The organism is Streptomyces sp. NBC_00212 (genome assembly GCF_045206365.1).
In the GTDB taxonomy this organism is placed as follows: domain Bacteria; phylum Actinomycetota; class Actinomycetes; order Streptomycetales; family Streptomycetaceae; genus Streptomyces.
In genome coordinates, this window is sequence record NZ_CP108115.1 from 1529548 (window position 1) to 1586207 (window position 56660).

Here is a 56660-nt window from a genome sequence, read left to right on the forward strand (position 1 = left end):
GTGAGCGTGGCCTCGGTGTGGCTCACCCTGCGCGTCGTACCGGAGTCGAAGGGGGCACCCGGACGACGGGTCGACTGGGCGGGCACGGCTGCGTTCGCCTGCTTCGCCAATGCGGCGACATATGCCACGGTGCGGGCCGGTGATGTGGGCTGGACTTCGGCATCCACCATGGGCGCCTATGGCACGGCCGCGCTCTGTCTGCTCGTGTTCGCGCTGGTGGAGCGGCGGGCCGCGCATCCCCTGCTCGACATGGCGCTGTTGCGCAGGCCCGCTCTGGTGGGTGTGCTGCTCGGCGCCTTCGGTTTCAGCGTGGCGGCGTTCGGTGCCGTCCCGTACCTCTCGATCTGGTTGCAGACCGTGCTCGGCATGAGCCCGCTGCGCGGCAGCCTGGTGCTGCTTCCGCTCGCCGGAACTTCCTTTGTCGTGGCGGCGGTCGGCGGTCGGCTGCTGCACGGGGCGCCGGCCAGGTTCGTGATCGGCGGCGGACTGCTGCTGGTCGGGATCGGCGGGTTCTGCATGGCGGTCCTGGACGCCGGTTCGGGCTGGCCCGCGCTGATCCCGGGGCTCGCTCTGGTGGGTGTCGGTACGGGTCTGGTGTCGCCGGGGCTCGGCGGTGCGGCCCTTGCCGCGGTCCCGCCGGCCAGGGCCGGGATGGCCGACGGCGCGGTCAACACGTTCCGCCAGCTCGGGTACGCGCTGGGCGTCGCCGTGCTCGGTACGGTGCTGACCTCGCGCATGCAGGACACCCTCGGCCCCGCAGCCCACGCCGTGGCGGGCGGCGGCGCCGGGTCACTGCCCGACATGGCGTCCGACCACATGGCGTCCAGCCACACAGCGCCCGACCACATGGTGTCCCAGCACATGGTGTCTGAACACATGGTGCGAACCGCTTTCGCGTCCGGCTTGAACACGGTGGCGGTGGTCGCGGGAGCGGCGGGGCTCGTCGCGGGGGTGCTGGTGCTCACACTCGTACGCGGCCAGGCGTGAGCAGCCCAGCCAAGACAGCGGGGACCTGGGGCGGGAGCACATGTCAGTGGCCGAGACGGTGTAGGCGCGGTACGCAGCGGCGGAGGGTGGTCCGGACCAAACCCTGCGCAGCCGTGGGCTGAGGGTGACCGGAGCGTACAGATTCCGTGGAGATTGCCTTCCGCAGAACCTACCTTTGAGTCAGCAATGCGCCCGAGCGGTCCCCATGTGGGCCCGTTTCGGGCGCTGACCTGTGAAGACGCCGGACGTCTCGACTTGCAGGAGACCCCTGTCACCGAAACTCTCCGTGGGGTACGGTCACCGCGCTGTGCGGAGCGCCACCGGGGGTGGCCACCCCGGAGGGAGGCAGGTCATTGCGCGAGTTCACGGTCCCACCCATGGCGGCGGCGCCTCAGGTCGGCGGGCTGGCGGACGCGGTCTTCGACCATGCCCTGGACGACCCGCACCGCGTCGCCCTCTGCCGCAAGGACGAGTCCGGCACGTGGCGGGACGTGACCGCCGCGGCGTTCAGGGACCAAGTGTTCGCGCTGGCCAAGGGGTTGATCGCGGACGGGGTGCGGTTCGGGGACCGGGTCGCCATCATGGCGCGTACCCGATACGAGTGGACGCTCTTCGACTTCGCCCTGTGGACGATCGGCGCCCAGCCGGTGCCGATCTACCCGACGTCCTCCGCCGAGCAGGTCTTCTGGATGCTGCACGACTCCGAGGTCACCGCGTGTGTGGTGGAGCACGAGGACCATGTCATGACGATCGGCTCGGTCGTCGACCGTCTCCCCCGCCTCAAGCGCCTGTGGCAACTGGACACCGGGGCACTCGACGAACTCCTCAGGATCGGTGGGTCCATCGACGACGAGGTGGTCAACCGACACCGGCGGGCGGTGACTCCGGAGTCGGTGGCCACCGTCATCTACACCTCGGGCACCACAGGACGCCCCAAAGGGTGTGTGATCACCCACGCCAACTTCATGTTCGAGACGGACATGTTGATCTCCCGCTGGGAGCCGGTGTTCCACTCCCGCCCCGGCGACGAGGCGTCCACGCTGCTGTTCCTGCCACTGGCCCATGTTTTTGGCCGCATGGTGGAGATCGCCGCGATCCGGGGCCGGGTCAAGCTGGGTCACCAGCCGGCCCTCTCCGCGTCCGCGCTCCTGCCCGACCTGCAGTCCTTCCGGCCGACCTTCATCCTCGCGGTCCCGTACATCTTCGAGAAGGTGTTCAACGCGGCCCGCCGCAGGGCCGAGGCCGACGGGAAGACCGGGCCGTTCGACAAGTCCGTCGATGTCGCGGTCAAGTACGCGGAGGCCGTGGAGCAGAAGGCGTTCGGCCTCGGCCCCGGCCCCTCGGCGGCGCTGCGGATGCAGCACCAGTTCTTCGAGAAGACGGTGTACGGCAAGGTCCGCGACGCGATGGGCGGACGGGTGCGGCACGCCATGTCGGGCGGCTCCAGCATGGGGCGCCGGCTAGGCCTGTTCTTCGAGGGCGCGGGTGTCACCATCTACGAGGGCTACGGCCTGACCGAGTCGACCGCCGCCGCGACCGCCAATCCCCCCGAGCGCACCCGGTACGGCACGGTCGGGCAGCCCATCCCCGGCACCACCGTGCACATCGCCGACGACGGCGAGGTGTGGATCCACGGCGGGCAGGTGTTCTCCGGCTACCTCAACGAGCCGAAGGCCACCGAGGCCGTGCTCCGGGACGGCTGGCTTGCCACCGGGGACATCGGCGCGCTCGACGAGGACGGTTACCTCACCATCACCGGGCGCAAGAAGGAGATCCTGGTGACGTCGGGCGGCAAGAGTGTGTCGCCGGTCGCCCTGGAGGAACGGGTCCGAGCCCACCCCCTGGTCGCCCAGTGCATCGTGGTCGGCAACGACCGCCCGTACATCGCGGCCCTGGTCACCCTCGACCAGGAGGGCGTGGACCACTGGCTGGCCATGCGCGGCAAGCCCCCGCTCACCCCCTCCGAGCTGGTACGCGACCCGGACCTGGAGATGGAGGTACGCCGCGCGGTGGTGGCCGCCAACACCCTGGTCTCCCAGGCGGAGTCGATCCGCACGTTCCGGATACTGGCCCACCAGTTCACCGAGGAACACGGCCTCCTCACCCCCTCGCTGAAGCTGAAGCGCCGGGCGATCGAGGACGCGTACGAGGTCGAGGTGGACGCGCTCTATCGGTGAGGGGGCACGCGACCGGGGTGCGGTCGGGCGCACTCGCCGCTACAAAATGCCGATGTTGGTGAGCGGGATGTTCCAGTCGTTGCTCTCGGCATGGCGGCCGGGTCCGTCCTGAGCCGCGGCCGGTACGGCGAACAGCATCAGTGCGGCGACGACAACGGCCAAGACCGCGATGACATGACGCTTCACAGTTCCTCCTCGACTACGGCAGTACCGACCCACGCTGCTCCGAGCCGGGGCATGAGCACTGCATGCCCCGACGCGGACGCGAAGCGGGGCATGCAGCAACTGCCGGAACCGGCATACATACAGAGAGTCGCCCTTGGGGCGTGGTGCAGTTGGGTCTATTGCATGCCGCCATACGTGGCCACGGCGTTGGCCTGCGAGTTGGCCACAGCGGTGCCACCCCCATAGGCCACGGCGTTGGCCTGCGAGTTGGCGACCGCGACGGCCCGCGGATAGACGGGGGCGGGTGCGGGGGCGGGGGCGTCATAGCCGGGAGTGGCGGGGGCGTCATAGCCGGGGGCGGCGGGGGCGTCGTAGCCGTCGGCGAAGCTGATGCCGACACTGAGGGCGGACAGCCCCGTAACCGCTGCGACTACGACGGCAGCGCGCTGAAACTTGCGCATGGTTTGGCCCTTTCCTACCTGGGCGCGAAGCCCTGGGTTGATTGCTCAGCGTGAAGATATATATAAAAATCGCGGCAATCTGGGACCTTTGCCCTGCCATGTGTCGTGTCGGCTCAGACGAGACACCCCTCAACCCTTGTCCTGTGCGGCGAGGCGGATGTTGGCTCAACATGGGGCGAGGTACGCGGAGTTGAGTTGTTCCGGACTGTTTTCCGGAAGATCGCCGGCCTGTTGATTCCGTAGGTTCGAGCGACCGCAGGGTGGCCGAACGGCGATGGCAGGCCCGGCGAGGGCTTGGGCTCAGGGGTTACAACTGCGCGATGTCGTGCGGGCGAGCGCGGACCGGCGTGGCCGAGTCGGTCGGTGCTCCGTTGGGCCGCTGGGGCCGTCCGGTGCGCCGGTCCACCGGTGCGGGCAGCGGGGCCAGCGGGTGACTGCGGACGTGCCAGGTCTGGTACGCCGTCAGGACGACGAGCAGGCCGCACAGAGCCGCGGTTCCGCCCACGGTGCCCCAGCCCAGGCCGCCCTGCGCAACCGACTTGGTCAGCGAGTCGCCGCCCGCCGCGCCCAAGGGGCGGGTGAGGACGAAGGCCAGCCAGAACAGGACGGTTCCGTTGATGGTGGTGAAGTAGTGCGCGGCCACGATCAGCAGCATGATGCCCGCGATGACCAGGAAGGCGCCTCGGAAGCCCAGGCCGGTGTCGTCGGAGAGCCAGTCGCCACTGGAGGTTCCCAGGGTGTTGGAGACGAGGATCGCGGTCCAGTAGAGGATTTCGCCGGTGCGGCTGGAGATGTTCTCCACGTCGTAGGTCTGCCCGGTTCGCAGCCACAGAAGGAAGACGAGCACGAGCAGGATGGTGAGGATGACAGCGCCCCAGGCGTAGCCGACGCCGTCGGGTGCGCTGCCGTGGCCGAAGCCGCGGTTCATGAAGTCGGAGATCTCCGTGCCGACCATGCTCGTGCCCAGCACCACAGCCCAGTAGAGGGCGGGGTGGAATCGCCGGGCCCGCACCTGGGCCACCACGACGACCAGGAAGAACGCGAGGAAGAGACACGCTGTGGTGACGTAGCCGAGCCGGAAGGTGATGCCCATTAGGTCCCCGGCGGTCTCGCCCAGCGTCACGGCCACCGTCTTCAACACCCAGAACAGCAGGGTCACTTGGGGGAGTTTGCGCAGCACGTATTTCAGCTCGCGGTGTGACGACGGCTGCTCCAGCATCTGCACGGTCTTCCCACTTCCGATCGCCACGCTTTACCGTGCCTGCCCGCAGCGGCTCGCGCCGGGCTCAGGCGTGCAGCCATGGTGCCAACCCGGACGCCCCGACTGCCCGTTATCGCCCCGCCGCGAGCAATCGTCACTCGAAGGTGCTATCCGTCTGCCATGTCCGTTGCCACCGCGCGTCTGATAGCCCCCGACTGACGCTGGACGCCGGCGGCTGAAGCGGGCTGTCTACAGCCAGAGGCCCCCATCGACTGTCCGTCCGCGCCGTTCATACCGGTCTCCGCCGTCTGACGCGGGCTCGCCGAGGATGCGACCAAGCCTTGGCGGCGCCGCTTGAGTCGGCATCCGGCGAGATCACGCCAAGCGACATGACTTGCGCGGGGTTGGCGAGAGCGCTCTCAGGAATCCAGCACGGCCGCGACGGCCTCGATCTCGACGAGCTGATCGTCGTAGCCGAGCACGGTGACACCCATCAGGGTGCTGGGAACGTCATGGGCACCGAACGCGTCCCGCACCACCTCCCAGGCGGCCACCAGGTCCTTCTGCCGAGCCGACGCGACGAGGACCCTGGTGCTGATGACGTCCTGGAGCGAGGCGCCGGCGGCGGCGAGCGCGGTCCGCATGTTCTCGACGGCCTTCGCCGCCTGGCCTGCGTAGTCCCCGACGGCCGCTGTGGAGCCGTCGTCGTTCAGCGGGCACGCGCCGGCCAGAAAGATGAGGCGCGACTCGGCGGGAGCCGTTGCCGCGTAGGCGTACTCGGCCACGTCGGACAGGGTGGCGGAACGGATCAGGGTGACGGCGCGAACCACGGTCGTCGGGTCCTTTCAGGCGGGGCTGGAAGCGCGGCCATCCTGCCAGCGCCCCAGCCTCTCCCGCCTCCGCCTTTCGCCGCCAACCTCTTTGTGCAGGCTCGGAGATCGGTTGGCCGACAGCGATTTTCCCTCCGCCTGTCACACCCTCCCGCCCTGGCGCATCAGTCCGGTGAGACGCGGCAACACCGATACGGACACCGGCCCTCGCTGCGCCAGCGTGGCCACGGACAGCGCGACGACGGCTGAGCGAACAGTAGGGGCCGCGCACCGGCCAGTCCGCGGGCACAGCAGAAGCGCCGCCGACGTGCGGGGTGAGTGGACACCTTCCCGCATGCCGGCGGCGCCAATGCTCAGCCCAACTACCCTTCCTCCAGGCCTACTTGATCAGTACCTTGAAGATCTTGTCCGAGCCGGCTCCCCCCGTCCCGTTGTTGTCACCATTGGTGGTCGAGAGCCAGAACGCGTCCTCCCCCGGCACCTTGGTGACCGTACGCAGCCGCCCGTACGAGCCCACGTAATACGCCGTCGGGGTACCCACGTTCTCCGTGTCGCCCGTGATCGGGATGCGCCACAGCCGCTCGCCCTTGAGGGCCGCCATGTAGACGACGTTGCGGACGATGGCGATGCCGCTGGGCGAGGCCTGGCCGGTGGGCCAGCTGGCCTTCGGGTTGGTCATTCCGGCCGTACTGCAGGGGCCCTCACACGTCGGCCAGCCGTAGTTGGCGCCCGGCTTGATGAGGTTCAGCTCGTCCTTCTTGCTGTCGCCGAACTCGGCTTCCCACAAACGGCCGTTGCGGTCGAACGCGAGGCCCTGCGGATTGCGGTGCCCGTAGCTGTAGACGTAGTTGTTGAACGGGTTGCCCGGGGCCGGCTTGCCGTCGGTGGTCATGCGCAGGATCTTGCCGTTGAGGGAGTTCCTGTCCTGGGCGAGGTCGGGTGTCTGGGCCTCGCCGGTCGAGGCGTACAGGTAGCCGTCGGGGCCGAAGGCGAGCCGTCCGCCGTTGTGGTACCTGTTCTTCTTGATCCCCTGGAGCAGCACGGTGTAGTTGCTGAGAGCGCTCCCGTTGTACGTCATGCGCACGACGCGGTTGCCTTCCGCCGCGGTGTGCATGAAGTACACATAGTGGTTCGTGGCCCACTTGGGGTCGACTGCGACGCCGAGCAGACCGCCCTCACCGTCGGTGGTGACCGCGTTGGGAACGCTTCCCACCTGCGTCTTGGTCCCGTTCGGCGTCACCTTGTACACCTTGAAGCTGTCCCGCTCGGTGACCAGGGCGCTGGAGTTGTCCGGCATCCAGTAAGTGCCCCACGGAATGGTCCAGTTGCTGGACAGCGTGGTGATCGAGGACGGGACTCCGCCGTCGGTCTGGCAGGTGGCCGTGGTGAAGGAGACAGCGTTGCTGGCCGGGGACACGTTGCCGCCCGCGTCCTTGGCGACGACGGTCAGCGAGTACGGGCTGTCGCAGGCCAGGCCGGTCAGGGTGGTGCTGGTGCCGGGCGGGTTGCCGGTGACGGCCTTGTAGACGTTGTCGCCGCTGCGCACCTCGTAGGAGGTGACACTCTTGTCGTCCGTGGAGGCACCCCAGTTCAGGTCCACGCTGTTGGCGGTGACATGGGACGAGGTGAGGGTTCCGGGTTTGGTGGGCGGATGGGTGTCGGTGCTGGGCGACGTGGTGCAGTCGATCGCGGGGCTGGCCTGTGAGACGTTGCCGGCCGCGTCGCGGGCGAGCACCGTCAGGTTGTAGGTGGTGTTGGGGGTGAGCCCGGTGAGGTGGTCGGAGGTGAGGGTTCCGTCGACCTCATTGATCTTGTTGCCGTGCTCGTAGACGTCGTACTTCGCGACGCCCACGTTGTCGGTGGAGGCGCCCCAGCTCAGCGTGAGAGCGCTCTCGGTGACCGCCGAGCAGGTGGGTGTGCCGGGCCGGGTGGGGGCCTGGGTGTCGCCGCCCGATGCCCCGCCGAAGTCGACGTAGTCGATGTTGGCGAGGCCGTCGGCGGTTGTTGAGGCGAGGCGGATCTTGTTGCTGCCCGCCTTGACCGCCACCGTGAGGGTGGAGTCGGCCCAAGTGTCCCAATTCGCCGTTGCGTTGAAGGCCCGCGCGGCGGACACGACGGCGCCGTTGACCGACACGTCGGCGGGACGGTTGGCGCCGGTGCCGTTCGCGTAGCGGATGGCGATGGTCGCGCTGCCCGCGGCGGCCGCGTTGACGGTGACCTCGACGTAGGCGCCGACCGCATTGTTGGAGTTGACGAATCCGGTGCCGGAGTAGTTCTTGTGGTTGGTGTCGACGGTGCTGCCGGTCGAGCGGGTGCCGCTCTCGGCCTCGTAGCGGGTGGGCGCGGCGGAGGCCGACTGCGGCGCCGCCTGTACCAGGCCGGCGCAGAGCAGCAGCACGGCAGCCGCGGCCGCCTTCCGGGCCCCGCCTCTCGCAGGGCGTGGGGGTGTTGCGAGACGCATGTGATCCTCCGTCAGGAATCTTGCGGTACCCAGTAGTTGCCCGATGCCACGATCATGGACTGGAGCTGCACGCCGGCGCCGTAGTAGAGCTTCGGGTCCACCGGGGAGGCGGCCAGCTTGCTCCAGAGCGCGTCGAGCCAGGCCTGCGAGCCGGGGTCGGTGAGTGCGGCGACGGCGAACGGGGCGGTGAACGCCATGTCCTCGCCGCTGTCGAACGCCGTGCCGTTGAGGTGGTACCCGGTGACGATCTTGCCGGGGTCGCCGCCGGTCTTGCTCTTGATCCAGCCGTTGAGCTTGCGCGCGGAGGCGAGCGAGGCGGCGTCCCCACTGGTCACCGCGTCCGCGCCGATCCGCCACGCGTCGCGGCAGGCGTTCCAGCCGTAGTCGCCGTCGTTGGCGGATTCGAGCACCTTGCCCGCGGCGGGCTTGGGCGTGCTGTTGGTGTTGACGACGAAGTCGGCCAACAGGCCTGTATTGGCGGCGTACTTGGACTGCTGCGAAGTGATCAGCTTCTGGTGCGCCGTGCGCACGGTGTCCCACGTACCGTCACCAGTCGCCGACTTGAAGGCCCGGAAGTGGTCGGCCATCCAGTCCGAGGAGCGCGAGATCCAGTAGTGCGACTCGCCCGGGGTCGACCAGTCGCCGAGCAGCATCAGGTGCGTGGTGGGATTCACCTCGCTCTTCTTGATGGCATTGATGTGCTTGACGGCCAGATCCTTGTAGTCGTACGTCCCCGAGCTGCCCCACTGCTTGTCGGCGAGCAGCAGCCCGTACGCGACATCGAGGTCGCCGTCGGTCGCCGAGTCGGAGCCGTCGACGCTCTTGCAGGACTTGTCCTGTTCGGCGGCGAGCAGCCCCGAGTTGTTCGACGAAGGGTGGGCCAGGACGTACTTGACCATGCCGTCGAAGACCTTCTTGGCATCGTTGTCGGCGCCCGCCATCAGCGCGGTGACCACCATGCCGTACCCCTGGCCCTCCCCCACATAGGGGTGGTCGGCGTCTGGCGAGAGCGTCTCGTACCAGCCGTTGCCGCAGTTCTGCTTCACGAACGCGGCCTTCCACGCCTTGTACTTGTCGACCACCTGCTGGTCGATCGCCGCCTGACTGCCGGATGGCTTCAACGTCCCTGCCACGTAAGGGACTTGGTGACTGCCGAAGGGGACGGCTGGGCCGCTCGGTGCGGCGGCCGCGTACGGCGCGGCCGTCAGGGCGCCCGCCATGAGACCTGCCGTCGCGACAAGGGCTGAGAGCGCTCTCCTGCACTGCTGATGCGTCATGTCGGCCCGCCCTCAGCCCGCGTACTGGGAGACGATTTTGGTGAAGGCGTACGGGGACTGGCCGACCCCGCTGCACGAACTCCCGGCGTCCCCGCCCGAGCCGCACTGCCGGTCCCGGTTGACCGCCCAGAAGGTGAAGCGCGCTATGTGGTGCTGTTTGGCGTAGCCGAGGATGGTCTGGAAGTCGCCGGTGGTGACGGTCTCGTCGGACTCGTCGGTCTTGCCGTTCATGGAGGAGACGCCGATGTGCCGGTAGGCGGCGTCGTCGCTGTAGCCGTAGGCGCTCTTCACCGCGGCCTTCAGGCCTTCGAGAGCGCTCTCCGTGGCCGAGCCCATGGTGCCGTTGTGGCCTTCGAAGTCGAACGGCATGATCGTCCAGCCGTCGTTGGCGAGCCCGGCGGCCGCCCCCTTCTTGATGAGGTCCTTGCCGTTGGCGTCGGGCCCGTTCGGGGTCGTCCCCATGGTCACGTACGTGACGATGCCGGGGTTGTTGGTCTTGACGATCTTCAGCGCGCTCACCACGCGCTGCCGCACGGTGGCGTTCGAGAACTCGGTGTCCTCGATGTCGATGTCCAGCGCCTTCAGGTGGTACGCGTTGATCACCTTCTGGTACGCGCCGGCGAGCGCCGAGGCGCTGGAGCACTTCTCACCGAGCTTGTTGCCGCTCCAGCCGCCGACCGAGACGACCACGTCGCCGCCCGCGCCGCGAATGGACTTGATCGCGCTCTCGTCGGAACCGCCGGTCAGCGCGCGCGAGCCGTCCCACTTCGGGTTGCAGCCGCCGTCGGACAGGATGAAGGCCAGCGTGAACCACTTGACACCGGTCGCCGCCATGACGTCGGTGGGCTTCTGCGGATTGCCCCAGCCGAGGTACTCGTACGGGGCGACAGCCATGGCGCCCGAGGCGGCGGCCGCCTGCGGGGCATCCGCCGCGCCGGCCTGGGGGACGGCGGCGATCAGCGGCAGGAGCAGACAGCCGGCGCCGACGAGGGCCGCGGTGAGACGGCTTGGAGGTACGGGAGTGTGCACGGGGGTTCCTTCCATGGGGCTTACGGGGCCCCAGGTGCTGGGGGTCTCTTGAGGGGGGTGTACTCGGGACTACTGCGGATCACTGCGGGGGGGGGACTACGGGGCAGCGGAGCCGCTGCGAGAGCAGCGAAAGCCGCCGGGGCACCACGACCCCGTTAGGAAAGCTTCCTAACCATCACTGCATCGCAGTGCCTGGAGCGCGTGGCGTCAATGACTCGCGCGGGATCAAATCCCTTTCCCTGTACACAAGTTGGGCGGCTGAGGGCAGGCCGGGCTGGGGTGACGGGCATCCCCGTCACCCCAGCCCGCTCCGGCAGAAGCCGCCCCCCGGCGGCCCTGCCGAAGCTCCAAGGTTCCGTCAGCCCCGGTCCGGGTAGTCCGGGTTCGGGGCGCCGTTGTGCGGGCTCGCCGTGACTCCCACCTGGCCGGGCGGCGGATTGAGAGCGCTCTCGGGCTCGTTCCGTACGGCGGTGGACGTCGTCGGCCGGGCCCGGATGAGGCGGGTCTCGCCCGGGCGCAGACTCGCGCTGTAGGAGTTCGCGACCGTGCCACCACTCGCTCCCGACCACAGGTCGGTGATCTTGGCGCTGCCGGAGAAGCCGGCCTGGGACCAGTTCACGCCGACCGTCGCCTTCCCGGACGTACCGGTGTTGAAGAGCGCGAGCACGTAGTCGCCGTCGGCCTCCCGCTTGCTGAAGACCTGGCCCGGTCCACTGCTGACGATGCGCTTCGCGGCGACGCCGTCCTGGTCGACCGCGAGGACCCGGTCGTTGGTGAGCATCGCCTTGTCCGTGGCGTTCAGAGCGGTGAGGTCAGTGCCGAGCAAGAGCGGGGAGGCCGCCATCGCCCACAGGGTGAGCTGCGAGCGGCGCTGGTCGGCGGTGAGCCCGGCCTGGTCGCCGTTGCCGATCTCCAGGGAGTCCAGGTCGTTCCAGCCGCCGGGGCCCGCGTACCGGGCCCAGTTGGCGGCCGTGTTGAAGCGGGACGAGACATGGGACCAGTCGGTCAGCGGGTAGCCGCTGCCGCTCGGCCCGGGTCCGCAGTAGCACTCCACGTCACCCTGGGTGCGCCAGCTGTTGGCGAGTTTGCTCCAAGTGGTGGCGTCGGCGATGGGGAGGTTGTTGGACAGCGCGAAGTTGATCGGCCTGCCGCTGGCACGCAGCGCCCTGTCCCAGGCCTGGACATCGGGAATGTCCGCGCTCCCCACCCCGTCGATCTTCAGGTAGTCGACGCCCCACGAAGCGAACTGCCTCGCCCAGGAGTTGACGAACTCCTGAGACCCCGGCTTGCCGTAGTCGATGTAGTACATGTTCTTGCAGTTGTAGTTTTTCTCGGTCCTCGTCGTGTCGGCGATGTCCTTAGCGTGGTACGACGTGCCCTCGATCGGGGTGTTCTTGGTGACCGCGTTCTTGGCGATTCCGGGGGTCACATAGAAGCCGAACTTCAGGCCCTTGGAGTGGATGTAGTCCGCCAACGCCTTGATGCCGGAAGGGAACTTGGCGCTGTCGACGGTCCAGCGCCCGTACGCGTCGACGACGAAGCCGTTGGAGTCGCACTTCTGATAGAAGTCGTCGAGGTTGACGTAGAGGAAGCCCTGGTCCTTGAGGCCGCTGCCCGCCATCGCGTCAGCCTGCGCCTTGATCTTGGCCTCGGTGGGCGTGCGTCGGACGTACGACCAACTCGACCATCCCATGGCCGGTCTGACAGAGAGTCCGTTGTCGGATGCGGCGGCCTGCTGGGGTATGGACAGGCCGGCACCCGCGAGGGCCAGGCCGAGGCCGAGTACGGCCGCGGAGAGCGCCCTGAGCCTGCCGGGAAGTGCTCTGGGCCTGGTCACGGCGCCTCCGCGTCGTCGATGGTGGAATCGGGCTGCGGGTTGAGAGCGCTCTCAGCTCTGGTGCGGGCCAGGGGCGCGGCCGAGCCAGTCGTGGCGTAAGCGCTCCCGAGCCATGTCTCGTCGATCCGCAGCCGCTTGTAGCGGGCGGTGTCCGTAGATGCGGCGTAGGTGCTGGTCACCTCCAGGCGTACGTGACCGGTGGAGACGGCCGGGATGTCGATGAAGGCGACTCCCCGCGCGCTCGGCAGGGTGCCGGACTTCACCGGGCTCCCCCAGTCCTTGCCATCGGCGCTGACATACACCTTGTAGCCCTTGATCCGAGCCGACTGCTCGGTGTCCGAACGGGCGTAACTCACCGAGTCCTCACGCTGGTTGATACCGAGATAGCGGACGGTCTTGGCCGCGCCCAGGCTGAAGTCCAGTCGCACCGGGAGGGTCTTGCCGCTGTCCCAGTACGTGAGGTAATCGCCGTCCGCCGCGGCCGCCGCACCATGACCGCTCGCCGAGGCCGAGGCACTCATGGTGTAACCGGACGGGGCGATGATCCCGGTGCGCCCCTTCGTGGTCACCTTGAGGACGGTGTCGTACGGGTCCCACCCGGACAGGCCCGTGAGGCTGAGCGTGCCACCGGACTGACTGTACGAAATCGCCGTGTCCGTACGTAGGTTGGACACCCCGGTCACCTGGTAGCCGTTGTCGCGCAGCTTGAGGGTGGAGGTGCTTGGCGGGGTGATGACGTGGATGTACTGAAGGTTCGGGTCGGTGTTGCTGACGGTGGTGACACCCTGGGCGCCGTCGTTCCAGAACCCGGGTTTGAGGCCGCCGTACAGGTAGCCGCCGCCCTCCACGCCGTGCAGGGATTGCCAGATCGGGGTGAGGTAGCCGTTGGCGAAGTCGTTGAACGCGCTCTGGTTCGACGGGAACTTGCCGTTCACCTGGGCCGTTTCCGCCATGAGGGCCTTCACCGACGAGCCGGCGTTGGTGATGAGCCGCCCCAGGGTGAGCTTCTTGTCCACGGCTGGGTTGGAGCCGTCGTACCACCAGGCCCCGGTGGACGGCAGCTTGAAGTCGGCCTCTGTCAGCCGGGGTTGTGCGGTGTAGAGCGCCTGCGGGTAGTCGTACGAGGGCGTCATGCCCGTCTTCTGCTCATTGCTGATCATGTCCATGATCGGCGTGTCTTCGTTGTTGTTGCTGATCGTGTAGCCCGGGCGCTTCTGGTAGATCTGCTGGTACAGGTTGTGGCTCAGCCAGTAGTCGTTGTCGTTGTCGATCCAGAAACCGCCGAGGTCCGGGTAGCGGTCCATGACCTCGAAGAAGTTGTCGTAGCTGAACTGCCCGAAGCCGTCCCGGGTGGTCAGATCGACCTTGCTGCCCTTGTACGCCGAGTAGCCGGCGGAGTCGAGCCACTCATGGCCCCCGTCGGCGTGCCACTGCGGGTCGTCCGTCATGTACAGGATCGTCTTGAGGCCCTTGGCCTTGGCGGCCGCGATCAACTCACCGAGGAAGTCGCGCTTGGTGGAGCAGCTGCCGGGGATCTTGGAGGGCCACGGGCGGGCGTAGCCGAGGCGGCTGTGGAAGGTGGCGAGGACGAGGTACTGGGCGTGCAGCTTCTGCGCCTCGTTCACCCAGTAGTCCGGGCTCCAGCCGCCGGCCGTGACGTCGGACTCCCAGGCGGCGCAGTTGGTGTGGGCGGGCGCGGTCCGCTCGCCCCAGTGCAGGAAGAGCCCGGAGGTGGAGGCACGCAGGAAGTCCTGGCGCGGGTTCTGCAGATCGGCGCGGGCGGGGGCCTGGAGCGACAGTGCGCCGAGCACCAGGGCCACCACGAGCAGGAGTCTTGTGGTCAAGCGGCCGCGCCTGACCGAGAGCGCTCTCATACCGGTCCCTCCAAGTGGTCGAGGTGGGCCGCGCGGTTCGCGGCGCCGGCGGTGACACGGGCCGTTCCGGCGCCTGCGTCGTGAGCACCGCAGGACTGGGTGGAGCCGGTGCCGTTGATGCGCAGGGCGCCCCCGGTGGTGTTCTTGCTGTCGGCGACGCAGTAGCCACCCGGCACGTTCTGGAAGGCCAGGTCGTAGGGGCTCTTGGCGCCGCGCTGGACGGTGAAGCGGGTGAAGGTGACCGGGCCGCCGCCGTTGGTGATGACCGCCGGCCGCCCGTCGTCGGCGGCGAACCGCACCGAACTGTCGGTGAAGGAGATGTGGTCGGCGTTGTGGAGGTACCAGCCGTAGGCGGGCCGGGTTCCGATGGAGTTCGGGTTGTAGTCCGTCGCATTGTTGGTCGGCACGGTGGTGGACATGGTGCCGTTGCCACCCGGCACGGTGAGATGGACGTTGGTGAACGTCACGCCGTCGATGTGGTTCGCGCCGGACTCACCCCACAGGGTCGGTGAGAACGACGGGCTGGTGCCGGTCGCCGTGATGTTGTCGTAGGTGATGCCGGAGATGTGGCCCACGCCCGGGCTGTTTCCGCAACGTTTTCTGGTTCCGATCTTCAGCATGATCGGCGAGTGCACGTTGGCCATGGTGATGTCGCGGTAGTGGACGTCACTGATGTTGGCGCCGTCCATCGAGACCATGCCGAGCCCGGATTTGTCGGCGCCGTTGATGGTGATGCCCTGGAACTGGTAGTCGGCGAAGTCGCCGCAGGTCTCCGAGCCGAACATCAAGGCGTTGCAGCACTTGGCCGACAACTTGCTGTCATGGATCGCGACATGACCATTCGTCAGTTTGGCGCCGAGTGCGTAGTCGCTCTTGAAGACGAGGGCGTCGTCGTTGGCCGCGATGACGGCGTTGGTGATGGTGACATGGGTCGTACTGATGACGTTCCAGCCGTCGCGGTCGCTCGCCGTGTCAATGGTCAGGTGGTCGGAGGTCACCTGCGTACAGCCGTTGATGAGTGCGGCGAAGTGGCCGCCGCGGCGCAGGGTGATGCCGCCGCCGAGGGTGAGTCCGTTGCAGCGGGTCAGCGACAGGATCTTGTCGGCCTGGCCGGACTTGGGGTTGCCGGTGATGAGGTTTCCGCCGCCGTCGATGACTCCGGCCCCGGTGAACCCGATGTTGGTCAGCCGGTCGCCGTAGATCATCGCGTTGTGGAAGTGGCTGTGTCCGTAGTCCTGGTACTGGTCGTACGGGTTGGGCTCGGGCGCATCGTACTTACCGGCGTTCGAGCCCTTCAGGGTGGCACCGGAGTCGAGTTGGAGCGTGACGTTGGACTTCATGTGGAGGGTGTTCTGCGACTTGTACGTGCCGGAGGGGAACCGCACAGTCCCGCCGCCGGCGGCGTTGGCCGCGGTGATGGCCTTGTCGACGGCGGGGCTGTCATTGGCCGAGCCGTTTCCCTTGGCTCCGTAGTCCTTGACGTTGAACTCTGGTGTGGAGGTGGTTAGTTGGTTCTTCGGCGCGGGGCGGGCCGGGGACGAAGCGGCGAGTGCGGTGGTGGGTTGCGCCAGGGCGAGCGCGGTTGTGGGTTGCACCAGGGCCAGTAACCCGGCGAGGAGCAGCCCCCCGAGTGTGAGCCATCTCTTCATGTGTGGGCGCATGGAAACGTCTCTCTTTGACGGGTGGTCAGTTGAAAGCGTCGGACGGGTGATTGGGCGACTGGCCCGGTGAGCGGTCAGACGAGCTGGTAACCACGGAGGTTGGTCAACAGCAGATACGTGTCCTGCAGGGACCCGGAGGTGTCTCCGAGGGAGCGGTAGATGCCCCACTTCGGGCGGACCCGGTCGGCGAGGAAGGTGTCGACCCCTGTCGCAGACTTGTCGATGATGGTGCCGCCGCCGCTCTTGAGGATCCAGCGCACCGAGCCCGCGGTCTTGTCACCGACCTTGATCTGGAAGTCGACGTCGGTCCACTTGTCATGGAGCGAGTCGAGGTTGGTCCGGCCTATCAGGGTTCCGCTGAGGGGGAGTTGGAGCTCGATGGTCTGCACCCCCTTCACCCGCCGCAGTGACATCACGACGATCGGTGAGGTGCCGTTGCCGGGCTGCTTCATCTGCATGATGTGGGTGAAGGTGGTGGTCGCCTTCAGCGAGCTCGGGATGAACATGGAGTACGTGAGTCGCCAAGTCTGACCGGGCAGCCACTTCAGGTACGAGCCGCCGTTGCGGAGCCCGGTGACCTCCTGGCGCTGCCGGTCTGTCATGGTGTCGCGGTCGACGGTGTGCATGTTGAAGCGGAAGCTGTCACCGTCGGGGAGTATGTGGGGGTGTCCGGCTGGGTGTGAGTTCGCCCGGTCGTCCTCGATCGTTTCGAAGGCCTTGAGCCCGTCGGTGGCTGCCGACGGCGCCCACTTCTGCTGCCAGGCCGCGGCATGTGCGCCGGCCCCGGGCAGTCCGGCCGCCGCCGCGCCGCCCAGTGCGGCCGAGAGCAGGGCCCTGCGGGTGGGAGTCATCAGCGGGTCACCTCGACCTGAGCTGTTCGTTCATGATCAGGAAGGCGCCGAGGCCGTGGAAGTCGTTGGTGGCCCGGGTGCGCCCGACGTAGTAGGAGTAGTCGCCGACATTGGTGCCGATGGAGATGTCGGTGAGGTTGGTCCGGCCGTCCGAGCCGAGCGAGATCTCGGCGAGCACACCGTGGTAGCCGCGTTGGGCTACGGCCTCGAAGTGCGGGTCGATGTAGCCCTGTTGGACGGATCGGTCGAGGGCGTAGGTGAACATGCTGGAGCAGGAGGTCTCGGTCCAGTTGTCGGCCTGGGAACCCTTGTCGACGACCTGGAACCAGCGGCCGGTCTTCGGGTCCTGATAGTGCTCAAGCCCACCCGCCAAGTTCCTTAGGTAGCCCAGGAGTTGGGCACGGCGTGGGTGATTGGCAGGGATGGCGTCCAGGACGTTGACGATAGCCATCGAGTACCAGCCGATGGCCCGGCACCAGTGTTCGGGAGCGAGCCCGGTGGTGGGGTCGGCCCAGCTCTGGGTGCGCGACTCGTCGTACGCATGCTTGAGCAGCCCGTTGGCCACCTGCAAGTGACTCCCGTAGACCGCGAGTTGCTTGGCGGCCTCGTCGTCGGTGTAGGCCGAGTCGTTGAACTCCTTGCCGTACTCGACGAGGAACGGGTTGACCATGTAGACGCCGTCCGCCCAGAGTTGATGGGCCCGGCTGCTGGAGTCGGCGTGCCAGAAACCACCGTCGGACGTGCGGGGGTAGGTGTTCAGTCGGTTACGGATCTTCTGCGCGGCGACCCGGTAGCGGTCCTGGCCGGTCTCGTGGTGCAGGATCACCAGGAGCCGCCCGGCCTGCATGCTGTCGAGGCTGTTGAAGCTCTGGTTGATGCCGCCCTTGCTGTCGACGAACCGGTCGACGTAGCTCTTGATGAAGGACAGCAGCTTGGCGTCGTGGGTGCGCTGGTAGACCTCGTACTGGCCGTAGAGATACAGGCCGACCGGGTACGACCAGCCGCCGATGGACGTCGGGGTGAAGCGGGCCAGCGTCGACTTGGTCATGGCGACCGACCAGTCGGTGGCCTTGGCACCCCCGGGCTGCGATGCGGTCGCGGGGGCGGTGGCCCCGAAGGTGAGGCCGGCGACGGTGAGGAGTGCGGCGAGCAGGGTGACTAGTCGCCTGCGGGGTCGGCGGTTTCGGATGGCGGGCCATGGACGGGCTGGGGATCTGGTCATGGTCACCTCAGGTCACGTCGGGGAGAAGGTGCGGGCGTCGGACGTGCGGAGCAAGGGCGTCGGGGCGGGGGTGGGCTCGCGTTCAAACTCGGCCGCGGCGGCCGGCAGCCGTGCGGAAGGAACGGGGTACGGCCGGGCTCGGGGTGCTGAGAGCGCTCTCGGAGACGATGCGGCGCAGGAGCGGATGGTCGGGGGCGAGGCGGCAGGCCGGGTCGGTGCGGGCCGCGTCGCCCGTGAGGGCGTACGCCTGGCAACGGCAACCGCCGAAGTCGATGTCACGGCGTTCGCAGGAACGGCAGGGCTCGGCCATCCAGCCGGTGCCGCGATAGGCGTTGAAGGCGGGCGACTCCCGCCATATCCATTCCAGAGAGCGCTCTCGCACATTGGGCGGGTCGAGCCCGGGCAGCGCGGCGGCGGCCGGGCACGGCAGTACGGTGCCGTCCGGCGCGACGGTCAGCGAGAGGGCACCCCAGCCACCCATGCAGGGTTTCGCCGTGCCGTCGAAGTAGTCGGGCACCACCCACACGAGTTCGGTACGCCCGCCGAGCCTGGTCTGCCACACCTCGACGGACTTCCGCGCCTGCTCCAACTGGCCCCTGCTAGACAGGAGTTGATTCCGATTGAGCAGGGCCCAACCGTAGAACTGGGTGTTGGCGAGCTCGATGCGGTCGACTCCCCAGTCGAGGCCCAGCTCGACGATCGCATCGAGCGCGTCGAGGTTGTCGCGGTGCAGGACGACGTTGAGGCCCAGCGGCAGCCCGGCCTCCCGGACGACTGCGGCGGCCCGCGCCTTGTCGGCGAAGGAGCGGCGCCGCCCCGCAATCCGGTCCGACGCCTGCGCGTCGGAATGCTGCACGGACAGCTGTACGGAGCGCAGCCCGGCGTCGACGAGTGCGCCGAGGCGGGCCGCGTCCAGGCCGATCCCGCTGGTGACGAGCTGGGTGTGAATGCCGGCCGCGTCGGCGGCGGCGACTATCTGCGGCAGGTCGGGCCTGAGCAGCGGCTCGCCGCCCGAGATGTGAGCCTGCACGACACCCAACTCACCGGCCTGGCACATCACTTGACACCAGGAGTCGGTATCGAGCTCACTTCTGCGACGGACCAGTTCCAGCGGATTGGAACAGTACGCGCAATGCAGCGGGCAGGCGTGGGTCAGCTCGGCGAGCAGTGCCCAGGGTGGTTCGACGATGGTCATCGCAGCCAGCCCTCCTCGCGCAACCTACCGAGAAATAAAGGGACTTCGGCGGCGACGGGCGCCTCCGGGTGGCGCGCGGCCAAATCGTGGACGATCTCCCGCACTTCGCGCTCACCATCGCAGAGCCGGACGATGCTGCCCGCCGGTCCGTGCAGCACGACGACCCGCTCGGGCAGCACCAGCAGATCGACTCCCCGCACCCGGTCGCGCCGCAGCAGCACGTGCCGAGAGAGCGTGGGGCGCCAGGCGGGGCCGAGGGCAAGCGGGTCGGAGGTGAGCGGGTCGAGGGCGAGGGGGTTGGAGGTGAGCGGATCGAGGGTGGGCGGGGTGGCCGTGGCTGCGCCCGGGGTGGCTTGTGGGTGCGGGGCCGAGGGGCTCGTGAGAGCGCTCTCGTCAGCCGTTTCCGCAGGAACGACCCTGCTGGACGCATCCACGGCATGCACCCCGAGAGCGCTCTCAGCCCCCATCGCCGAAGCCCGATGCGCCTCTCTCACATCCCTCACGTCCCTCATCTCCCTCACATCCCCCACCTCCCTCACCACCTTGGTCACCCCCCTCATGCGACTCCCCTCGCTCCCCCACGCCCGCCCAGCTCCACCGCGTCGAGCAGTGACCACAGGACGTCGCACTTGAAGGTGAGGGCCGCCACGCAGCGTTCTTGTTCGGCCCGGGTGCGGGTCCAGCCGCTGACCAGGAGCAGGGCTTCGGCGCTGTCGCGGCTGCCCTGTTCTATGCGGGTGCGGAAGTACTCCAGGCCGGCGGGCTCGATCCAGTCGTAGTGGTCCTGGAAGGCGTCGATGCGGGTACGCATGATCCCCGGCGCGGAGAGTTCCGTGAGGGAGGCGGCGACCGCGTCCAGGGCCGGGTTGAGCCGGCAGAAGTTGACGTACCCCGCGACGGCGAGGCGGACTCCGGGCAGGACCTCGGCGCCGGACCACATGCGTTCGCGGGTGATTCCGGCGGCTTCGCCGAGGCGGAGCCAGCGTTCCAGGCCGCCCGTGCCGTCGGTCGGTCCGTCGTGGTCCTGGATGCGGCGCAGCCACATCCGGCGCAGGTGCGGCTCGTCGAACTTGGCGAGGATGTGGGCGTCCTTGACGGGGATGTTCCGCTGGTAGTGGAAGCGGTTCAGGATCCAGCGCCGCAGTTCCTCGCGGTCGAGTCGACCCTTGTGCATGCGGACGTTGAAGGGGTGCCGGTCGTGGTAGTGGTGCTCGACCACGGCACGCAGTTGGCGCTCGAACTCGCCTACAGCCCAGGGGAGTTGGGGGCTGCTCACAGTTCGATCACCATCCGCTCCGCGGCGACTTCCAGGCCCCGCTCGGCGAGCCGTGCGTGCTGGGCGGCCGCGGGGTCGTTGAGGGGGTTGGTGTTGTTGAGGTGGGTGTAGAGACAGCGGCCGGGGAGTGCGGCGAGGCGGTGCGAGGTACCGTGCGGCCCGACGATCGGCAGGTGGCCCATCGCGGTTGCCGTGCGGGTCGAGATCCCGCTGCGTACGGGCTCGTCGTCGTCCCAGAACGTGCCGTCGAGGATGACGACGTCGGCGCTCCGTACCGCCGCGTCGAGTGCGTCGGACCAGGTGGCGACCGCGGGGGCGTAGACGGCCGAGGCGCCGGTGGCCGGCTCGTACAGCCGGAGCGCGACCGACCAGGTGGGGTCGTCGGGCCCGGGACCGGCCGCGTAGCGAGGCCGTTTGGCGGAGACGGGTATGGCGCTGACGCTGACCTCGATGGAGCCGGGTGTGGAGAGCGCGTTCAGCCGGTCGTCCGGATCACGCCGTTCGCCGGGGCCGGGCGTTGAGAGCGCTCCCGGCCTCTCCCCCTGTCGACGCCCCCCGTCGGCGCCGGCAGCTGAGAGCGCTTCCAGCGTCCCCGTCCGCTCGCACCCTTCGGTGGAGCCAGGGGCTGAGAGCGCTCCCGGCCCCCGTTCGCACCCCTCGGTCGCTCCCGGCCCTTGTAACCTCCCGCCCTGCCGCCACCACCCCACGGGGCCCGCCGTCGACAGTGCTTCCGGCTTCTCGCTGAGCTCGCGCCATTCGATGGCCGTATAGGGGCCGAGCACATCCCCCAGCCGTAGCCGTTCGAGGAGTGCGTCCCGTACGGGTGCCGTGGCCCTGACCACGAAGCCTTCCGTCTCGCGGAGGCGGGCGATGCCAAGGGTGTGGTCGAGTTCGGCGTCCGTGAGGATCACTCCCGCGACCGGGGACTCGCGCGAACCGGGGCCGGGCAGCAGGGCGGGCACGGATTCGATCTGGTCCGTGATGTCGGGGCCGGCGTTGACGATGTGCCAGCGGGTTCCGGGGCCGCCGGACCTGACAGCGAGGGAGGCGTGCCGGCGGCGGCGCCGCGGGTGGACGCGTGCCCCGGCACAGCCGGGACACGCGCAGTTCCACTGCGGGACTCCGCCACCCGCCGCGGTGCCGAGCACCTGCAGCAGCATGGCGCGGCGCCTACCGGTCGGCGTGGAAGTAGCCGGTGACTTCGAGCGCGGTCTCGACGACCGTGTACTCGGGGGTCTCCCAGACCGCAACCGCCGCCGTTTCCTCCGATGTTTCCCGTGTGTCCTTCATGGGGTGTACCTGCCTTCCTGAGAGGTGGGGTTCAGGAGTGAACGGTGTGTGTCGCGCCCATGAGCAGTTACCTGAGCAGGGCAGACATGTTGTTCACATGAGTGTCCGGCGTTCAGTTATGTGCCATAGCGTCGCGTCTTGTCGAGGCACGGTCAATGGTTCGGACCGATAAGGTCGGAGCTGTATCGGCCAATCATCTTGCGCCGCACGGTCACGCGCTCCTGAACGGCGAGTCAGGAGCGGTACTGAACCGCAGGTCAGGTGTGATCGGGTGGGCCCGTTGGGAATGCGTCGCTCCGCTCGTTCGTTGACGATGGGAGTACCAACCGACGACGTAAGGATCGACCGCTCGTGAGCAAGGTCCCCTCCATCACCCTCAACAACGGCGTCGAGATGCCGCAGCTCGGTTTCGGCGTCTGGCAGGTGCCGGACGACGAGGCCGCGAAGGCGGTCGCCACCGCCATCGAGTCCGGGTACCGGAGCATCGACACCGCCGCGATCTACGAGAACGAGCGGGGCACCGGCCAGGCCGTCGCCGCCTCGGGGGTCGCCCGCGAAGACCTCTTCGTCACGACGAAGCTCTGGAACTCCGAGCAGGGGTACGACTCGACGCTGCGCGCGTTCGACGCCTCGCTCGACAAGCTCGGCCTGGACTACGTCGACCTGTACCTGATCCACTGGCCGGTGCCGGCCAAGGACGCTTACGTCGACACCTACACGGCCTTCGAGAAGATCTACGCCGACGGCCGGGCCAAGGCGATCGGCGTCTCCAACTTCCAGCCGGTGCACCTGGAGCGGCTGCTCGGCGAGACCTCGGTGGTCCCGGCCGTCAACCAGATCGAGCTGCACCCGCAGCTCGCCCAGGCGGAGTCGCGCGCGCTGCACGCCAAGCACTCCATCGCGACCGAGGCCTGGTCGCCGCTCGGTTCGGGTCGCGGGCTCCTCGACGTTCCGACCGTGGTGGCGATCGCTCGGAAGCACGGCCGCACCGCGGCGCAGGTCGTGCTGCGCTGGCACCTCCAGATCGGCAACGTCGTGATCCCGAAGTCCGTGACGCCGTCGCGGATCAAGGAGAACATCGACGTCTTCGACTTCGAGCTCGACGCGGACGACCTGGCCGCGCTCGCCGCACTGGACGAGGGCAAGCGCCTTGGGCCGAACCCGGCCGAGTTCAACCTCGGCGCCTGATCACACACGCTGACCAGGCCCTGAAGAAAAGGGGCGCCGTCCGACCCGGTCGGACGGCGCCCCTTTTGTCGCTTATTGACTTTGGTTGGTCAGGGACCAACCAAGAATGTTCATTCAAGTGCACCGCCCAGGCAAAGCGTTCGACATCAAGCGACAAATCCTCTTGTCCTGCGCATGACCTTCCCGATGGGATCGCGAAGACCGCCCCGCGCGGCTTCACCCCACTCAGGGAGCATTCATGCGCATAGCCCGCCCCCGGACTCGTACCGCAGCAGCGACAGTTGGGGCCACCGCCCTTGCCGCCGCCGCGGTGATAGCCACCCCGCTGTCCGGGTCCGCCACCGCCGCACCTGCCGTCCCGCAGGTAAAGCCCGTCCCGGCCATCTCCGGGCAGCACCTCGCCCACTCGACCAGCGGCCCGCTCAGCACCGAGCAGTGCCAGGCCAAGTGGAAGATCGCCTGCTACGGCCCGCTGCAGTACCGCCAGGCGTACAACCTCAACCCGCTCTACAAGGCGGGCATCACCGGCAAGGGCCGCACGATCGTGATCGTGGACTCCTTCGGCTCGCCGACGATCCAGCACGACCTGGACGTGTACAGCAAGCAGTACGGCATTCCCAGCAGCAAGGTCGACGTGGTCAAGTGGGGCAACGTTCCCAAGTGGGACCCCAAGAACAAGGACATGACCGGCTGGGCCGGTGAGTCCACGCTCGACGTCGAGATGGCACACGCCGTCGCGCCGGACGCGAAGATCATCTTGGTCGAGACCGCGGTCGCCGAGACCGAGGGCGTCACCGGCCTGCCCGAGATGATGGACGCCGAGAAGCACCTCATCGACCACGGCATCGGCGATGTCATCACCCAGAGCTTCGGCGCCACGGAGAACACGTTCCCCGGCTTCGACAAGGGTGACTTCTCCAGCATCAAGAACCTGCGGTACGCGTTCAAGGACGCGGCGGCCCACGGCGTGACCGTGCTCGCCTCCTCCGGTGACGGCGGCGCCACCGACAACACCGCGGACGGCAGCGGCTACTACAAGGAGCGCGTCAACTCCTGGCCCTCGTCCGACCCGCTGGTCACGTCGATCGGCGGCACCCAGCTGCACCTCGACGACAAGGGCAACCGCCTCAGCCCCGAGAGCGTGTACAACGACAACGGTTCGGGCGGCGGCGGGCAGTCGCACGTCTTCGAGCGTCCGTCCTTCCAGAACGGCGTGCGCGGCATCGTCGGCAACCGTCGCGGCACCCCGGACATCTCGATGGCGGCCGCGGTCAACGGCGGCGCCTGGGTGTACTCCAGCTACGACCCGACCGCCGTCGGCTGGGACGTGTCCGGCGGAACGAGCGAGGCGAGCCCGCTGTTCTCCGGCATCGTCGCCCTCGCCGACCAGGCCGCCGGCCACCGCCTCGGCAACATCAACGACGCGCTGTACTCGCTGTACAAGCACCAGGGCTACAAGCCGGGCTCGGGTCTCGTCGACGTCAACGACGGCACGAACAACAGCTACCAGGGCGTCACCGGCTACACCGCGGTGAACGGCTACGACATGGCGACCGGCGTCGGCACCATCGACGCGGCCCACTTCGTGACCGCGCTGGCCCGCGAGAGCCGCCACCACTGACGGCACCGCACCATCGCGTGACGCCGCCGCCCGATTCCTCCGGGCGGCGGCGTTGTCATGACCGTATCCTTCGAGATCATGAACGACACGCAGAACCCCGCCCTGCCCGAAGGCCGCTACCTGGTACGCAACGTCGCCAGCGGGCTGCTCCTTGAGGTGTACGGGGGCGCCAAGGGCAGCGGGGCCAATGTGCAGCAGGGCAAGGAGAGCGGTTCCACGGCGCAGCAGTGGCACATCTCCCCCGTGCACAGCGGCGGCGGGCTCTACCACCTGGTGAACGTCAACAGCGGCAAGCGGCTCGACGTCGCCAACGCCTCCACCGAGAACGGCGCCAACGTCCAGCAGTGGAAGGCCAACAACTTCGGGGCTCAGGAGTGGCTCGTCGAGCGGCACTTGGACGCTCCCGGCCGAGTCACCCTGGTCAGTTACATCAGCGGGCTGCTCCTGGAAGTCGCCCATGGTTCGGCCGAGGACGGCGCGAACGTGCAGCAGTGGGAGGACACCGACTCGCCCGGGCAGTGGTGGGAGTTGGAGTCTGTCGTCGAGTGAGCGGTTCGTTGGGTGGGTGAGGTGGGCGGCTCGGCGAGAGCGCTCTCAGCGGGTGGCCCCGCGCCGCCGGGAGATCGCCCGGATCGGCGCCCTCAGGGAACCTCGGAGCCGAATCGGCCGTCAACTCCGTTGATACGGGCTCTATTTGACACACAGGCGAACCACGCAAGAAGAGGTACGAGGGTGACTCAGAGGAGCGGGCCGAACCGGCGGGCAGTGCTGCTGGGCCTGGCGCTGGCCGCGCCGGTCGTGGCGGCGGGCTGCGGCGCAGGCCACGACAAGAAGTCCGCGCCGAGGAGTTCCGCGTCGACGGATCCTGCTCCGTCCGACCCCGGGCGCGACACCACGATCATGATCATCAGGCATGGTGAGAAGCCCGGCTCCGGCGACCCCGGGTTCGACGAAACGGGAAAGCAGGACAAGAAGTCGCTGACCAGGCGCGGCTGGGAACGCTCTCACGCGCTGCCCCGGCTCTTCGCCGCCAACGGCGGTAGCGCTCCTGCCGGTTCGGGGTCGGCGCCGCTCCCCCGCCCCGCCACCATCTACGCCGCCGCGGACCAGGGACCGGACGCCGGTGCGCACCGGATGCGGCAGACCGTGACGCCGCTCGCCGAGGCTCTCCACCTTCGAGTCGACACCGGGTTCGCCGAGGGCAAGGAGAAGGAGCTGGCCGCCGCCGCTCTGGCGGCGACGGCCCCTGTGCTGATCTGCTGGGAGCACTCCAAGATCCCGCCGATCGTGGAAGCACTGGGTGCTTCGCGGGCCGGCGGGGTCCCGGAGGAGTGGCCCGACCGCTTCGACCTGGTGTGGGTCTTCACGCGCCGGGCCGGCACCTGGACGTTCCGGTCGGTACCCCAGCACCTGCTGGCGGGCGACGCCTGAGTCCCTGCCCGCCCGGAACGTCCGTACGGGTCAGCCGATCTGCGCTCCGTACGCCTGGAGCGCTTCCGGTACGGGCTGGAAGAAGGTCTCGCCGCCCGAGCTGCAGTCGCCACTGCCGCCGGAGGTGAGGCCCAGGGCCGTACTGCCGTCGAAGAGCGAGCCGCCGCTGTCGCCGGGCTCGGCGCAGACGGTGGTGTCGATCAGCCCGTCGACCTGGCCCTCCTCGTACGTCACGGTGGCGTTCAGGCCGGTGACCTGGCCGCCCTGGACGCCGGTGGTGGAGCCGCTGCGCTGGACCTGTTCGCCGACGGTGGCCTCGGCTGCGCCGCTGATCGGCTGGGAGGAACCGTTGTACAGGTCGACCGCGCTCGGGTGGCCGGTGTCGCTGGTGTAGCGGACCAGGGCGTAGTCGTGGCCGGGGAACGTGGAGGCCTCGGTGACCGCGATCTCGGAGCCGCCCTGCTGGTCCGACCAACTGGAGACCGCGTTGCCGCAGTGCCCGGCGGTCAGGAAGTACGGCTGGCCGCCGACCGTGACGTTGAAGCCGAGCGAGCAGCGGGCGTTGCTGCCCCAGATCGCGTCGCCGCCCGCGATGAGCGGCTGGAAGCGTCCGGCCGTTCTCTTCAGGGTGACCGTGTCGCCGAGTCCTTGGACCACCTTGGTGAGCTGGGCGAGGCGGGCACCGGTGACGGTGCGGTCGGCCTTGACGACCATCGTGTTGCTGACCGGGTCCATCGACCAGGAGGTACCCGGTATGGAGGCCTGGGCCTTCAACTCCTGTCGTGACGCGTTGAGTTGACTCACGGAGTGCTTGACGGTACGGGCTTCGGCGCCCGTCTTGCGGACGCTGTCGGCGGTCGCGGCGTCGACCACGTTCACGACGAGCTTCTGGCTCCCGGCGTCGTAGTACGAGCCTGCCGTGCGGCCCGCGAGAGTGGTGTCGATCCGGTGTGCCAGCTGCCCGGCCGATGCGGCGGTCTGCGGGGCGGCGGTCGGTGCGGGGGCTGCGTCGGCGCTCTGCATCGTCAGGGTCGCGCCGAGCGCCAGGGCTCCCGCCGCGGCGGTGGCCGCACGTCGGCCTGACATCCATCGCTGCTTCAACTCAGAACCTCCTGTGGGGGGTTGAGCCCGGCCACGGGTGTTCGCCGGGCCCGTCGGGCGCGATGAGCAGGACGCGACGACCGGGATCCCGGCATACACCGGCGTCCATGCCAACTCGCCGCGTCGAGTATCCGTACCCTCACCGGCTCACAGCAAGCAATGAACTCGCCTGGTACGTAAGGGAGTTGGGGGCACTTGAGAGTGACGGGGGTGGTACGCGAAGGAATGCGAGCCGGTCGTGAAGGAACGGGAGGCGTTCGTAAGAGGGTTGAGTCGGCGCCGGCGCGGCGAGGCTGCGGGGCGGGCCGTGGATGGATCATTCCTGCCGCATGTCCCGGGCCCGCAGGGGATCCTGACTCTGGGCGGCCGACCGGACGTTCAGCCGTTGCCGTGAAGAGCCCGATGCTCCTGGGGGCTGATGCCGCGAACGCGCTTGAACGCGGCGCTCAGCGCGAACGCCCCGCTGTAGCCGACCTGGCGGGCGATGGCCTCGACGGTGGCGTCCGTCTCGCGCAGGCGGTCGGCGGCCAGGGCCAGGCGCCAGCCGGTCAGGTGGGCCATCGGCGGCTCCCCCACCAGCTCGGTGAAGCGGCGCGCGAATCCCGCTCGTGACACCCCGCACTTCGCGGCGAGCGACGCCACCGTCCAGGGGTGCGCGGGGCTGTTCTGCAGCAGTCGCAGCGCGGGGCCGACCACCGGATCGCCCATCGCCCGGTACCAGGCGGGCGCGTCCGCGCCGGGTCGCGAGAACCACGAGCGCAGCACCGCGATGAGCAGCAGATCGAGCAGCCGGTCCAGGACGACGCTCTGGCCGGGCTCGTCGCGGGAGATCTCGTCGTCGAGCAGCGGCATGAGCGAGCAGTTCCACTCCCGCGCGGTCAGCCGCACCACCGGCGGCAGCGCGGCGAGCAGCCGCCCGCTGATCTCGCCCTCCATCAGATACGTGCCGACGAGCATGGTGGCCGAACCGTGCAACGCGTTGCCCCAGGTGCGTACGCCCAGGTCCATGGAGGCCGAGAGCGCTTCCCCGCGCAGGGTGGTGCAGGTCGCCCCGGGGCCGATCCGGGCGAACGGTGCGAGCTCCGGCGAGTGCGTGACGGTGTACGGATCGGGGCCGCGCACGACGACGATGTCGCCGGGGGCGATGTGCACGGCCTCGCCGTGGTCGGGCACGATCCAGGCCTCGCCCGCTGTCATCGACATCAGGGAGATCGGCGCGCGGTCCTCGATCCGTACGGACCAGGGGGGTTCCATCACCATGCGCAGCAGGAAGGCGCCTCTGGCCCGCGGCCCGTCGAGCAGTCCTGCGAGTGCGTCCATGGGGCCAGCGTAGAACGCGCCGGGCGGCACGAGGCGTAGACGAACGCGTATGGGGATTGGCCCCTGGCGCATGGAGAGTCCAGGGCCGTCCGACGACGCTGGACGCATGACGAACACGACGCGAAACGCACAGCGGACCGGCGAGTTGGCGCAGCGGACGGTACTGGTGACCAGCGGGACGGGGAAGACAGGGCACCGGGTGGTCGAGCGGCTGACCGCTCGCGGGGTTCCGGTCCGGTCGGGGTCGCGGTCCGGTGAGGTCCGTTTCGACTGGGCGGACGACTCCACATGGGGCGCCGCACTATGTGGCGCGTACGCCGCGTATGTGGCCTACTATCCCGACCTCGCGGCGCCGGGCGCGGCGGAGGCGATGCGCCGGTTCGGCCGGCTCGCGGCGGCGAACGGGGTGCGCCGGGTCGTCCTGCTCTCAGGGCGGGGCGAGCCGGAGGCGGCCCGCGCCGAGAGCGCTCTCCGCGAGGTGTGCCCGGACCTCACCGTGGTCCGCGCCGCGTTCTTCGCGCAGAACTTCAGCGAGGGCGCGATGGCCGAGGGCGTTCTGGCGGGAACGGTGGCCTTCCCGGCCGGCGACACCGCCGAACCCTGGGTCGACGCCGACGACTTGGCTGACGCCGTGATCGCCGCCCTCATCGAGGACGGCCACGCCGGGCAGACGTACGAGCTGACGGGCCCGCGCCTGCTCAGCTTCGCGGAGGTCACGGCCGAGCTCTCCCGCGCGGCGGGCCGCGAGATCCGCTATGTGCCGGTGTCGGGCGCCGAGTACGCGGAGACGCTCACCCGGTACGGCCTGCCCGCGCCGGACGCCGAGTGGCTGGCCGGGCTGTTCAGCATGCTGCTCGACGGCCACAACGCGTCCACGACAGACGGGGTGAAGCGCGTTCTGGGCCGCGAGCCCCGCGACTTCGCGGACTTCGCGCGGGACGCGGCAGCGGCGGGCGACTGGCAGGGATGACCCGGCCGGAGTCGGCGCGGGCGGGGCGGACGGGGGTCGGCCCACCCGCCCCGATCCCGACCAGGCCGGCGGGGCCGGGCAGACGGCGGCCCCCGACAAGAGGCGCTCTTGTCGGGGGCCGCCGGAAACGCTCAGTCGAACTTCTTCAATCAGAGCAGCTTCTGCGGGGCCTGGAACTGGTCGACCGGCGCGACGTTGCAGGCTGCCTTCGGGCCGCCGAGCAGGTGCCCGCCGATGCCCTCACCCTCCGGCAGCGGCACCAGGCAGCGACCGTCGATGTTGATGAGCGGGGCACCGTAGGTGTTGAGGATGCCGCCCGAGTCACCGGCGATGGCAGTGTTGCCGTTGCGGGTTCCGAAGTCCGTGGCACCGCTGCCACTCGTGGTCGGGCCAGACCCGGCACGGGCGGCACGGATGCTGTCGTGCGCGTTGGTGGTGCTGTTCTCGGCCTCGGGACCGTTGGTGTGCGCCGACGCGGGTGCGGCGACAGCCATCATGGCAGCGGTGGCGAAAGCCGCGCCGGCCAGAACCTTCTTGATCACAGTGGTGCTCCTGGTGTGGAGGTGGACTCAGCGTGAGGAGGCCCGTTCACACATGGTGCCGCCCCACATGGCTACAGAACGGGGACCACAGCACGGAAGTTACTCTCTGTTACTCGTTCGGCCCAATAGTCGGGCGCCCGCTGTGAGCAGTCGTTCTCCACGGACGGTGGGGACACGTGGGTGCCCAACCGGGTCATGGAGATGACGAAGGCGGGCGGCTGAGCGGACCTGGCGGACCCCGGTGAGAGCGCTCTCACTCCTTCCGCAGCGCCAGCAGCCGGTACTCCGGGTCCGCCCGCGGCCGGTCCGGGTCCGGCAGGGCGGCCAGGGCTGCGGCCAGTTGCTCGGCGGGCGGGCCGGCCAGGGTGAACCAGGAGGTGAAACGGCCTCGCCGGACGGCGTCCGCGGCGGCGAGCGGGGTGCGGCCCTGGCCGTGTCCGGTGAAGCGGGCCTCGGCCACCGGGGCCAGGCCGTGCCGGGCGGCGTACGACTCGATCAGGTCGGCCCGGTCGGAGGGGGTGCCGGTGCGGTGCGGGGTGAGCAGGGCGTCGATGTCGGAGCCGACGTCGTGGGCGGCGTCCTTGTCCACGGTGGTGATGAACACCCCGCCCGGCTTCAGTACGCGCGCCGCCTCGGCCACGACGAACTGTGGCGCGATCCGCCGCCCCAGGTGGAGCAGCCACACCGCGGAGACCGCATCCAACACACCTGAACGGAAAGGGAGTTGGTGCACATCGGCCAGCACGATCCGGGGGCCGACGCGACCGGCGGCGATGCTCGCCATGCCGTGGGCGGCATCGGCTCCGTGGACGCGCAGGCCCGGCCGGTTCAGGCGCTGGGTGACCGAACCGGTGCCGCACCCGATGTCGAGCAGGGTGCGGGCGGTGGCGGGGACGAGTCCGAGGACGGCCTCGGCGGCGGCTTCGGCCCGGGGCACGCCGCCGCGCGTGGCATCGTAGTGGGCCGCCTCGGCGTCGTAGTCCAGCATGTGCGTCACTGTACGAGTGCGGTCATCCAGCGCCGTGGCCGGGGGCGATCTCCTCTACGCGGTGGGCGAGTTGGAAGTCCAGGGCCGTGAGTGCGCCGCCCGCGGAGTGGGTGTTCACGGACAGGGCGACCGTGTTGTAGCCGAGGGTGAGGTCGCTGTGGTGGCCGAGCTCCTCCTGGATCTGGGCCACATGGACCACCATGGCCGTCGCGGCGAAGTGGTTGGCGAGACGGAAGCTGCGGGAGATCCGGTCGTGGTCGTCCGACAGCGACCAGCCGGGCAGCTCCCGCAGCCGGTCCTCGATGTCCTTCTGTGACAGCGGCTCAACGGGCATGTCCGGATACTCCTTACGGGGTGGTGACATCGCGGGGTGGAGCGGTGACGCGGAGGCTCCGCATCCGTAGCGTCTCCTCTATGCGTGTACTTGTCACGGGAGGCGCGGGCTTCATCGGCTCGCACATTGTCACAGCACTGGCCGCACACGGCCATGAGCCGCTCGTTCTGGACCGGACGGTCCGGCCGGGGGACGACGTCCGGGATCCGGACGTCGTCGCCGCGGCGCTGGTCGGGGTGGACGCGGTGTGCCACCAGGCGGCGATGGTGGGACTCGGCACCGGTTTCGCCGACGCGCCCGCCTATGTGAGCTGCAACGACCTCGGCACCGCGGTACTCCTGACGGCGATGGCCGACGCGGGAGTGCGGGAACTGGTCCTCGCGGGGTCGATGGTCGTCTACGGGGAGGGCCGCTACGAGTGCCCCGAGCACGGGGTCGTACGCCCTGGGCCGCGGCCGGTCGAATGGCTCGACGCGGGGCGGTTCGAGCCCCCATGCCCTTGCTGTGAGGCCGAGTTGAGTCCTGGGCTGGTCGCGGAGGACGCGCCGGTCGACCCGCGCAATGTGTACGCCACGACCAAGCTGGCGCAGGAGCACCTGGCCGCTTCCTGGGCCCGGGCGACCGGCGGACGGGCGGTGTCGCTGCGCTACCACAACGTGTACGGGCCGGGGATGCCCCGGGACACGCCCTATGCGGGGGTGGCCTCGTTCTTCCGCTCGTCGCTGGCACGCGGCGAGGCACCCCGGGTCTTCGAGGACGGCCGCCAGCGCCGGGACTTCGTGCACGTACGGGATGTGGCGGCGGCCAACGTGGTCGCGCTGGAAGCGCTCTCAAGCCGCCCGCCCGGCGCGCTCACCGCATACAACACGGGCAGCGGGACCCCGCACACGGTGGGCGAGATGGCCCGGGCGCTGGCCTCGGCGCACGGGGGTCCCGCTCCCGTGGTGACGGGCGAGTACCGGCTCGGCGACGTACGGCACATCACGGCGGACTCGGCGCGGCTGCGCAGCGAGCTGGGGTGGAAGCCGGCGGTCGGGTTCGCGGAGGGGATGGCGGAGTTCGCGGCGGCGGGGTAGGGCAGCCGCCGGTGCCTGGCGCGGCCCAGGACGCGGAAGGGGGGCCGGGCTGCTTGCCCGGCCCCCCTTCGCTGCGGCTTTCGATTGCAGGCCGTCGGTGGCTGGTCGCGCAGTTTCCCGCGCCCTGTAGCTCGCCTACGCCGGCGCCACCGGCAGGGTGAGTTCGAAACGGCAGCCGCCCGCCACGTTGCGCACTTCGGCGCGTCCCGAGTGGGCTTCCACGATGCCTCGGACGATGGCGAGGCCGAGGCCCGCGCCGCCGGGCGGGGTGCGCGCCGCGGTGCCGCGCCAGCCGGTGTCGAAGACGCGGGGCAGGTCGTCGTCGGGGATGCCGCCGCAGCCGTCGGTCACGGAGAGCGTGACCGCGCCGTCCCGGTCCTCGGCGGCCACCGCGACCGTGCCGTCGGCCGGGGTGTGCCGGATGGCGTTGACCAGGAGGTTGGCGAGGACCCGGGTCATCTCCTTGCCGTCCACCTCGACCGGAACCGCGTCGACGCGCTCGCCGACGAGGCGTACCCCGTGTTCGCGGGCCAGCGGGTCCGCGCCCGCCAGAGCGTCGCCGATCAGGTCGTGGACGGACATGCGGGCGGGGTTGAGGGAGAGCGCTCCCGCGTGGATGCGGGACAGCTCGAAGAGGTCGCCGACCATGGAGTTGAGGCGCTCGACCTCGGTTCTGATCTGGCGGAAGTAGCGGTCGGGATCCTTGGCCATGCCGTCTTCGAGGGCCTCGGCCATCGCGCGGAGCCCGGCGAGCGGGGTGCGCAGGTCGTGCGAGATCCAGGCGACGAGTTCGCGCCGCGAGGTTTCCAGGGCCCGCTCGCGCTCGCGCGACTCGGTCAGTTTCGCGCTGGTCGCCGCCAACTCCCGGCTCAGCGCGGCGAGTTCGGCAGTGGCGGGCCCCGTGGGGGCGTCGAAGCTGCCGCCGTCGCCGAACGAGCGGGCGGCCAGGGCGAGGCGGTGACTGCTGGCCACGACCCGGCGGCCGAGCAGCAGCGCGGTGGCCAGCGAGGCGACCGCGGCCATGGCGACGACCACGGTCACCACCGTCAGGTCGTGGGAGTTCAGGAGCATCGCCCAGGCGACGGCGAGCGTGCCGGCCAGCATCGCGATGACGGCGACGGCCGCCACGACGGCCACGGACGCGGTGAGCGAGCGGTGCCGCAGGAGCCGCAGGGCCAGCGCCCCGCCGAGCCCGGCGGCCGCGGCACCGAGGAAGGCGTACAGCGCGATGAGCAGAACGTCACCCATGGTTGCCTCCCTGCCGTACTGCCACGTCCGGCCCGGCGCCGCTCGGCTCGGCGCCGCTCGGCTCGGACCCATATGGCCGGGCCTCATACGGCTGGGCGCCATGTGGCCCGTCCACGTGTGACCCGTCCCCATGTGGCCCGTCCACATGTAGCTGGCCCCCATATGGCTCAGCACCATGTGCCGCCCCCGCACCATGTGCCGCGCCCCCACGACCCGCAGCACTACCCCTCTCGGCCTCCCCCTCAGCCTCCGCCTCGAAGCGGTACCCCACTCCCCACACCGTACGGATCAGCACTGGCTTCGCCGGGTCCGTTTCGATCTTGCCTCGTAGGCGGCGGACGTGGACGGTCACCGTGGACAGGTCGCCGAACTCCCAGCCCCACACCTCGTGCATCAGGCGCTCGCGGGAGATGGCTTCTCCGGGGCGGGCCAGGAGGTAGGCGAGGAGGTCGAACTCCCGCAGCGTCAGGGCCAGTTCGTGGCCGTCCTTCGAGGCGGTGCGGGCGGCCGGGTCGAGGGCGATGCCGGAGCGGGAGACGCGCGGGCCCGGGCGGGCGGTGGCGGTGCGGGCGCGGCGCAGTACGGATTCGACGCGGAGGACGAGTTCGCGCGGGCTGAAGGGCTTCGTCACATAGTCGTCCGCGCCTATCTCCAGGCCGAGGATGCGGTCGTCCTCGTCGCCCCGCGCGGTCAGCATGATCACCGGCACGGGGGCCGTGGCGCGCAGTCGGCGGCACACCTCCAGGCCGTCCATGCCGGGCAGCATCAGGTCGAGTACCACCAGGTCAGGACGGTGCTGCGTGGCTGCGCGCAGGGCGGCGGGGCCGTCGGCGGCGAGGTCGACGGCGTGGCCCGCGCGTTCCAGGTAGCCGGTGACGACCTCGGCGACGGTCGGATCGTCGTCGACGACGAGGATGCGGCTCTCGGTGCTGTGCATGGAATCCAGCGTCGCACCGCCCGGGGGCGTCCGTCTGCGCCGGGTGGGCCCCGGGCGGGCGATGTCCGCGTTTCGTAAGAACCTGATATCCGATTTGTCCGGTTCGGATTCGTACGGTGAGAGCGTGACTGAATCCCCCTCCGCATCACCTTCCACGTCCCGGACCCCGTCCCCGTCCGCGTCCCGGTCCGCATCCCCTGCCGGACCGGGCGCGGTGACCGTGGACGTCGTGCTGCCCTGCCTCGACGAGGCCGAGGCACTGCCCTGGGTGCTGGCCCGGATCCCGGACGGCTGGCGGGCCGTCGTCGTCGACAACGGCTCGTCGGACGGCTCACCCGAGGTGGCGCGCTCGCTGGGCGCGACCGTCGTGCACGAGCCCCGCCGGGGTTTCGGCGCGGCCTGCCACGCCGGGCTGCTCTCGGCCGAGGCCGAGTACGTCTGCTTCTGCGACTGCGACGCCTCCCTCGATCCGGGCGAGCTCGTCCCCTACGTACGGGAGGTGGCGTCCGGCGCCGCCGACCTGGTGCTCGGCCGGCGGCGGCCGCAGGGGTTCGGCGCCTGGCCGCTGCACGCGCGGGCCGGGAACCTGGCCCTCGCGCGGATGCTGCGGCGCCGCACCGGGCTGCGCCTGCACGACCTGGGGCCGCTGCGGGCCGCGCGCCGCGAGGCGCTGCTCGGGCTCGGCCTCACCGACCGGCGCAGCGGCTACCCGCTCCAGATGGTGGTGCGGGCGGCGGACGCGGGGTGGCGGGTGGCCGAACACGAGGTTCCGTACCTGCCGCGCGCCGGGAAGTCCAAGGTCACCGGGACGTGGCGGGGCACCTGGCAGGCGGTGCACGACATGCGCAAGGTGCTGGCCGAGCCGCCCGTGGCGGCGTGTACGTCGGCGGTCGCCCGATGACCGGGGCGGCGGGCCGGCCGGTGTCGGGCACGACGCTGATCGTCCTCGCGAAGGCCCCCGTGCCCGGCCGGGTCAAGACGCGGCTCACCCCGCCGTACACCCCCCAGGAGGCGGCCCGGATCGCCGAGGCGTCGCTGGCCGACACCCTCGACGCGGTGCTCGCCACCCCCGTACGCAGAAGGCTTCTGGTACTCGACGGCGAGCCGGGGCCATGGCTTCCGCCCGGCATCGAGGTGGTGCCGCAGTGTGCGGGCGGCCTGGACGAGCGGATCGCGGCGGCGTTCGCGGCGTGCACCGGGCCCGCGCTGCTGATCGGCATGGACACCCCGCAGGTGAGCCCGGCGCTGCTCGCGCCCGCGCTCGCGGACCCCCGGCCCGGCGATGCGTGGTTCGGCGCGGCCGTGGACGGCGGGTTCTGGGCCCTCGGCCTGACCGAGCCCGACCCGTCGCTGCTGCGCGGGGTGCCGATGTCGGTCGCCGAGACCGGACGCGTCCAGCGGCAGCGGCTGTACGACGCCGGGCTCACGGTGCGTGAGCTGGCTCGGCTACGGGATGTGGACACCGCCCGGGACGCCCGACTGGTGGCGGCCGAGGCCCCGCACGGCCGCTTCGCCCGGTCCCTGGCGGGCGGGACCCCAACCGGCCCCCCGGCAATCCAGCCCCCGGCGGCCGACTCCCTCACCGCCGGGCCCCGCACATGGTGAGAGCGCTCTCCGCCACCGCCCCGGCCGCCTGGCACGCCGACCCGTACACCGATGCGCTGCGGTCCGGGCGCGGCCCGCTGTTCCTGCGCCGGCCCGACGGCTGGCTGCTGCCGCTGGAGGTCGAACGCTGGTGTGCGGAGCCGGACTTGGCGGACCGTACGGTGCTGCGCCGGTGCGGGGGCGCGGTCCTTGACATCGGCTGCGGGCCCGGCCGCCTGGTGGCAGCCCTCGCCGCCGAGGGGGTCGCCGCGCTCGGCGTCGACGTGAGCCCCGAAGCGGTCCGCCGCACGCGCGACTGGGGCGGCAGCGCGCTGTGCCGCTCGGTCTTCGACCGGCTGCCGGGCGAGGGGCGCTGGGACACCGCGCTGCTCGTCGACGGGAATGTCGGGATCGGCGGTGACCCGACGGCGCTGCTCGCCCGGGTGGCCCAACTCGTCGTCCCCGGCGGCCTGCTGCTGGCCGAGACCGCCCCGTACGAGATCGATGAGCGGATGCGGGTCCGGGTCGCCGATGCGAGCGGTGCGGCGGGTGGTGACTTCCCCTGGGCGCGGCTGGGCACGAACGCGCTGCTGTCCTGTGCCCGCCCGCTCGGCTGGCGCCCGGCCGGGCGTTGGACCGCGGCGGGGCGCCCGTTCGTGGCCCTTCGGCGCGGCAGGGGTGCGCCCCTCTGACCGCGAAGGGTGGGAACGTACGAAAGGGCGGGGTGGGGAGTGAGCCCCCGCCCCGCCCTTCACGTGTTCAGGTCAGCTCACGTTGACCGCCGTGTCGTCGACGACGAACGACGTGGCCAGGCTGCTGTCCTCCACACCGTTGAACTTGAGGGTCACCGTCTGCCCCGCGAACGAGGAGAGGTCGAAGGACTTCTGCGCGAAGCCGGTGTTCTTGTCGAGGTTGGAGTAGCTCGCCAAGGTGGTCGAACCGGCCGTCACCGTCAGCTTGTCGTAGGGGGTGGAACCGGTCGTCTCCTTGGTGTCGATGTGCAGGTAGTAGGTGAGGGTGGCGTGGCAGCCGGCCGGGATGCTCACCGTCTGGGACAGCGAGTCGGTGTGGCTGGAGCCGTAGCCGTCGAGCCAGGCCTTCCACGAGCCGGAGTGCGCGGCCTCGCCGCTGGAGTTGTCGATGACGCCCGCCGTCGCCGACCAGGGTGCGGCGCTGCCGGTCTCGAAGCCGGGGTTGCCGAGCAGCTGGGTCGCGGTGCAGCCGCCGCCCGCGGTGGTGACGTTCCAGGTGAAGGACGTCGAGCCGCTGGCGTTGGTGGTGTCCTTGGCCGTGACCGTCACGTTGGAGGATCCGGCGGTGGTCGGGGTGCCGGAGATCAGACCGGTCGAGGCGTTGATGGACAGGCCCGCGGGGAGACCGGTGGCGCTGTAGGTCAGCGTCTGGCCACTGGCGGAGTCGGTCGCCTGGATCTGGAGCGAGGCCGCGGTGTTGACCTGCGTCGACTGGTTGCCGGGGTTGGTCACCGAGACGGTGTTGCCGGTGCTGGTGCCGCCGGTGAAGGCCGCGGTGCCGTTCGGGGTGCCGAGGCCGGTGGGGCCGTCGTAGCCCGTACCCGCCTTGCACAGGTAGTTGCCGCAGCTGCCGTTGGCGCCGGAGGTGACGTCGTTCAGCGAACCGGTGTGGGCGTACGGGTAGGACGCCGGGTTGGTGTTCGCGGCCGGGGTGCCGGCGAGGGCGTACACGCCGGCGATGATCGGCGAGGAGGCGCTGGTGCCGCCGTACACGTTCCAGCCGCTGGCCTGGTAACTGTCGTACACCGCGAGGCCGGTGGCGGGGTCGGCGACCGCGGAGACGTCGGCGACGGTGCGCTTGGCGCAGCCGGTGTCGTGCTGCCAGGACGGCTTCGGGTCGTAGGCGGAGCAGCCGGAACCGGCGCCCTGGCCGCCGGAGCTGGTGCCCCAGACCGACTCGGACCAGCCGCGGGCGTTGCTCGCGCGGCTGAGTGAGGTGCCTCCTACGGAGGTCACGTACTGGGAGGCCGCCGGGTACTCGACGCCGTAGCCGCTGTCACCGGAGGAGACGGTGATGGCGACGCCCGGGTGGTTGAAGTAGGAGGCGTCGGAGGTCGGGTCGGTGGAGTCCTCGCTGCCGCCGTAGCTGTTGGAGACGTACTTGGCGCCCATGGTGACCGCGCGGTTCACCGCGGCACCCAGGTCGTCCATGCTCGCGGTGTTGGCCTCGACGAGCAGGATGTGGCACTGCGGGCAGACGGCGCTGACCATGTCGACGTCGAGGGAGATCTCGCCGGCCCAACCCGAGTCCGCGGTCGGGTAGTTGGTGCCGCCGTTCTGGTCGACCTTCTTGAAGCAGCCGTTGGCGGTGGTGCAGGCGGGCAGTCCGTACTGCGAGCGGTAGGTGGCCAGGTCCGACTCGGCGTTCGGGTCGTCCTGCGCGTCGACGATCGCCACCGTCGCACCCGCGCCCGCGCTCGACGACAGGGCGTAGGCGCTCTGCAGGTCGGTGGGGCCGTACCCGGAGGGGGCGGCGTTCGGGGATATGCCGAGGTGGTGCTGCACATCGGTGCGGGCCAGGGCCAGGCAGGACATCACGCCGGCCTTGGCGGCCTTGTCGCACAGCCGCTGGGTGTTGGCGGGCTGGGCACTGTCGGCCTGCGTGGCGGCGCTTACGGACGGGGCCACGGCGATGAGTCCACCGGTGACCAGGGCCGCCGCGGACAGCGCGGCGGTGGCGGCCCGGCGGGTGAATCTGGGTAGGCCGAAGGGTCTCTTCGAGTACAAGGAACTGCCCTCCATGGGGGGTCGGTTCGCCGGATCGGGGCGAGCGGAGGTGCGGGGATGGAGCTGGGTGAGCTGCAGGGCGGATCCGGCGCGTGCGGCAAGACGTGTGCGGACGTTCGGCGGTATCCGTGCGGGGTGATCGGCAGTACGTGTGTGGCGCCTGTGCTGCGTGTGCGATCGGCGGTACGTGTGCGGCACGTTCGGCGGTACGTATGTGCACGTGATCAGCGGGTGCGGCCTTGCCTGATCAGTGCATGACAGTGGCACCTCGCGAAAACTGCCACCCGCTCAAGTGGTGGCAGGGATGAAGGTAGCGACGGCCGACGGGGTCGACAACAGCCTTTGGCAAGCCCCGGGCAAAGCCTTGCCCTCGAAAAGGGATGGATCTCCGGTCGCGCCCGCCGGGGAATTCCCAAAGGATCACAGGGCTGCTCAGAGCCGGGTGTACGTGTATACGGTGGCGGGCAGCTGAGCCGAGGAGGACGCACATGGAGTCGGACGGGGATGCGCATGGAGCCGGATGAGGGGTCGGTCAGCGACCTCGTCGAGCTGGGCCTCTCCCGCTACGAGGCACGGGTCTATCTCGCCCTCGTCAGGCGCGACTCCTACACCGCGGCGCAGGTGGCGCGGGAGGCCGAGGTGCCCCGGCAGCGTATCTACGACGTCCTCGACGGCCTGGTCCGCGCCCAGCTCGCGGTGGCCCACCGGGGGCGCGTCGCCACGTTCACGGCGGTCGCCCCGGAGCTCGCCGTCACCCGCCTGATGAACCGTCAGAGGGAGTCCCTGGAAAGGCTGGAGAAGCTGTCGACGGGTCTCACCTCGCTCCTTCTCCCGCTGTGGGCGGACGGCCGGGCGCACACCGATCCGCTGGACTACATCGAGGTGCTGCGCGACCAGCGGCAGATCGCCGAGCGCTTCGCGGACATCCAGGAGCAGGCCGACTCGGAGCTCCTCACGTTCTGCATGCCCCCGTTCGTGGCCCCGGCCGCCAACACGTCCGGGATCAAGGCGACACGGCGGCTGAGGCGAGCCAAGGGCACGGTGCGGGCGGTGTACACGCACGACGCGCTGGCCGACGCGGAGGTCCTGGAGAACGTGCGGCGGTTCGCCGAGGCCGGCGAGGAGGCCCGCTTCACCCAGCGCCTGCCGCTCAAACTGGTCATCGCGGACGCCTCGTTGGTGCTGTGCGACATGCCGGACCCGGTGGCGGGGACGGGTTCCACGACCGCCCTGTACATCGAGCACCCGGCGCTGGCGGCCTGCCTGCGCCTCGCCTTCCAGAGCGTGTGGGAGACGGCGGAGCCGATGCGGGCGGCGGGGGGCGCGGACTGACCGATGGCCCCGATCCCGTATCAGCGCTCCGGATCGTCCGGCTCGCCCGCCCTCCCCCGGGCCCAGCGCCCCGCGCCGAGCAGCACCGCGAGCACGGCCACCACCGCGAGGGAGATCAGCAGGCCGCGTACGTAATCCAGCGGCAGGACCGAGGAGTTGGCCGTCGGGAGGGGGCGCAGCAGCACCGGGAGGGCGACCAGGGTGAGGCAGCCCGCGGTCAGCAGGGCGCCACGGACCAGGCCGCGGTTCTTCAGGCCGCCGAGCATGAATCCCAGTCCGAGGACCAGCGGCGCGATCACCCCGTCGTGCAGGACGACGCCCCCGGCCAGCCAGATCAGCACGTCCCAGCGTGTGGTCTGGTCCCAGACCAGCAGTCCGCCGAACGCCATCAGCGCGAGCCCCGCCGCGCCCACCACCGTGCGCATCACAGCACCTCCAGCCGGGTGACCCACTTGGTCTGCAGCACGCCGGGGCGGTTCGGCGCGATGATGCGGGCGGGGTAGCCGTGGTCGGGCGCCAGGGTCTGCCCGTTGAGCCCGAGGGCGAGCAGGGTGAGCGGGTCGTGGGCGTACTCACGGCCCATCTCCATCACCCGGTACGAGCCGTACTTCTCCAGGGAGGTCACCCGCACCCGCGCGTCCGGTGCTGCGCCGGCCCGGCGCAGCAGGTCGGTCATGCGCACGCCGCTCCAGTGCGCGGACTTGCTCCAGCCTTCGACGCAGGCGATGGGCAGCACGGATTCGTGCTGGGTGAGCGCGGACAGTTCGGCGAGGGTGAGGGTGTACGGGCGGGGGCCGTCCACCGTCAACAGGTAGGCGGAGGCGTCGACTCGGCCGACTCCGGCGGTGGCGGCGGTCCGGTTGACCGGGAGGCCCTGCGGCCCGTGGTCGGGGTGGCGCGGAGCGAGTACGTCGAAGGTTTTCAGCGGGGTGAGGGACTGACCGACGGTGGTCAGGGTGACCGCGCCGACGGCGGCCGTCACGCCGGTCAGGAAGGAGCGCCGGTCGGGGCCGTCGGCCGCGGGCAGCGCCAGCGTGCCGGACGACCTGCGGCTCCAATGCGCTTTGATTTCCGGGTACTTGACGGCGATGTGCAGCAGCAGGGCCCCGGCGAGCAGCCACGCCACCGCGAAGTGCACCGGCACGAAGTTGAACGGCCACGGATACCACTGCACCGTGTTCAGGAGCCCCGTGAGCAGTTCGAAGACGGCGCCCGCGACGAGGACCGCGACCGAGAGGCGCTCCAGCGCATGGCGTACGGAACGCAGCGGCGGCCATGCGAACAGCCTCGGGTACACCGTCCAGAGCTTGGCGAGCAGCAGGGGGATCGCGGCGATGCCGGACGCCACGTGCAGGCCCTGGGTGAGCCGGTACCCCCAGCTGGGCCTGCTGGGCAAGTAGTCCGCCAGCCATCCGGGCGGGTGCTGGAGGTAGTGGCTGATGAGTCCGGTGCCGAAGCAGATCGCGATCGCGACCCCCAGCCAGCGGCCGATCGAGGTCGCCGTGCGCGCGTCGTGCAGTCGGCCCTTGAAGACGGGCGGTCGCACTGCGGGAAGTCGTGGCGTCATGCCTCCATCCCACCCCGACGGGACCCGGTTCGGGGTGCCTGGACACCTTACGGTTCGCGAACGCCGCCGTCCGGAGCGGGAATGTGATGACGCAATCAATACCGTGACAGGAACACGGGCATGTGGTTAGGATCTTTGGGCAGCATCGCGTGTCGGTCACCGGCCGGGTGAGACATGGAGGTGTCTGTGAGATGCCTGATGGAGGCATTCCACCGTGTCAGTACAGTTGAATCACACCATCATCGCTTCCCGCGACAATCGAGTGTCCGCAGAATTCCTGGGCGACATGCTCGGCCTTGAGGTCGGCAAGGAATGGGGGCCTTTCATCCCCGTCACGACCAGCAACGGAGTCACTCTCGACTTCGCCACGGTGCCCGAGGGCACCGATATTCCAGCGCAGCATTACGCGTTCCTCGTGTCCGAGGAGGAATTTGATGCCGCATTCCAGAAGATCACGGATCTGAAGCTTCCGTTCTTCGCTGATCCGCACCGGCAGCATCCGAACGAGATCAATCACAACGACGGCGGCCGCGGGGTTTATTTCCCCGATCCTTCAGGTCACTGGCTGGAACTCCTGACCGTTCCCTACGGCGGCTGGCAGTAATCCGGTAGCCGAGCAATCCGCCCCCGCGCGCCCGGCAGAACCTTACGGTTCGCGGACGGCGGGGGCGGCCTGCCGTCCGGAGCGGTTCACAGGTGCGAGGCTCGCGGGGTGACCCATGGACGTACCGCATGCACCGCAGCCCTGCTCGCCGCGCTCACCGTCGTGCTCGCCCTCACCGTCCGCCGCGACGGCTACGCCACCGACCCGGGCGGGCTCTCCTGGTGGTACGCGGCGGCCTGGCTGCTGTTCGCCGCGGCCGCCTGGTCGGTGCGCAAGGTGCCGGTCCGCCACCAGGCCGCCCTGATCGTCGCGGGCGGGATCGCGGTGGCCGCGACCGGCCTCCTCGCTCCCCCGCGCACCAGCACGGACGCCTACCGGTACGCCTGGGACGGCCGGGTGCAGGCGGCCGGGATCTCCCCGTACGACCACGCTCCGGCCGACCGCGAGCTCGCCGGGCTGCGCGACCGCTGGCTGTTCCCGACGGACCCGGCGCAGTGCGCGCTGCCGGACCACGCCCCGGTGGACGGCGGCTGCACGCTCCTCAACAGGCCGTCCGTACACACCATTTACCCGCCCGTCGCCGAGGCGTACTACCTGCTGATGGACGAGATCACGCCAGGCTCCGCCCGCCTCAAGCCGCTGCAGATCGGCGGCGCCCTGTTCGCGGTGGGCACCACGCTCGGGCTGTTGCGGATCGTCCGGCGGCGCGGCCAGGACGGGACTACCGCGCCGGTGCCGGCCGTGGCGTACTGGGCGTGGTGTCCGGCCGTGCCCGTGGAGGCGGTCAACAACGCCCACATCGACGGCCTGGCCGTGCTGTTGACGGTCGCGGGGCTCGGCACGCTGACGGGCCGTCCCGCGATCGGGCGGCTGCGGGCCGCGGCGGGCGGGGCGCTGATCGGCGCCGGTGTCGCGGTGAAGCTGCTGCCCGCCGTGGTCCTGCCCGCGGTCCTGCGGCGGCGGCCGGTCACCGTGATCCTGTCGACGGTCGGCGTGATCGCGCTCTCCTACCTCCCGTACGCGCTCGCCTCCCACTCCTCGGTGTTCGGCTATCTCGGCGGCTACACGGAGGAGGAGGGGTACGACGATCCCTCCGCGCGGGGCCGGTTCGCGCTGCTGCGCCTGGTGCTGCCCGACAGCTGGTCCCTGCCGGTCACCCTCGCCGTCCTGCTCGCGGTGACCGCATACGTGCTGCGGCGCAAAAACCCCGAACGCCCCTGGTCCGGCGCCCTGTTGCTGCTCGGCTGGTCCTTCCTGCTGCTCACGCCGGGCTACTCCTGGTACGCGCTGCTCCTGGTCGCCCTCGTGGCCCTGGACGGGCGGTGGGAGTGGCTCACCGTCGCCGCCGCGGGCGCGGCCGCCTATGTGACGACTCCGGCCGCGCCGGACTTCCCCGTACCGACCACGGCGTACGGGGTCGCGGCGGGCGCGGTCCTCGCGGGCTGGGCGCTGAGGCGCCGCGGCAAGGGGCCCGCTGCGGGACACCCGGAGGCGTTGTCACAGGCTCGGGTTAATGTCTGAGCTATGACAACTGCCGCACTCGAAACGGGAGTAGGGGCGATGCTGCGCGGCTGGCGCGAGCAGCGCCGGATCAGCCAGCTGGAGCTCGCGCTGCGCGCCGAGTCGTCGGCCCGGCACATCAGCTTCATCGAGACCGGCAGGTCCCGCCCCAGCGAGGAGATGATCCTGCGCCTCTCCGAGCACCTGGATGTGCCGGTCCGCGAGCGCAACGCGCTTCTCCTGGCGGCCGGTTACGCCCCGCACTACGCGCAGACCCCGCTCGACGACCCGTCGATGAGCTCCCTGCGCGAGGGAATGGAGCGGCTGCTCCAGGCCTACGATCCGTACCCGGCGCTGATGGTGGACGCGACGTACACGGTGCTCGCCGCGAACCGGGGCATGGAGATGCTGCTCGAAGGCGTGGCCGGGCACCTGCTGGCGCCGCCGGTGAACGCGATGCGCCTGACCCTCCACCCCGAGGGCCTCGCCCCGCGCATCCGCAACCTGCCGCAGTGGCGCGGCCACCTCCTCGAACAGATGGAGCGGCAGATCGCGCTGCTGCGCAGCGACACCTTGCGCGTGCTGTACGACGAGGTCGCCGCCCACCCCGTGCCGGCCGGCCGGGAGGAGCCGGGTGATGCGGGGGCCGGCCCGGTGTTCCCCTTCGCGCTGCCGCTGCGCATCGAGCACGCGGGGACGGTGCTTTCCTTCATATCGACCATCGCCACGTTCAACACGCCGATGGACGTCACCGTCTCCGAGCTGGCCATCGAGACGTTCCTGCCGGCCGACCCGGAGACGGCGAAGTACCTTCAGTCGCTCATGCCGTAGCCGGTACGCGGTCGAGGAATCCGGCCACGGTACGGATGCGGCCGTCCTCGGCGAGGGCGATCACGTCGAATCCGGCGACCGGGGCCGAGCCGTCGGCGGCCGACACCAGCTCCCACCCGAAGCGGGCGACGTCGTGATGGCCGTCGACCGCGCCGAGCAGCCGGAACTCGAACCCCGGGAACTGGGCGTGCGCCCCGGCGATCACGGCGGCCACCCCGTCGTGGCCGGCGACCTCGGCGAGGGGGTCGGTGTAGGACCCGTCCTCGGTCCACGCCGCGGCGACGGCCTTGGCGATATCCTCGGCCGAGCCGGCGTTCCAGGCCTCGAAGTAGCGGGCGACGGCGGTCTCGTAACGGTTCTCGGACATGGAAATCAGCCTCCGTGACGTATGTGATGCCTGGTCAGAAACCCGGGACCCGACCGGAGTGCGCCGCCCGGGTCCCGATGTCCCCAACTCTGCCGGGGGACGGCGAGGGGGTCGATTACCGCAGAGGTAATGGAGAGGTGACGGGGTGGACGACAGCTCGGCCGCAGGTGGTCCGGTCGGCGCGGGCGGGATGGTCTGGTACGCCTCGTACGGCTCCAACATGCATCTCGACCGGCTCGCCCACTACATCGAAGGCGGGCGGCCGCCGGGCGCGGCCCGGGCGTACCCGGGGTGCCGGGACCGCCGGCCGCCCACCGAGTCCGTCTCGGTGGAGCTGCGCGGGGCGCTCTACTTCGCGACCCGGTCGCCGGTCTGGCAGGGCGGCCGGGCCTTCTACGATCCCGATGCGGACGGCCTCGTGCTGGCCCGCGGCCACCTGGTCTCGGCGGGTCAGTTCGCCGACATCGCGGCGCAGGAGATGTACGGGGACCCCGGCGCGGACCTCGACCTCGGCGAGGTGCTGAGCACGGGACGGGCGGTGCTGGGCGACGGGCGGTACGAAACCCTCGTCTGTACGGGCCGGCTCGACGGCCGGCCCGTGCTCACGTTCACCGCCCCCTGGCGCATGGACGAGGTCGCCTGGGCAGCCCCCTCGGCCGCCTACCTCCGGCACCTGGCCATGGGGCTGCTGGAAGCGGGTACTTGGGACGAGGACGTGGTCACCGCCTATTTGGCGGACTGCCCGGGCACGGCGGGCCTGTGGACCGCGAAAGCCGTCGCGGAACTCCTCGCGGAGCGACACCGTCCACGGGAGCGGACTGAAAACGTCCGCAACAACCGGCCCCCACCCAGCTGTTGAGCAGGTCGGGCCCCTTCTTAACCGCCCGCCTCACCTCCGTACTCTTACGCATGCGGCTAGGGAAAAGGGACCGCGTTGCGAGGAGGACGGGAATGACGATGACTCTGCGGGTGGAGGCGACGGCGACGTCGGGCGGGCTCGTGCTGCGGCCCTGGCTTGCGGACGACGCCGAGGCTGTGATCGAGGCGTACCGCGACCCCGAGATAGCCCGCTGGACGACCACCGCGATGGAGACCTCCAAGGACGCGCTGCGATGGCTCGAAAGGCAGTGGGAGGGCGGGGAGACCGGGAAGCGGCTCAGCTTCGCGGTCTGCGAGGCCCGACTCGGCGGCGGATACGGCAAGTTGCTGTGCAACATCTCCCTCAAGTGGAACGAAGAGGGCCGTGAAGTCGGCCAGGTCGGCTACTGGACCATGGCCCACGCCCGCGGCCAGGGCGTGGCCCCGCGCGCCCTGGAAGCGCTCTCGGGGTGGGCCTTCGACGCCTTCGCCGGTGACGGGCTGCGCCGCCTCGAACTGCTCCACCAGGTCGACAACCTGGCCTCGTGCCGCGTCGCGGAGAAGACCGGCTACCGCCTCGACCGGATCCTCCCCGCCTACCCGCCCCGCTACCCCAGGGACGGCCACGTCCACGTACGCGACGCGGACTGACCCGCATACGGGCTTGTCCTTTCGTGGCCGTTCCCCCGTACGGCCCTCGATCCGGGCGCGAGGCGGGCTCCGGGTGCCAAGATCTCCGCGTATTGGTGGGTTCGGCATTCCTGGAGTCCCATGTCCGGCTGGTCACGCTCCCGCATCGGCTGCTGTCTCGCGGCGCTCGCCGCCGCGCTCTCACTCGGGTTCGCCGCCCCGCGGGCCGCGCCCGGCGATCCCCAACCCCGCCCGTACTGGGTGAACCCGGTGAGCTCGGCCGCCACGCAGGCCGCCGAGTGGCGCCGGGCCGGGCGCACCGCGGACGCCGCGCTCATCGAGCGCATCTCGCTGCGGCCGCAGGCGGAATGGCCGCCGCCCGAGGGGGTCGAGCAGTCGGTGCGGGGCGTCACGAGTGCCGCCGCGCTCGCCGGACGGGTCCCGGTCCTCGTCGCGTACAACATCCCCCACCGCGACTGCGACGGCGACTCGCAGGGCGGCGCCGACGGCGCGGCCGGCTACCGGCTGTGGATCGACGCGTTCGCGCGCGGCATCGGCGAGCGCCCGGCCTTGGTGATCGTCGAGCCGGACGCGGTCGCGCACCTGGTGGACGGTTGCGAGTCCGCCCCCTCGAAGGAGCGCCTCGCTCTCCTCGCGTACGCCGTAGGGCAGTTGAAGCGGGGACCGGCGACGAAGGTGTATCTGGACGCCGGGCACTCCGACTGGATCACCGACCTGTCGACCCTGGCGGACGAGCTGGTCCGGGCGGGCGTGGGCAAGGCGGACGGGTTCTCGCTCAACGTCTCCGCGTTCCAGACGAACGCGTCCAGCGCCGCGTACGGGCACCGGCTCTCGGCCGCGCTCGGCGGCAAGCACTTCGTCGTCGACACCAGCCGCAACGGCAACGGCCCGTACGCGGGCAGCGACTCCTGGTGCAACCCGCCCGGCCGGGCCCTCGGCACCCCGCCCACGGCGACCACGGGCGATCCGCTGATCGACGCCTACCTGTGGATCAAGCGCCCCGGCGAATCGGACGGCGACTGCCGGGGCGGGCCGGGCGCGGGGCAGTGGTGGCCGCAGTACGCGTTGGAGCTGGCGCGGAGGGCGGGTGCGTGAGCGGTGGACGCCCGAGAGAATCCGGGCGCCCACCTCACGGTTCTAGCTCCTCTGGCGCTCCTCCTTCGGGCGCTCCTCCCGCCTCTCTGTCGTCTTCATTCCCTTCTTGGGCGTACCGGTCCCGACGGGCCGGACGCGGGCGGCCTCGGCTCGGATCATGGCGTTGAGCGCCGCGAACGGGTCGATGGGCATCACTGAACCACCTTGCTGCATAGGTGAGTTGACTGACCGATCCGGTTCCGTACGGAACGGTCAGCAGCGCAGCACCACACAGCGAACGCCCGTCGCGGCAGCGGGCCGACGGGCGTTGTCGTACGCGGCGGAGGGCGGCGACACGGATTCCGGTCGCGGCGCCTCGGCCACCGGCGGGCGGACCGGCCGCGCGGGCCGGAACGGCTGTACGGGAAGTACCGCTTCGGCCGCGTCCTGGACGCCCTCGCTCGACGGTTCGGGGGCGACCGACACCGCGGCCGCGTCCACCGTCCGCTCCTCGCACGCCTGCACTCCGGGCGTCGCCCCGAACAGCGCGCAGAGCACCGACAGCACCACGAGGACGCGGCGCAGGGCGGCGAGGGAGGCGGACGGCACGAGGACCACTCTGCCCAGCTATGCCCGTTACGTGCAGGAACCCCGGGCAGGTCCGCTCTACCGGGTGACTCCTCTTGACATACCGACCCGAACTGGCACATCGAGCCGGGTCGGGCGCCGGGCACCACTGACCCGCCCTCGCGCGCGATCCTCGGGGATCGGCGGGGGCGGAGTCGTGGTCGCGACCGTGCGGGACCCAGCTCTCGGGATCTAGCTCTGCGGAGGGGTGTCCTGCGGCTTGTCGGAGCCCAGCTGCTCGTTGATCTTCTGCTGGGCCATGTCGACCTGGCTCTGGTACTTGTTGCCCGTCTTGGCGTCGAAGGCGTCGCCGGCCTTTTCGACTCCCTGCCGCGCGGTGTCCTCGTGACCCTTGAGCAGGCCCTTCAGCTTGTCGAGCATCGACATATCTGCCTCCTTGCGGATGCTGGCACACCCAGCATCCACGCATTCGCCCGGATTCGCACCCCCAGGCGCAGGCCGCCCGGGGGCGGGTGGGGGCGTTAGCGGCACAGAGCCGTGTCCACGGCCGCCTCCACGCGCCGCTCGGCCGCCTCGTCCGACGGCGCGGTGGTCACCGCGACGTAGGCGCCCCGGCCGTCGTCGGTGGCACCGCCCCGGGTCTCGTACCCCGGGATGTCGCCGCCGTGGCCCCAGTACACGCCGCCGCACGACAGCGGCCGGCTCACGATCCCCAGCCCGTAGCGGTCACCGTGGCCGAGCGCTTCGGCCGGGACGGTCGTACGCATCTGGGCGAGCTGGGCGGCGGGGAGGAGACCACCCCCGAGAAGGGCGGTGTAGAACCGGTCGAGGTCGGAGTTGGTGGAGATCATCTGGCCTGCCGCCCAGCCCCAGGAGGGGTCCATCTCGGTGAAGTCGCGCAGGGGCGCGCCCGCCGAGTCTCTGCGGTAGCCCTTGGGGTGGGCCTCGCGGATGGTCATGTCACCGACGGCGGGGAAGTAGGTGTGGCGCAGCCCGACGCGGTCGATGACGCGGTGGGTGATCTCCTCGGCGAGCGGCCGGCCGCTGACCTTCTGGATGATCAGGCCTGCGAGCAGGTAATTCGTGTTGCTGTACGCCCATTTCGTGCCCGGCGGGAAGTCGGCCCTGTGCTTCAGGGCGCGGTCGAGCAGCTCGCGGGGTTCGAAGTACTGGTACCGGACGGCGTCGACGTCCAGGCCGTCGGTGTAGTTGGGGAGTCCGCTGGTGTGCTGGAGGAGCTGGCGGACGGTGATGTGGCGCCCGTCGATGCCTTCGCCCCGTACGAGTCCGGGGAGGTAGGTCTCGACCGAGGCGTCGAGGCCGATCTTCCCCTCCCCGACCAGTTGCAGCACGACCACCGCGGTGAACGTCTTGGTGTTGCTGCCGATCCGCACCTGCCCGTCCTTGGGCACCTTCGAACCGGTGGCCAGGTCACCGACCCCCGCGGTGTAGTTGCGGACGTGGCCGTCACGGTCCTTGACGCCGGCCAGTGCGGCGGGCATGCCGTCGTTCCGCACCAGTGCGTCGAGGCTCTGCTGTACGGAGTCCGGCTTGGCGGCCGCGGACGCCGAGGGCGGTGTCAGCGCCCCCATCGCCATGACCGCGGCGGCCACGGCCACTGAGGCCGACAAGAACCTGCGCCGACCGGACCGCCGCCCCTCGGACGAACCGCACCCCTGCCATGTCTGCTCGCGCACGAAGCAACTCCCTTGGAATCATTGGGAAACCGGCGAAATCTTCCGGGCCCAACGTTTCCGGATACGGCCGCCCGAGGTGATCAGGCTGCCCACCCGATTCCGGGTGGGGACAACCCCCCTACTCCGCCAGCGACTTCGCGAACAGGCCGTAGAGCTTGTGGTTCGCCTCGTCCTGGTTCGGGATGAGGACGAGTACGCGAATGGTCAGCTTTCCCTTGGCCGGGACGATGTGGACGCCTTCGGGAGGAGAGCCGAGGACGACGTTGCCGTCGGAGCCGTCGTCGATGATCAGCCCCCAGAAGCTGGTTTCGAATTCCGGGGCGAGCACCGATCCGTCCGGGAGCTGGCCGAAGCCGACATTCCAGTGCTTCACATCGGTCTCCCCGGCGTGCATGGTGACGTCGTAGGAGTGGATGTACTTGTGGGTCTGCCAGTCCTGCCAGGAGGAGTTGAATGTGTAGTCGACCTTGAGGTTCTTGTTGGCCGCGGTGAAATTCACGGAGTCCGGCTCCGACTCCTGGCCGCCGCGGACGGCCGTCGCCGTCACGCTGTGCTTGCCCAGCGACCAGCCGCCCTCGCGGGCGTAGCTCCACACGTTGCTGGTCACCTTGGCGGTGCCGAGCCGGGTGCCGCCCGCGGTGAGCGTGACCGTGTCGGCGTTGAACGCGACGCCGTCGACGGTGGCCCCGCTGTCCACTTCGGCGCCCTCCTTGGGCGACCTGATGTCCACGACAGGCGTGGGCAGGGTGACGTAGAAGCGCAGCGGCGCCCGGCCGGACTGCACGTTGTCGCGCACGGCGATGGCGGACAGGTCGTGCTGGCCGAGCGGCCAGTCCGTGTCCGGGGCGTACTCCCACTTGTTGTCCTTGACCGGGCAGCTGCCGAGGAGCCTGGACCCTTCGTGGAGCAGCACCTGCTGGACGTCGGGGGCCGCGTTGCCCTGGATGGCCTGGCGGCGGTCCTGGATCTGCGCGCTGGGCTTCGGCGCGGTGAACACCGGGAGCGGCACGGGCTTGTTGAAGGCGAGCGCGGACTGGGCCTGGTCGTTCCAGGTGCCGGTGGAGCTGCCGGAGAGCGGGGTCTTCGTGAGGTCGGTGATCGAGGAGTTGGCGGGGACGGGCAACTGCGCGCCGCCCTGGTTGGTCCGCGTGAAGAGGATGTTGTCCCGATCGGTGTTGTTGACGACGCTGCTCACACCGTCGTCGCTCTGGTCGAAGCCGTAGTCGCTGAAGTTGTTCGCCGTGCCGTTGGCCGGAATGACGAGGATTTTGGTGCGCGGTCCCCCGACGTTGTAATTGACGTCGGCGAACAGGGAGAAGGCGTTCTTGGGCGCCGATTCCTTTCCCCGCCCGGTGATGACGTACGGCTCGTCGGCGGCCTTTCCGTTCCCCTTGGCGGTCATGCGCGTCCCCAATCTCTCGGCCGATTCGGTGGGCGCAAGGCTGCCCGCGGTATGTGAGGCCGTCAATTGCGCAGGGCTCGTTCGCGTGGCGTTCAGGCCAGCGGGGGTGGTGGCTGAATTCCGGGCGGCGCGGGTGGGGAATGGGGGTGATTCCAAGGAGGGTTCCGAGCCCCGTGCGGGCGGCGCCACCCGGACCCGGGGTGGCCACTCACGAGCGGCGGCGGACCGGACTGGCCGAGTCGATGACGATCCGGTGAGCGGCCGGTGCGCCCTTCGTCCGGTTCAAGTCCCCGGGTTGACAGGGTAGTTTCAAGTCCCTGGTCTGCCTGGGTAGTTGGGGCGTGGGGCTAGCCCCGGCCGCGGATGATCGCCATCAGCAGTTCGTGGGTCTCGGCGTCGGCCGCCGCCACGAGGCCGCGGCCGGCCGGACCGAGCGGGGCGCCGTCGATGCCGGTGACAACGCAGCCGGCCGCCCGGCACACGGCGATGCCGGCGGCGAAGTGCACGCTGCCCGAGAGGTCGCCGCCGTCGGTGACGTACGCGGCCCGCTTGCCGGCCGCGACCCAGGTCAGCGCCAGCGTCGTGGACACCACCCTCGGCCGGTACCGGGCGACGAAATCGGGGCGGGCAAGCAGGTCGGTGGCCCGGAACCCGGGCGCGTTCGGGAACGGCGGATCCAGGTTGACGTCACCAGGCGCGTGGCGGGCGAGGGCACCAGCGCGTCGTCGCTCCCGTCACGCCGTACCCAGGCGGTCGCGCCGTCGGTGCAGAAGACCTCGCCGCTGAACGGGTCGGCCACCGCCGCCGCCCGGTCGCGCAGCGCCACGTTGACGGCCACCAGCATGGTGGCGACGGCGTAGTTCAGCGTGCCGCACAACGGGTCCACCAGCCACTGGCGCCCCGCGTCGGCGCCACCCTGCTGGCCGCCTTCCTCGCCGAGCACCGCGTCATCGGGGCGAGCGGCGCGGATGACGTCGAGGATCGCCTTCTCCGCGGCCACGTCGGCGGCGGTGGCGAAGTCTCCGGCGCCCTTGTCGATGCGGGAGAGCCGCCGACCGTACAGGGAGCGCACCACGTCCGCGCCGGCGGCTGCCGCTGCCATCGCGACCTCGGCGTCGTCGGAACGCGCGGATGAGTTGATCATGCCGCGCATGAATACCGGCGCCCTGTGCGACGGTCACGGCGTCACCGGCCCTTCCCCACCGCCAGCCCCATCCCCGAGACCGTCGCCACGATGCCGTTCTTCTCGACGTGCACGCCGCGCAGTTGGAGGTCTTTCGCCTCCTTGGGGAGCGTGAAGGAGAAGGACAGGCGGTCGGAGAGCTCCGGGGGGCGCATCGCGATCAGGCCGGTGATCAGTTTCGGGTCGATGCCCACCTTGGCGAGGAGCCAGGGGTGGTCCGCCACGACATCGACGAGGTTGACCCGCATCAGCTGGTCGATGAACTGGGGCGTTCCCACCAGTTCGTGGAGCTTCGCCTCGTTGCGCAACGCCAACTCGACGTCCTTGTCCGGCACTCCGAGCCGCTTCACCACGGCCGGTACCGAAAGGAGCGCCTTGACGCGCGCCGTGTCCCGGCTGATGAGTTCGGCGGTCTCGCGGTGCAGGGTCAAGCCCCTGTCCCGGCCCGGGCGGTATGTGGCGATGCCGGGCATGTCGAGGCTCATGCCGTCGATGTCGGTGGACAGGCCCTGGTCGCCGACGAGGCGCAGCTGGGCCTCCGCGCTGACGTGCAGCTCCTGGCCGGCGATGGTCAACTTGCCGTCCGCGCCGACCGAGTTGTCGCCACGGCGGCTGAACTTGACCTGGGATGCGGCGAGTTCGCGGTTCAGGTCGTCGAACGACAGGGTGATCTCGCCGTCCAGGTTGCCGACGACCGCACCGCTGATGTCGCTGGGCAGATTGCCCGTCAGCTCGATGTCACGGGCGCTCGCCCGCACCTTCGCGAGGGACACGCGGTCGGCGGGCACGTGCGGCACGGTGACGTCCACGCGCTCCAGGTGCTTGTCCAGGACCTGGGTGAGGAAGGGGAAGCCGTGGATGTCCACCTGGGGCGCGGCCGCCAGATGGAGGTCGTTCTGGATCGTCTGCTGCGCCTTCTTCTCCGCGTACATCGCCGCGCAGCGGTCCGCGAGGACCAGGAACCCGGCGCCCACCACCAGGGCGACGAGCAGTTTGGCCGCGCGGGGCACGGCCGCGAGCAGGCTCCCCCGGCTGCGGCGACGGCGCCTGGCGCGGCGGCGCCGCGGCCGGGACCAGAAGTCGTGGTCGGGGTCGGCGTCCACCCGGCCGGAGGGCGCCTCGGCCGGTATCGCTTCCGGTATCTCCTCGGTGGCGTAACCGGGGTCGTTCCAGGGTTCCTCGGCCGGGTGGGGGTCGGGCTCGGGGTCGGCCAGGGCCGCGAGTTCGTCATAGGGGTTGCGGTAGCGAGCGTGCATGCGTGTGGGGGTTCGCATCGGCTCATCCCACCACACATGATCCACTCGTCCGCAACCCACTACCGGCGGTACGTCCCAAATGGCCCGAACCCTGACGCCCCGTTGACCCCCGCGCGGCGCGCAGGGTGGCGAACAACACGTCAGGCGGCGGACTTCCCCTGGGTGTGCTGCTTGCGGGCCGCCATCCACGCGTACACGAGGACGCCGGCGAAGAGGAACAGCACGCCCTGGTAGACGGCCTCGTAACCGGAGCCCGCCACCAGCCACATCGAGAAGCCGAAGGCCAGGACGGCCAGGACCGCGTCGCGGATCATTCGGGAGCGGTGCACGCGCTCCCCCTGGCCGGAGGCGAGGAAGTAGATCTGCGCGGCCGTCGACAGGAGGTAGGGCACGGTCGCCGTGAAGGTGGTCACCAGGACCAGGATCTCGAAGACGCCCTTGGATCCGGCCGTGTAGTTGTAGACCGTCAGGAGCGAGGCGAGGACGGCGGTGACCAGGACGCCCACCGTCGGGACGCCGCGCTTCTTCTGCCCGAACACCTGCGGGAAGAGGCCGTCCTTGGCGGCGGCGTACGGGGTCTGGGCGCTCAGCAGGGTCCAGCCGTTGAGGGCGCCGACCATGGAGACGAGGGCGGCGAGCGCGACCGCGGTGCCGCCCCAGGAGCCGCCGAACATGGAGTTCACGGCGTCCGTGAAGGGGGCGGTGGAGCCGACGAGCTTGTCGTGCGGGACCGTGCCGAAGACGGAGAGCGTGCCCAGAAGGTAGATCACGGCGGCGCCCATGGTGCCCAGGATGGTGGCGCGGCCGACGTTGCGGCGCGGGTCGCGGACCTCGCCCGCGCTGACGGCGGCGGACTCGACGCCGAGGTAGCTGAACAGCAGGATCGCGGCGGAGGCGGATATCGCGCCGAGCCCGGACTGGCCACCGGCCTGGAAGGGGCCGAGATTGGCGGGATCGAAGAAGAAGAGGCCACCGACCGCGACCAGGAGCAGCGGTGCGAACTTCATGACGGTGGCGACGAGTTGGACCGCGCCCACGTACCGGGTGCCCGCGAGGTTGGCGAGGGCCGGGAGCCACTGGAGCAGCAGGGCCGCGGTGATCGTCGCCGCCTTGGACTCGTGCACGGGTATGAGCACGTCGAGGTAGCCGACGGCGGCGACCGCGAGGGCCGCGTTCGAGACCCAGGTGGTGATCCAGTAGGACCAGGCGGCGAGGAACCCGGCGAAGTCGCCGAAGGCCTCGCGGGCGTAGACGTACGGGCCGCCGGTCTGCGGGTGCCGCTCGGCGAGCCGGCCGAAGACGAGGGCGAGCATGATCGCGCCGGCGGTGAGGACGGCGAACGCGACCAGGCTGATCGTGCCGAACGGGGCGACGGAGGCGGGCAGCAGGAAGATTCCGCCGCCGATGATGTTGCCCATGACCAGAGCGGTCGCGACCGGCAGGCCGAATTGCCGGGCGTGCTTGCTCTGGGTTTCTTGCGTGGTCATGGTGGGTGGGGGCGCCTCTCGTACGGGACAAACCTGACCATGGTCGGGTACGTGGGGCACCGCACAAAATCAGCTGGTTTTGTCCTGCCGGGTGAGGCCGCCGACCGGAAATGGTCCTTCCGGTCGGTCCGTTGACGGCGAATTCTCCACTCCGGCCAGGACCTCGGCACTCACCGGGACCTGCGGGCCCCGGCCCTCGCGGAGCCAGCGGCGCAGGACGTGGTGCACCTGTTCCGCGCCGACGAGTTCTCCTCCGTCCGGCACCGGTTCGGTGAGGTCGAGCGGGGAGAGCAGGAAGGGGTGGGACTGCTCGCCGCCGAGTCCGCCGTGCGAGCCGATCTGCTCCTCGAAGGCGTGCACCTGGCCGGTGGCCGGGTCGTACATCGAGTTGACCATGATGTCGGCGGTGTGCGGGAAGGTGTCCGTGCGGCGCACCGCGTCGGCCGCGCCGCGCCCGAAGCCCTTCAACAGGCCTTCCCCGTCGGCGAGTTGGGCCAGCGGCACCTCGCTGCCGCCCCGGCCGAGCACCACCGCGCCGTGCTCCTGGCTGCGTACGAGGAGGAAGCCGATGCCGGGGTGGCTCGCCAGGGTCGCGAGCAGCGCCGGGTGGCGGCGGTCGATCTGCTCGCGGGTCATGCGGCCCTCGGCGTCGGGGAAGGAGATCAGGCCGAGGTTGCCGGAAGCGAGCACGACCGGGTCGGACCCGGGTCCCGGCCGTGATTCCTCACCCTCCTCGACCGGGCGGTGCAGCGCGACCCGCACCGCGTCTCTCGCTTCAGCACCGCTGCGGGTGCGGCGGGCCCGGCGCGGCACGGGCAGCCCGCAGCCGGCCCGTACGAGATCCTTCAGGGTCAGTCCGTACGCGCCCTCGAAGGTGTCGCCGGGGCTCTGGCCGTGGTCGGACAGGAGCACTATGCGGTAGCCGCGCGGGGCATGCTGAGCGGCGCCGGCGATCAGCGCGAGGGAGCGGTCCAGGCGCCCGAGGACCTGATCGGTGTCCCTGCCCTGCGGCCCCGAGTGGTGGGCGACCTCGTCGTAGGCGACGAGGTCGGCGTAGACGGCGGTGCGTCCGGCGAGCATGTCGCCCATGACGGCGGCGACGACCACGTCCCGCTCCACGACCGTCGCGAAGGCGCGGATGAAGGGGTAGAGGCCGCCGCGTTTGATGCGCGGGGTCTCCTTGCGGACCCTGGCCCGGGTCGACTGGGCGATCTCGCGGCCGGCCTCGGCGACGAACGAGAGCGCGGTGCGGACCGCGTTGGCGGGGTCGGAGAAGTAGGCGAAGTATCCGGCGCGGGAGCGGTTGCGGCGGCCGCGCCGGGCGGCCACCGTCAGGACCAGGGCGACCTGGTCGGCGCCGCCGGAGAACA

At 70.2% G+C, this 56660-nt stretch carries 52 protein-coding genes and 3 pseudogenes (2 of these 55 only partly in view); 18 read left to right on the forward strand and 37 right to left on the reverse strand.

Annotation, left to right across the window (positions count from 1 at the left end):
• Positions 1 to 987, forward strand: a pseudogene (locus OHA17_RS07055) (MFS transporter) (it extends 502 nt beyond the left edge of the window).
• A gap of 377 nt (positions 988 to 1364) precedes the next feature.
• Positions 1365 to 3164, forward strand: coding sequence for an AMP-dependent synthetase/ligase (locus tag OHA17_RS07060; RefSeq protein WP_398878976.1), 1800 nt, complete (start codon positions 1365 to 1367; stop codon positions 3162 to 3164).
• A 39-nt stretch (positions 3165 to 3203) separates the two neighbouring features.
• Here OHA17_RS07060 and OHA17_RS07065 read toward each other — a convergent pair whose 3' ends face one another.
• The 17 genes from OHA17_RS07065 to pqqA all read right to left on the reverse strand — a co-directional run bounded on the left by OHA17_RS07065 (position 3204) and on the right by pqqA (position 21794).
• Positions 3204 to 3350 carry a hypothetical protein gene (locus OHA17_RS07065; RefSeq protein ID WP_159048071.1) on the reverse strand — a complete coding sequence of 49 codons (147 nt, stop codon included), beginning with the start codon at positions 3348 to 3350 and terminating at the stop codon, positions 3204 to 3206.
• Positions 3351 to 3505: 155 nt separating this feature from the next.
• Entirely contained in the window at positions 3506 to 3790 is a 285-nt protein-coding gene (locus OHA17_RS07070) for a hypothetical protein (protein ID WP_406505037.1), read from the reverse strand.
• Between the two features lie 307 nt (positions 3791 to 4097).
• Positions 4098 to 5039, reverse strand: coding sequence for a hypothetical protein (locus OHA17_RS07075; protein ID WP_406505039.1), 942 nt, complete (start codon positions 5037 to 5039; stop codon positions 4098 to 4100).
• 371 nt (positions 5040 to 5410) lie between these two features.
• The gene (locus tag OHA17_RS07080; protein WP_406505040.1) at positions 5411 to 5821 is read right to left on the reverse strand and encodes a RidA family protein; all 411 of its coding nucleotides are present in this window, start codon (positions 5819 to 5821) and stop codon (positions 5411 to 5413) included.
• A gap of 379 nt (positions 5822 to 6200) precedes the next feature.
• Positions 6201 to 8282, reverse strand: coding sequence for a PQQ-dependent sugar dehydrogenase (locus tag OHA17_RS07085; RefSeq protein ID WP_406505042.1), 2082 nt, complete (start codon positions 8280 to 8282; stop codon positions 6201 to 6203).
• Between the two features lie 11 nt (positions 8283 to 8293).
• Positions 8294 to 9559 carry a glycosyl hydrolase family 8 gene (locus OHA17_RS07090; protein ID WP_406505044.1) on the reverse strand — a complete coding sequence of 422 codons (1266 nt, stop codon included), beginning with the start codon at positions 9557 to 9559 and terminating at the stop codon, positions 8294 to 8296.
• Between the two features lie 12 nt (positions 9560 to 9571).
• Positions 9572 to 10588 carry a chitinase gene (locus tag OHA17_RS07095; protein ID WP_406505046.1) on the reverse strand — a complete coding sequence of 339 codons (1017 nt, stop codon included), beginning with the start codon at positions 10586 to 10588 and terminating at the stop codon, positions 9572 to 9574.
• 358 nt (positions 10589 to 10946) lie between these two features.
• Complete coding sequence (locus tag OHA17_RS07100; RefSeq protein WP_406505048.1) at positions 10947 to 12425, reverse strand: glycoside hydrolase family 27 protein; 1479 nt, start codon at positions 12423 to 12425, stop codon at positions 10947 to 10949.
• On the reverse strand, positions 12422 to 14269 hold the full coding sequence (locus OHA17_RS07105; RefSeq protein WP_406505050.1) for a discoidin domain-containing protein: 1848 nt from the start codon (positions 14267 to 14269) through the stop codon (positions 12422 to 12424). The genes OHA17_RS07100 and OHA17_RS07105 overlap by 4 nt, the downstream gene beginning before the upstream one ends.
• Positions 14270 to 14295: 26 nt before the next feature.
• On the reverse strand, positions 14296 to 15948 hold the full coding sequence (locus OHA17_RS07110; RefSeq protein WP_406505052.1) for a glycoside hydrolase family 28 protein: 1653 nt from the start codon (positions 15946 to 15948) through the stop codon (positions 14296 to 14298).
• Between the two features lie 86 nt (positions 15949 to 16034).
• Positions 16035 to 16811 (reverse strand): Tat pathway signal sequence domain protein, encoded by a 777-nt coding sequence (locus OHA17_RS07115; protein WP_406505054.1) that lies wholly within the window; start codon positions 16809 to 16811, stop codon positions 16035 to 16037.
• 7 nt (positions 16812 to 16818) lie between these two features.
• On the reverse strand, positions 16819 to 18033 hold the full coding sequence (locus OHA17_RS07120) for a glycoside hydrolase family 105 protein (RefSeq protein ID WP_406505056.1): 1215 nt from the start codon (positions 18031 to 18033) through the stop codon (positions 16819 to 16821).
• Positions 18034 to 18115: 82 nt separating this feature from the next.
• Complete coding sequence (pqqE, locus tag OHA17_RS07125) at positions 18116 to 19228, reverse strand: pyrroloquinoline quinone biosynthesis protein PqqE (RefSeq protein ID WP_406505058.1); 1113 nt, start codon at positions 19226 to 19228, stop codon at positions 18116 to 18118.
• A complete protein-coding gene (gene pqqD / locus OHA17_RS07130) occupies positions 19225 to 19788 on the reverse strand; it encodes a pyrroloquinoline quinone biosynthesis peptide chaperone PqqD (RefSeq protein WP_406505060.1) in 564 nt (187 codons plus the stop codon). Before pqqD ends, pqqE begins: the two co-directional genes overlap by 4 nt.
• Positions 19785 to 20504, reverse strand: a complete 720-nt coding sequence (pqqC, locus tag OHA17_RS07135) for a pyrroloquinoline-quinone synthase PqqC (RefSeq protein ID WP_406505061.1) — start codon at positions 20502 to 20504, stop codon at positions 19785 to 19787. Before pqqC ends, pqqD begins: the two co-directional genes overlap by 4 nt.
• Positions 20501 to 21664 (reverse strand): MBL fold metallo-hydrolase, encoded by a 1164-nt coding sequence (locus tag OHA17_RS07140; protein WP_406505062.1) that lies wholly within the window; start codon positions 21662 to 21664, stop codon positions 20501 to 20503. Before OHA17_RS07140 ends, pqqC begins: the two co-directional genes overlap by 4 nt.
• A 10-nt stretch (positions 21665 to 21674) precedes the next feature.
• Entirely contained in the window at positions 21675 to 21794 is a 120-nt protein-coding gene (gene pqqA / locus OHA17_RS07145) for a pyrroloquinoline quinone precursor peptide PqqA (protein WP_063802074.1), read from the reverse strand.
• A 351-nt stretch (positions 21795 to 22145) separates the two neighbouring features.
• On the opposite strand from pqqA, the gene OHA17_RS07150 reads away from it, so the two are divergent.
• The 4 genes from OHA17_RS07150 to OHA17_RS07165 all read left to right on the forward strand — a co-directional run bounded on the left by OHA17_RS07150 (position 22146) and on the right by OHA17_RS07165 (position 26034).
• Positions 22146 to 22982: an aldo/keto reductase gene (locus OHA17_RS07150; RefSeq protein ID WP_406505064.1), complete on the forward strand. Its 837-nt coding sequence runs from the start codon at positions 22146 to 22148 to the stop codon at positions 22980 to 22982.
• A gap of 238 nt (positions 22983 to 23220) precedes the next feature.
• Positions 23221 to 24603, forward strand: coding sequence for a S8 family serine peptidase (locus OHA17_RS07155; RefSeq protein ID WP_398879010.1), 1383 nt, complete (start codon positions 23221 to 23223; stop codon positions 24601 to 24603).
• A gap of 78 nt (positions 24604 to 24681) precedes the next feature.
• Positions 24682 to 25152 (forward strand): RICIN domain-containing protein, encoded by a 471-nt coding sequence (locus tag OHA17_RS07160; RefSeq protein ID WP_406505066.1) that lies wholly within the window; start codon positions 24682 to 24684, stop codon positions 25150 to 25152.
• Positions 25153 to 25335: 183 nt separating this feature from the next.
• Entirely contained in the window at positions 25336 to 26034 is a 699-nt protein-coding gene (locus OHA17_RS07165) for a hypothetical protein (protein WP_406505068.1), read from the forward strand.
• Positions 26035 to 26064: 30 nt separating this feature from the next.
• Here OHA17_RS07165 and OHA17_RS07170 read toward each other — a convergent pair whose 3' ends face one another.
• Positions 26065 to 27120 (reverse strand): S1 family peptidase, encoded by a 1056-nt coding sequence (locus OHA17_RS07170; protein ID WP_406505069.1) that lies wholly within the window; start codon positions 27118 to 27120, stop codon positions 26065 to 26067.
• A 393-nt stretch (positions 27121 to 27513) separates the two neighbouring features.
• Positions 27514 to 28455 carry a cupin domain-containing protein gene (locus OHA17_RS07175; RefSeq protein WP_406505071.1) on the reverse strand — a complete coding sequence of 314 codons (942 nt, stop codon included), beginning with the start codon at positions 28453 to 28455 and terminating at the stop codon, positions 27514 to 27516.
• A 106-nt stretch (positions 28456 to 28561) separates the two neighbouring features.
• Between OHA17_RS07175 and OHA17_RS07180 the strand changes: the two genes are divergently transcribed.
• Positions 28562 to 29425 (forward strand): NmrA family transcriptional regulator, encoded by an 864-nt coding sequence (locus OHA17_RS07180; protein ID WP_406505073.1) that lies wholly within the window; start codon positions 28562 to 28564, stop codon positions 29423 to 29425.
• 149 nt (positions 29426 to 29574) lie between these two features.
• Here the strand turns inward: OHA17_RS07180 and OHA17_RS07185 are convergent, their stop codons facing one another.
• The 3 genes from OHA17_RS07185 to OHA17_RS07195 all read right to left on the reverse strand — a co-directional run bounded on the left by OHA17_RS07185 (position 29575) and on the right by OHA17_RS07195 (position 31289).
• A complete protein-coding gene (locus OHA17_RS07185; RefSeq protein WP_053728702.1) occupies positions 29575 to 29967 on the reverse strand; it encodes a hypothetical protein in 393 nt (130 codons plus the stop codon).
• A 253-nt stretch (positions 29968 to 30220) separates the two neighbouring features.
• Entirely contained in the window at positions 30221 to 30955 is a 735-nt protein-coding gene (locus OHA17_RS07190; RefSeq protein ID WP_406505075.1) for a class I SAM-dependent methyltransferase, read from the reverse strand.
• A gap of 22 nt (positions 30956 to 30977) precedes the next feature.
• Positions 30978 to 31289 carry a 4a-hydroxytetrahydrobiopterin dehydratase gene (locus tag OHA17_RS07195; RefSeq protein WP_398879023.1) on the reverse strand — a complete coding sequence of 104 codons (312 nt, stop codon included), beginning with the start codon at positions 31287 to 31289 and terminating at the stop codon, positions 30978 to 30980.
• Positions 31290 to 31369: 80 nt separating this feature from the next.
• Here OHA17_RS07195 and OHA17_RS07200 point away from each other — a divergent pair, with 80 nt between their 5' ends.
• On the forward strand, positions 31370 to 32365 hold the full coding sequence (locus OHA17_RS07200; protein WP_406505077.1) for an NAD-dependent epimerase/dehydratase family protein: 996 nt from the start codon (positions 31370 to 31372) through the stop codon (positions 32363 to 32365).
• Between the two features lie 135 nt (positions 32366 to 32500).
• Here OHA17_RS07200 and OHA17_RS07205 read toward each other — a convergent pair whose 3' ends face one another.
• Entirely contained in the window at positions 32501 to 33613 is a 1113-nt protein-coding gene (locus OHA17_RS07205; RefSeq protein WP_053728706.1) for a sensor histidine kinase KdpD, read from the reverse strand.
• 163 nt (positions 33614 to 33776) lie between these two features.
• A pseudogene (locus tag OHA17_RS07210) lies at positions 33777 to 34550 on the reverse strand (response regulator transcription factor); the annotation flags it as partial.
• A gap of 214 nt (positions 34551 to 34764) precedes the next feature.
• Between OHA17_RS07210 and OHA17_RS07215 the strand changes: the two are divergent.
• Genes OHA17_RS07215 through OHA17_RS07225 form a run of 3 tightly spaced genes read left to right on the forward strand, consistent with a single transcriptional unit; the run spans position 34765 to position 36826 of the window.
• Entirely contained in the window at positions 34765 to 35451 is a 687-nt protein-coding gene (locus tag OHA17_RS07215) for a glycosyltransferase family 2 protein (RefSeq protein ID WP_406510653.1), read from the forward strand.
• Complete coding sequence (locus tag OHA17_RS07220) at positions 35448 to 36155, forward strand: DUF2064 domain-containing protein (protein WP_406505080.1); 708 nt, start codon at positions 35448 to 35450, stop codon at positions 36153 to 36155. The genes OHA17_RS07215 and OHA17_RS07220 overlap by 4 nt, the downstream gene beginning before the upstream one ends.
• Complete coding sequence (locus OHA17_RS07225) at positions 36149 to 36826, forward strand: class I SAM-dependent methyltransferase (RefSeq protein WP_406505082.1); 678 nt, start codon at positions 36149 to 36151, stop codon at positions 36824 to 36826. Before OHA17_RS07220 ends, OHA17_RS07225 begins: the two co-directional genes overlap by 7 nt.
• A 72-nt stretch (positions 36827 to 36898) precedes the next feature.
• On the opposite strand, the gene OHA17_RS07230 is transcribed toward OHA17_RS07225, so the two are convergent.
• Positions 36899 to 38893 carry a putative Ig domain-containing protein gene (locus OHA17_RS07230; protein ID WP_406505084.1) on the reverse strand — a complete coding sequence of 665 codons (1995 nt, stop codon included), beginning with the start codon at positions 38891 to 38893 and terminating at the stop codon, positions 36899 to 36901.
• 510 nt (positions 38894 to 39403) lie between these two features.
• On the opposite strand from OHA17_RS07230, the gene OHA17_RS07235 reads away from it, so the two are divergent.
• Complete coding sequence (locus tag OHA17_RS07235; protein WP_406505085.1) at positions 39404 to 40225, forward strand: TrmB family transcriptional regulator; 822 nt, start codon at positions 39404 to 39406, stop codon at positions 40223 to 40225.
• A gap of 20 nt (positions 40226 to 40245) precedes the next feature.
• Here the strand turns inward: OHA17_RS07235 and OHA17_RS07240 are convergent, their stop codons facing one another.
• Positions 40246 to 40650, reverse strand: coding sequence for a hypothetical protein (locus OHA17_RS07240; protein WP_406505087.1), 405 nt, complete (start codon positions 40648 to 40650; stop codon positions 40246 to 40248).
• Entirely contained in the window at positions 40650 to 41792 is a 1143-nt protein-coding gene (locus tag OHA17_RS07245) for a molybdopterin-dependent oxidoreductase (RefSeq protein ID WP_406505089.1), read from the reverse strand. Before OHA17_RS07245 ends, OHA17_RS07240 begins: the two co-directional genes overlap by 1 nt.
• A 214-nt stretch (positions 41793 to 42006) precedes the next feature.
• On the opposite strand from OHA17_RS07245, the gene OHA17_RS07250 reads away from it, so the two are divergent.
• The 3 genes from OHA17_RS07250 to OHA17_RS07260 all read left to right on the forward strand — a co-directional run bounded on the left by OHA17_RS07250 (position 42007) and on the right by OHA17_RS07260 (position 44727).
• Entirely contained in the window at positions 42007 to 42396 is a 390-nt protein-coding gene (locus OHA17_RS07250; RefSeq protein WP_398879042.1) for a VOC family protein, read from the forward strand.
• A 108-nt stretch (positions 42397 to 42504) separates the two neighbouring features.
• Positions 42505 to 43917, forward strand: coding sequence for a glycosyltransferase family 87 protein (locus OHA17_RS07255; RefSeq protein ID WP_406505091.1), 1413 nt, complete (start codon positions 42505 to 42507; stop codon positions 43915 to 43917).
• A gap of 3 nt (positions 43918 to 43920) precedes the next feature.
• Positions 43921 to 44727, forward strand: a complete 807-nt coding sequence (locus OHA17_RS07260) for a helix-turn-helix domain-containing protein (RefSeq protein WP_406505093.1) — start codon at positions 43921 to 43923, stop codon at positions 44725 to 44727.
• On the opposite strand, the gene OHA17_RS07265 is transcribed toward OHA17_RS07260, so the two are convergent.
• The gene (locus OHA17_RS07265; protein ID WP_406505095.1) at positions 44717 to 45094 is read right to left on the reverse strand and encodes a nuclear transport factor 2 family protein; all 378 of its coding nucleotides are present in this window, start codon (positions 45092 to 45094) and stop codon (positions 44717 to 44719) included. The two genes, OHA17_RS07260 and OHA17_RS07265, sit on opposite strands and share 11 nt — an antisense overlap.
• 190 nt (positions 45095 to 45284) lie before the next feature.
• Here OHA17_RS07265 and OHA17_RS07270 point away from each other — a divergent pair, with 190 nt between their 5' ends.
• The 3 genes from OHA17_RS07270 to OHA17_RS07280 all read left to right on the forward strand — a co-directional run bounded on the left by OHA17_RS07270 (position 45285) and on the right by OHA17_RS07280 (position 47698).
• Positions 45285 to 45953 (forward strand): histone deacetylase, encoded by a 669-nt coding sequence (locus OHA17_RS07270; RefSeq protein WP_406510655.1) that lies wholly within the window; start codon positions 45285 to 45287, stop codon positions 45951 to 45953.
• A 92-nt stretch (positions 45954 to 46045) separates the two neighbouring features.
• Complete coding sequence (locus OHA17_RS07275) at positions 46046 to 46603, forward strand: GNAT family N-acetyltransferase (protein WP_406505096.1); 558 nt, start codon at positions 46046 to 46048, stop codon at positions 46601 to 46603.
• 120 nt (positions 46604 to 46723) lie between these two features.
• Complete coding sequence (locus tag OHA17_RS07280) at positions 46724 to 47698, forward strand: glycoside hydrolase family 6 protein (protein ID WP_406505098.1); 975 nt, start codon at positions 46724 to 46726, stop codon at positions 47696 to 47698.
• A gap of 42 nt (positions 47699 to 47740) precedes the next feature.
• Here OHA17_RS07280 and OHA17_RS07285 read toward each other — a convergent pair whose 3' ends face one another.
• From OHA17_RS07285 to OHA17_RS07325, 9 genes and pseudogenes are all read right to left on the reverse strand, one after another.
• On the reverse strand, positions 47741 to 47893 hold the full coding sequence (locus OHA17_RS07285; RefSeq protein ID WP_406505100.1) for a hypothetical protein: 153 nt from the start codon (positions 47891 to 47893) through the stop codon (positions 47741 to 47743).
• Positions 47894 to 47950: 57 nt separating this feature from the next.
• A complete protein-coding gene (locus OHA17_RS07290; protein ID WP_159047928.1) occupies positions 47951 to 48286 on the reverse strand; it encodes a hypothetical protein in 336 nt (111 codons plus the stop codon).
• 210 nt (positions 48287 to 48496) lie between these two features.
• Positions 48497 to 48691, reverse strand: coding sequence for an antitoxin (locus OHA17_RS07295; RefSeq protein ID WP_386031501.1), 195 nt, complete (start codon positions 48689 to 48691; stop codon positions 48497 to 48499).
• A gap of 95 nt (positions 48692 to 48786) precedes the next feature.
• Complete coding sequence (locus OHA17_RS07300; protein ID WP_406510656.1) at positions 48787 to 49896, reverse strand: serine hydrolase domain-containing protein; 1110 nt, start codon at positions 49894 to 49896, stop codon at positions 48787 to 48789.
• Between the two features lie 184 nt (positions 49897 to 50080).
• A complete protein-coding gene (locus OHA17_RS07305) occupies positions 50081 to 51364 on the reverse strand; it encodes a hypothetical protein (RefSeq protein ID WP_406505102.1) in 1284 nt (427 codons plus the stop codon).
• A gap of 347 nt (positions 51365 to 51711) precedes the next feature.
• Positions 51712 to 52508: pseudogene (locus OHA17_RS07310) on the reverse strand (inositol monophosphatase family protein).
• Positions 52509 to 52549: 41 nt separating this feature from the next.
• Complete coding sequence (locus OHA17_RS07315) at positions 52550 to 53803, reverse strand: DUF2993 domain-containing protein (RefSeq protein WP_406505104.1); 1254 nt, start codon at positions 53801 to 53803, stop codon at positions 52550 to 52552.
• A 140-nt stretch (positions 53804 to 53943) separates the two neighbouring features.
• On the reverse strand, positions 53944 to 55290 hold the full coding sequence (locus OHA17_RS07320; protein ID WP_406505106.1) for an amino acid permease: 1347 nt from the start codon (positions 55288 to 55290) through the stop codon (positions 53944 to 53946).
• A gap of 69 nt (positions 55291 to 55359) precedes the next feature.
• Positions 55360 to 56660 carry the 3' portion of an alkaline phosphatase family protein gene (locus OHA17_RS07325; protein ID WP_406510657.1) on the reverse strand. It continues 751 nt past the right edge of the window, so 1301 of the gene's 2052 nt are visible here — the last part of the coding sequence; the start codon falls outside the window, past its right edge; it ends in the stop codon at positions 55360 to 55362.

Bases quoted from the DNA above. Each gene is read 5' to 3' on its own strand.
- OHA17_RS07060 (WP_398878976.1), top strand. From the start codon at position 1,365: ATGGCGGCGGCGCCTCAGGTCGGCGGGCTGGCGGACGCGGTCTTCGAC.
- OHA17_RS07070 (WP_406505037.1), bottom strand. From the start codon at position 3,790: ATGCGCAAGTTTCAGCGCGCTGCCGTCGTAGTCGCAGCGGTTACGGGG.
- OHA17_RS07085 (WP_406505042.1), bottom strand. From the start codon at position 8,282: ATGCGTCTCGCAACACCCCCACGCCCTGCGAGAGGCGGGGCCCGGAAG.
- OHA17_RS07090 (WP_406505044.1), bottom strand. From the start codon at position 9,559: ATGACGCATCAGCAGTGCAGGAGAGCGCTCTCAGCCCTTGTCGCGACG.
- OHA17_RS07110 (WP_406505052.1), bottom strand. From the start codon at position 15,948: ATGAAGAGATGGCTCACACTCGGGGGGCTGCTCCTCGCCGGGTTACTG.
- OHA17_RS07115 (WP_406505054.1), bottom strand. From the start codon at position 16,811: ATGACTCCCACCCGCAGGGCCCTGCTCTCGGCCGCACTGGGCGGCGCG.
- OHA17_RS07120 (WP_406505056.1), bottom strand. From the start codon at position 18,033: ATGACCAGATCCCCAGCCCGTCCATGGCCCGCCATCCGAAACCGCCGA.
- pqqE (WP_406505058.1), bottom strand. From the start codon at position 19,228: ATGACCATCGTCGAACCACCCTGGGCACTGCTCGCCGAGCTGACCCAC.
- pqqD (WP_406505060.1), bottom strand. From the start codon at position 19,788: ATGAGGGGGGTGACCAAGGTGGTGAGGGAGGTGGGGGATGTGAGGGAG.
- OHA17_RS07140 (WP_406505062.1), bottom strand. From the start codon at position 21,664: ATGCTGCTGCAGGTGCTCGGCACCGCGGCGGGTGGCGGAGTCCCGCAG.
- pqqA (WP_063802074.1), bottom strand. From the start codon at position 21,794: ATGAAGGACACACGGGAAACATCGGAGGAAACGGCGGCGGTTGCGGTC.
- OHA17_RS07155 (WP_398879010.1), top strand. From the start codon at position 23,221: ATGCGCATAGCCCGCCCCCGGACTCGTACCGCAGCAGCGACAGTTGGG.
- OHA17_RS07160 (WP_406505066.1), top strand. From the start codon at position 24,682: ATGAACGACACGCAGAACCCCGCCCTGCCCGAAGGCCGCTACCTGGTA.
- OHA17_RS07170 (WP_406505069.1), bottom strand. From the start codon at position 27,120: ATGTCAGGCCGACGTGCGGCCACCGCCGCGGCGGGAGCCCTGGCGCTC.
- OHA17_RS07175 (WP_406505071.1), bottom strand. From the start codon at position 28,455: ATGGACGCACTCGCAGGACTGCTCGACGGGCCGCGGGCCAGAGGCGCC.
- OHA17_RS07180 (WP_406505073.1), top strand. From the start codon at position 28,562: ATGACGAACACGACGCGAAACGCACAGCGGACCGGCGAGTTGGCGCAG.
- OHA17_RS07190 (WP_406505075.1), bottom strand. From the start codon at position 30,955: ATGCTGGACTACGACGCCGAGGCGGCCCACTACGATGCCACGCGCGGC.
- OHA17_RS07195 (WP_398879023.1), bottom strand. From the start codon at position 31,289: ATGCCCGTTGAGCCGCTGTCACAGAAGGACATCGAGGACCGGCTGCGG.
- OHA17_RS07200 (WP_406505077.1), top strand. From the start codon at position 31,370: ATGCGTGTACTTGTCACGGGAGGCGCGGGCTTCATCGGCTCGCACATT.
- OHA17_RS07205 (WP_053728706.1), bottom strand. From the start codon at position 33,613: ATGGGTGACGTTCTGCTCATCGCGCTGTACGCCTTCCTCGGTGCCGCG.
- OHA17_RS07220 (WP_406505080.1), top strand. From the start codon at position 35,448: ATGACCGGGGCGGCGGGCCGGCCGGTGTCGGGCACGACGCTGATCGTC.
- OHA17_RS07225 (WP_406505082.1), top strand. From the start codon at position 36,149: ATGGTGAGAGCGCTCTCCGCCACCGCCCCGGCCGCCTGGCACGCCGAC.
- OHA17_RS07235 (WP_406505085.1), top strand. From the start codon at position 39,404: ATGGAGCCGGATGAGGGGTCGGTCAGCGACCTCGTCGAGCTGGGCCTC.
- OHA17_RS07240 (WP_406505087.1), bottom strand. From the start codon at position 40,650: ATGCGCACGGTGGTGGGCGCGGCGGGGCTCGCGCTGATGGCGTTCGGC.
- OHA17_RS07245 (WP_406505089.1), bottom strand. From the start codon at position 41,792: ATGACGCCACGACTTCCCGCAGTGCGACCGCCCGTCTTCAAGGGCCGA.
- OHA17_RS07260 (WP_406505093.1), top strand. From the start codon at position 43,921: ATGACAACTGCCGCACTCGAAACGGGAGTAGGGGCGATGCTGCGCGGC.
- OHA17_RS07265 (WP_406505095.1), bottom strand. From the start codon at position 45,094: ATGTCCGAGAACCGTTACGAGACCGCCGTCGCCCGCTACTTCGAGGCC.
- OHA17_RS07270 (WP_406510655.1), top strand. From the start codon at position 45,285: ATGGTCTGGTACGCCTCGTACGGCTCCAACATGCATCTCGACCGGCTC.
- OHA17_RS07275 (WP_406505096.1), top strand. From the start codon at position 46,046: ATGACGATGACTCTGCGGGTGGAGGCGACGGCGACGTCGGGCGGGCTC.
- OHA17_RS07280 (WP_406505098.1), top strand. From the start codon at position 46,724: ATGTCCGGCTGGTCACGCTCCCGCATCGGCTGCTGTCTCGCGGCGCTC.
- OHA17_RS07295 (WP_386031501.1), bottom strand. From the start codon at position 48,691: ATGTCGATGCTCGACAAGCTGAAGGGCCTGCTCAAGGGTCACGAGGAC.
- OHA17_RS07305 (WP_406505102.1), bottom strand. From the start codon at position 51,364: ATGACCGCCAAGGGGAACGGAAAGGCCGCCGACGAGCCGTACGTCATC.
- OHA17_RS07315 (WP_406505104.1), bottom strand. From the start codon at position 53,803: ATGCACGCTCGCTACCGCAACCCCTATGACGAACTCGCGGCCCTGGCC.
- OHA17_RS07320 (WP_406505106.1), bottom strand. From the start codon at position 55,290: ATGACCACGCAAGAAACCCAGAGCAAGCACGCCCGGCAATTCGGCCTG.